The following is a 43,407-nucleotide window of genomic DNA, read 5'->3' on the forward strand; positions in this document are numbered from 1 at the left end:
GATCGCGGGATAAGTCACATCTGTCACTTACGTATCCGCGCCGGAGGACTCGACGATTTGCCCGCCTCATAGCGACAACGGCGGGCTGTCACACCCGTGTGCGATGGTGCGGCGATGAATCTTCGGGGAATTGAACTGCGCTATGTGCTCACGATGCACCTGGCTCACAACGGGCCGACGACCGTCGGCGAAATGATCGAAGCCCTTACCCGGCAGGGTTTTCAAGTCCATGGCAGGGCGTCGAAGGTCATTTCGGACGCTTTGCGTTGGGAGATCGGCCGAGAAAGAGTGCGGCGCGTCGGCCGCGGCCGGTACGGACCGAGGTCCATCCCACGCTCCACCGAACACCGAATCCATCAGCGCGTGCTGGCTCTGCGTCAGGCGGCGAAGCTGTCGCTGTGAGGCGGGCAAATAGTCGAGTCCTCCGGCGCGGATACGTAAGTGACAGATGTGACCATGGCCCGCGGCGCCGCAGAAGCTCACGCCTCGAACCGATACCCCATGCCCGACTCGGTCAACAAGTGCTTGGGGTGCGACGGGTCGTCCTCGAGTTTGCGTCGTAGCTGCGCCAAATAGACGCGCAGGTAATGGGTTTCGGTGGCGTACGCCGGGCCCCACACCTCTTTGAGGAGCTCTTCGCGGCCGACCAGCTTGCCGCGATTGCGGACCAGCACCTCGAGCATCCCCCATTCGGTGGGGGTCAGGTGGACCTCGGCGTTGTTCTTGGTGACCTTCTTGGCCGCCAGGTCGACGGTGAAGGCCTCCGTCTCGATCACCGGCTGCTCCAGCTCGGACGCCGCTGCATTGCGCCGGACCGCCGCCCGCAGTCGGGCCAAAAACTCGTCCATTCCAAACGGTTTCGTGACATAGTCGTCGGCCCCGGCGTCGAGGGCCTCCACCTTGTCCGATGAGTCGGTACGCGCCGACAACACGATCACCGGTGCGGTGAGCCAGCCCCGCAGCCCGGCCAGAACGTCGATACCGGAGATGTCGGGTAGGCCCAGGTCGAGGATCACCACGTCTGGTTTGTGCTCGGCGGCGGCCCGCAGCGCGCCCGCACCGCTCGACGCGGTAATCACGTCGTATCCCCGCACGGACAGGTTGATGCGCAGCGCCCGCAGGATCTGCGGCTCGTCGTCGATCACCAGCACCCGAGTCATCGCTCACCCACCGGTTCCGGGGCGGCCAATTCCACCGTCACGGTCAGCCCGCCGCCCGGGGTGTCGCCGGCGGCGATGGTGCCGCCCATGGCTTCGACGAAGCCCCGCGCAACCGACATGCCCAGACCCACCCCCGTGCTGTTGTCGTGATCGCCGAGTCGCTGAAACGCCTCGAAGATCTGCTCCTCGGTGCCGTGCGGAATGCCGGGACCCTCGTCGATGACGTTGATCAGAACCCGATCGCCCACGCGCCCCGCGTTGACCCGAACCACACAGTGGGGCGCGTACCGCAGCGCGTTGTCAATCAGGTTGGCGAGAACGCGTTCGAGCAGCCCGGCGTCGGCCAACGCCACGGCGTCACCCACGTCGACCTTGACCCGATCGATGGCGGATCGGTAAAAGCCGGTCGCGCCCTTACCGATACTGATCAGCGCCCGTTGCACCGTCTCCTCCAGATACACCCGGCGCAAGTCGGGGTGCACCACGCCGGCGGCCAGGCGCGACGAATCGAGGAGGTTTCCGACCAGCGCCGTCAGCTGGTCGATCGACTCTTCGATGGTTGCCAGCAGTTCCGCCGTGTCCGCGGCCGAAAACGCGACGTCTTCGGCGCGCAGGCTGGACACCGCGACCTTGGCCGCGGCCAGCGGCGTCCGCAGGTCGTGACTGACCGCCGATAACAGCGAGCGCCGCAACTCGTCGGCCCGCACGATCGCCTCGGCCCGACCGGCTTCCTCGGCCAGCTCGCGCTGCCGGATCAGACCCGCCGCCTGCCTGGCCACCGCACTGAGCACCCGGCGGTCGCGCGCCGAAAGCTTCCTGCCCGCCAGCAGCATCCAGAACTCGTCGTCGCCGACCTCGATGGCGGTATCCGCGCAATCGACGGTGGCACAAGGATCCCTGCCCACGCAGGCGACGACATCCGCCTTCCTGCCGCCGGCGCGGTCCTCCTCGCTGGGTTCGCGCAGCATGCTGACCGCGCGTTGCGAGTAGGTCTCGCGCACCCGCTCGAGCAGCGTCTCGAGATCAGCACCGCGCAGCACCGAACCCGCGAACAGAATCAGCAGTTCGGCCTCCTGGGAGGCGCGCCGGGCTTCCCTGGTGCGTTTGGTCGCGCCGTCGACGAGGACCGCGACCGCGACCGCCACCAGCAGCAGCACCAGTTCGGTGACGGCGGCATCGGGTTCGGCGATGGTGAAGGTGTGCCGGGGGGCGGTCAGGAAGTAGTTCAGCAGCAGGCTGGACAGCACCGCCGAAACTACCGCCGGGGCAACGCCTCCCAGCAGCCCGACCAGAAGCACTCCGACGAAGAACAGCGCGCTGTCGCCGCTCGTGCCCAGATACGGGTCGAGCGCTGTGACGATGACCGCGCAGATGGCCGACGGAACGACGATGGCGGCCAGCCATGATGCCGCCCGCCGCTCGTTGGGCGCCAGCGACGCCGCGCGGAAGCCGCGTTTGGATTCCTCGTGGGTGACCAGGTGCACGTCGATTCTGCCCGACTGCTCGACGATCCTGGCGCCGATGCCCTCCTCGAAGAGCCGTGCCCACCGCGACCGCCGCGAGGTGCCGATCACCAGCTGGGTCGCGTTCATTTCCCTGGCGAAATCGAGTAACGCAGTGGGGATGTCGTCACCGACCACGGTATGCAGCGAGGCGTCCAGACTGCTCGCCATCTCCCGAATCTTGGCCATCCGTGCCTCCGACAGTCCGGCCAGCCCGTCCCCGCGGATCACATGCACCACCATCAACTCGGCGCTGGACTTCGACGCGATCCGCGAAGCCCGACGCACCAACGTTTCCGATTCCGGGCCGCCGGTCACCGCCACCACGACGCGCTCACGCGCCTCCCACATCTCGGTGATCTTGTTCTCGGCGCGGTATTTAGCCAGCGCGGTGTCGACCTGGTCGGCCAGCCAGAGCAGTGCCAATTCCCTTAAGGCGGTGAGGTTTCCGCGACGGAAATAATTGGACAGCGCCGCATCGATCCGCTCGGCAGCATAGACGTTGCCGTGGGAGAGCCTGCGGCGCAACGCCTCCGGCGTGATGTCGATCAGCTCGACCTGCGAAGCCTGCCGGACGATGGAATCCGGGATCGTCTCTTTCTGCTCGACGCCGGTGATCTGGGCGACGACGTCGTTGAGGCTCTCGAGGTGCTGGACGTTGACGGTGGAGATCACCGTGATCCCGGCGTCGAGCAGTTCCTCGACGTCCTGCCAGCGCTTGGCGTTCTTGCTGCCCGGCGTGTTGGTGTGCGCGAGCTCGTCGACCAGGACGACTTGCGGTCTGCGCGCAAGGACGGCCGGAACGTCGAGCTCGGCGAAGCGGCCGCCACGATATTCGATGTAGCGCGGCGGAATGAACTCGATGCCGTCAAGCAGCTCAGCGGTTTTCGCCCTGCCGTGGGTCTCGATCACGCCGGCCACGACATCGGTACCGCGTTCCAGCCGGCGATGAGCCTCGCCCAGCATCGCATACGTCTTGCCCACCCCCGGAGCTGAGCCGAGGTAAATCCGCAGCTCGCCGCGCTTGGGACGGTGGTCAACGACACTCACGTCAACCATCATCCACCTATCGCGCTAGCTCGAGACCGGATATTTGCGATCGAGTGTCAGGTTGAGTTGCAGCACGTTGACGCACGGTTCACCGAAAAAACCGAGGGTGCGGCCGCTTTGATTCTGCGCCAACACCTCACGTATCTGGGCGGCGCTGACATGCCGGGCCTTCGCCACCCTGGCCACCTGGAGGCCGGCGTAGGCCGGCGAGATGTTCGGGTCTAGTCCGCTGCCGCCGGCGGTCACGGCGTCGGCGGGCACGGCCGGGTTGGCGGGTGCGGCCCCGCGGATGGGAACGATCTGGCCGATCGTGTAGTCCTCGCCGCCCTTGGCGCACTCGACCCGCACGCCCTCGTAGAGCGCCAGGAACGGTGCCGGCGTCGACTGGCACGGCTCGTTGATGCTCACCACCCTGGTGGGATGGATGACGTTCCCACGGGCGTCGCGGGGTCCGATCACCGACAGGACGGCACCGACGCCCCCGCCCGTGCAGAACGGCCGCGATGCGTCCGCGCCTTCGAGTCGGCCCACGGCCGCGCTGCGCGAACAGACCGTTGTCAACAGGCTCGGCTTGCCGGGTGTGTCGATGATGCTTTCCGGCCCGAGGTTGCTCGCGCCAGACGACAGCGGGTCGTAGCCGTTGCCGGCCGCCGAGGGGCGGCCCTGAAAATACTGCGGCAGCGGATTGCCGGCCTGATCGGTGAACAGCTGACCGATCAGCCGGCTGCCGATCGGCTTCCCATTGGCGGTGAGGATCGACCCGTTGGCCTTGTCCTGCAGCCCCGGTATCTGCGCGACCAGCCAGATGAACAGCGGGTAGGCAATGCCGGTGATCGCGGTGAGTACCAGCAGCGCGCGGAAGGCCGCCCAGTGCATGCGCACGAAAGTCGAGAAGCTCATGTCAGGACATCCCCGGGACGAATTGGACGATCAGGTCGATCAGTTTTATTCCGACGAACGGGGCGACGATGCCGCCCAGGCCGTAGATGTAGAGATTGCGGCTCAACAACTTTGACGCGCTGCTCGGCGTGTAGCGCACGCCCCGCAGCGACAACGGGATCAGCGCCACGATCACGAGTGCGTTGAAGATCACCGCGGACAGGATCGCCGACTCCGGGCTGTGCAGCCGCATGACGTTGATCGTGTCCAGCCCGGGGAAGAGCGCGACGAACATGGCCGGGATGATCGCGAAATACTTTGCGATGTCGTTGGCGATCGAGAAGGTCGTCAACGCGCCGCGGGTGATCAGCAACTGCTTGCCGATCTCGACGATCTCGATCAGCTTGGTCGGGTCGGAGTCCAGGTCGACCATGTTGCCCGCCTCTTTGGCGGCCGACGTACCGGTGTTCATCGCCACGCCCACGTCGGCCTGGGCCAACGCCGGCGCGTCGTTGGTGCCGTCGCCGGTCATCGCGACCAGCTTGCCGCCCTCCTGCTCCCGCTTGATCAGCTCGAGTTTGTCCTCGGGCGTGGCCTCAGCGAGGAAGTCGTCGACACCGGCCTCATCGGCAATTGCTCTGGCGGTCAAGGGGTTATCGCCGGTGATCATCACCGTCCGGATGCCCATCCTGCGCATCTCGTCGAATCGATCACGCATGCCCTGCTTGACGACGTCCTTGAGGTGGATGACACCTAGCACCGCCGATTCGCCATCGCGGCTCTCCCCGACGACCAGCGGAGTGCCGCCGCCGGCGGAGACGCCGTCGACGAGCTCACCGAGCTGCTGGGGGACCTTGCCGCCTTGGCCGCGCACCCATTCCGCGACGGAGCTGGCCGCGCCCTTGCGCAGCTGGTGCCCGTCGAGGTCGACCCCCGACATGCGGGTGCTGGCCGAGAAACTCACCCATTGGGCGTGGGCGAGTTCGCCGGGCGTGCGGGCGCGCAGCCCGAAATGCTGCTTGGCGTATACGACGATCGAGCGTCCCTCCGGTGTTTCGTCGGCAAGGCTGGACAGCTGCGCGGCGTCGGCCAGTTGCTCGTTGGTGACGCCGTCGAGGGGGACGAAGGCGGCGGCCTGCCGGTTGCCGAGGGTGATAGTGCCCGTTTTGTCGAGTAGCAACGTGTTGACGTCGCCCGCGGCCTCGACCGCGCGTCCGGACATGGCGAGCACGTTGCGCTGCACCAGCCGGTCCATGCCCGCGATGCCGATCGCGGAAAGCAGCGCGCCGATGGTCGTCGGAATCAGACACACCAGCAACGACACCATCACGATCCCGGTGACACCGTTTGCGTTGAGCGCCTGGGTGTCTGGGACGCCGGGGTTGTTCATCTTCGAATAGACCGCCAGCGGCTGCAGGGTGGCGACCGCAAAGACGAAGATGATCGTCAACGCGGCCAACAGGATGTTGAGCGCGATCTCGTTGGGGGTCTTCTGCCGGTTGGCGCCCTCGACGAGTGCGATCATCCGGTCGATGAAGCTCTCCCCGGGCTTCTGCGTGATCCGCACGACGATGCGGTCGCTGAGCACGGTGGTTCCGCCGGTGACCGCCGAGCGGTCACCCCCGGACTCGCGGATGACCGGTGCGGACTCACCGGTGATAGCCGATTCATCCACGGAGGCAATGCCTTCGACGACGTCTCCGTCGCCCGGTATCACCTGTCCCGCCTCAACCACGACGACGTCGCCTTGCTGCAGGAGCGGCGCGGCGACCTCTTCCTCGACGGCCGGGGCGCCCGGCCGGTAGTCCTTGAGTCGTCGCGCCAGCGTCTGACTTTTGGCGCGGCGCAGCGTTTCGGCCTGGGCCTTGCCGCGGCCCTCGGCCACCGCCTCCGCGGAGTTTGCGAAAAAGACGGTGAGCCATAGCCACACCACGATCAACCATGCGAACCAGGTCGGGTCGATGATCGCCAGCGCGGTGCTCCAGGTGGCGCCGATCTCGACGATGAACATCACCGGGTTGCGCCACAGCGTGCGGGGGCTGAGTTTGCGCAGGGCGTCCGGCGTCGACTTCCACAGCATCTTCGGATCGAGCAATCCGCCCTGCACCCGTTTGGTGTTCGCGGAGCTGGCGGGCCGCGACTGCTCAGCGGGGTTGACGATCGTCGCGCTCATCAGTGAATTCCTTCGGCGAGAGGGCCAAGCGCGAGCATGGGCAGGAAGGTGAGGGCTACCAGAATCAGGGTCACCCCGGCGACCATCCCGACGAACTGCGGCCGATGGGTTGGCAGCGTCCCGGCCGATTCCGGTGTCTGACCCTGTTTGGCCAGCGAGCCGGCCAGCGCCAGCACGAGCACGATCGGCAGGAATCTGCCGAAGACCATGGCCAGGCCCAGGGCGGTGTTGTACCAGTTGGTGTTGACGCTGATCCCGGCGAATGCCGACCCGTTGTTGTTGGCCGCGGAGGTGAACGCGTACAGCACCTCCGACAACCCGTGCGGGCCGGAGTTCAGCATGCCGGCGCGTTCGCCCGGCAGCGCCATCGCGATCGCGGTTCCCGTCAGCACGATCAGCGGCGTAACCAGGAAATAGCTTGCCGCGAGCTTGATTTCGCGCGGATTGATCTTCTTGCCGAGATATTCGGGGGTACGGCCGACCATCAGCCCGGCGACGAACACGGTGATCACCGCCAGGATCAGCATGCCGTACAGACCCGAGCCGGTGCCGCCGGGCGCGACCTCGCCGAGCTGCATGTTGAACATGGTCATCATGCCGCCGAGGCTGGTGTAGGAATCGTGGAACGAGTCGACGGCACCGGTGGAGGTTAGCGTCGTCGAGTCGGCGAACACCGCGGAGTTGGCGACGCCGAACCGCTGCTCGACCCCCTCCATTGCCGAGCCGACCGCGGTCGGCACCGTGCCGTGGTGTTGCAGCTGGAACAACATCATGAAGGTCACGCTGATCGCGTAGAGCGAAGCCATGACCGATGCGATCGCGTAGCCCTGCTTCTTGCTGCCCACCATGCGCCCGAACGTGCGCGGCAGCGAGAAGCTGATCACCAGCAGTAAAAAGATTTCCAGCCAGTTGGTCCACGTGGTCGGGTTCTCAAACGGGTGGGCGGAATTCGCGTTGTAGAAGCCGCCGCCATTGGTGCCCAGCTCCTTGATGGCTTCCTGGCTGGCCACCGGGCCGCCGGTGATCATCTGCTGCGCCCCGTTCAGGGCGGTGACGACCTGGTCGTTCAAGTGGAAGTTCTGGATCGCACCTCCCGCGATCAGCAGGAGCGCGCCCAAGGTCGCGATGGGCAGCAGAATTCGCAGTGTCCCGCGCACCAGGTCGACCCAGAAATTGCCCAGCTCTCCGGTACGCGTGCGGGCGAATCCGCGCACCAGCGCGATCGCCACCGCCATGCCCACCGCGGCGGACACGAAGTTCTGCACCGCGAGCCCGGCCATCTGCACGAGGTGGCCCTGGGTGGATTCGCCGGAATAGGCCTGCCAGTTGGTGTTCGTGACGAAACTGACCGCGGTGTTCCACGCGAGCCCCGGTGTCATCTTGGTGGCCGGATCATGCAGATGCAGTGGCAATTTGCCCTGCACGAGTTGGAACGCGAATAGGAAGAGAATGCTGACCGACGAGAACGCCAGCACACTGCGCGCGTAGGCGCCCCAGGTCTGCTCCGAGCGCGCGTCAACCCCGACAAGCCGGTAGATGACGCGCTCGAGGTAGCCGTCCTTTGCCGACGTGTACACCCGATACATGTAGTCGCCCAAGGGCACATGGACCGCGACCAGCGCCACGACGAGGACGGCGAGAAAGAGCAGCCCCGCGGCTGTTCCGCTCATCAGAACCGCTCCGGGAACAGCAGGGCGCAGCCGAGAAAAAGTGCGAGTAGGACGGAAAGCACTAAACCGACGATGTTTTCGTAGCTCACAGCCGCTCGACCAGCTTCTGCACCAGGCCGAGCGCGGCGAACACCGCCACCGTGAGCGCGACAAAGGCCACTATGCCCATTTTGAGCCCATCTTGTCTCCGTTCCGCGCCCGTCGCGTGCATACAAAAGGACCTCATCGAGGTAGCCACAGCGTGTTCCTCGGAGGCAAGGTCAGCTTGAAGTTAGCTGGATCGAATCCGGTAGGGCCTTTGGTTGACACTTTCCTAACGAACTCGCGGTGCAACTTTACGGTTTGTTTACGCACGCCAGTTCGAACGCTCGCGCCTGCCCCAGCCGATCGCTGCCCCGATCACCTGCGATGTAAATCGGCTTCCAACAACCAACTGCGCCAACAGCTTTGGCATGCGCCGGTCGGTCGGCTCATGCCACGAGCCGTTCGTAACCCGAAGGTCGAAAAGGATCCGTAAACATCGACGCCTCGCGCGTATGGATGCCGTTGTCATCGCGGCGCGCGCCGGCAGCTCAGCGTAGACCCGAAACCATGCGTGAGTCTCAGCACCGAACCGTTGAACTCGTAGTTGCCCAGCCCGCCCGGGCGCCGATTTCTGGGCCCAGTTGGTTGTCGAGACTGCTCGACGGCGCACACCCATGGGGATCCTATGAAGCCGTGGTCAGCCGGTACGGGGTCCGCCGCTACAGCCTGACCATCTATCCACCCGGAGTCAGTACCGCCGATCGGCGGCTGGCGCGCCTCTGGCGTGCTTGGCCGATGACCGCCGCCGCGCTGATGCTGCTGGGTGTCATAACGTTTGGCAACGCGATGGCCTCACCCGATGCCGTGCTGACAGTCGCCGCGGTCGCCTACCTGAGTATCAGCATGCTCCTCTTCTTGCGGGCCGGACCCCGCAGCGTTCGAGCCAGGTCGATGTCGATCGTCCTCATGCCCAAGACCGCCGACGTGCAGGAGTTGCGCAGGTACATGCAATGGCGAACGTTGGTCGACAAGCTGATCGAGGCCGACCACATGTTGACGACTCATGCCATCTCGCCGGTCGAGCATGAGGCCACGTGGTGGGAGGCCTATGACAGCCTGGTGCTGCGGTATTGACCTTGCCGACCGTCTGGTGCGTGTGGCGGCAGGGACGTCGACGATCTCAACCCGAACGTTGGCCCGCCGCAGGAGGAAGAAGGCCAACCACGGGAAGCGCCTGCGTCGGGCGGCCGCCGAGGAAGGTCACACCCTAGCGGTGCCCGGGCCGTCGATCATCGGGATCCGGACCCGGAAAACCGTTCTGCCCTCGACGGATTCGGCGGTGACGGAGCCGTGGTGGGCCTTGACGATCGAACTGACGATGGCCAGGCCCAGCCCCGTGCCCGAGCTGTTGAGCCTCGAGTTGTCCGCCCGGGCGAACCGTTCGAACAAGCGGGGGAGGAGCTCCGGATCGATCCCGGGGCCGTCGTCGGCGACGGTCAGTTCGACCCACGGCGCCTCGGACCCGTCGCGGTGGCAGGTGATCCCGGTTGTGACGGTGACCCCGGGCGGGTTGTGCACCCGGGCGTTGTGGAGCAGGTTGCTGACGAGTTGGTGTAGCCGGTCTTGATCCCCGCGGACCCACACCGGCTCCTCGGGGAGGTCCTTCACCCAATGGTGCGCGGGCGCGGCGACCGCCGCGTCGTTCACGGCGTTGACGACGAGGTCGGCCAGGTCGACGTCCTCGCTCTGCAGGTCTTGGCCTTCGCCCAGGCGGGAGAGCAGGAGCAGCTCGTCGACGAGCAGCGTCATGCGCCGCGCTTCGGACTCGATGCGAGCCAACGCGTATTCGGTGGTCGGCGGCAGTTCAGAACTGTCCTGGCGGGTGAGTTCGGCGTATCCCTGAATCGCTGCCAGCGGTGTCCGCAGCTCGTGGCTGGCGTCGGTGATGAATTGCCGCATACGCAGGTCGGATTCGGCGCGCTGCGCCAGCGCGCTATCGACGTTGTCCAGCAACCGGTTCAGGGTGTGGCCGACGATGCCGACCTCGTTCTGCTGGTTGGTGTCACGCGGCCGCACTCGGACACTGATTCGGTGGTCGTCGTCGGCGAGCGGCATGGCGGCGACTTCCGCCGCGGTAGCCGCCAACCGGCGCAATGGCCGCAAGGTATAGCCGACCACCCACACGGTGAGCCCGGCGGTGACCGCCAACGCCGCCGCGATGAGTAGGGTGGTGGTGACCTGTTTGCGGGCGATGATTCGGTCGGCGAGGTTGAGCGACACCCCGGCAATCAGCACGTCCGATCCGTCGACGTGGCTCTTGAGCCGATAGAACCCCAGGGCGCCCAGGTTTTCGGTCCGTGGCGGGCCGTTTGCCCACGACTCCGCTTCGATGGCGCGGACCACGTCGGCGGGCGCCGGCCGTGCTTCGGCTTCCGAGAAGACCGCCGACCCGATCACGGTGCCGTCGTGCAGTGCCACGATCAGGTTTCCCGGCGTCTGATCGGTGAACTGCAGCATCGCATCAGGCAGCGGCTTGGCGCCGTCGGCCGGATTGTGTTCACCCTTAAGGTATTTCGTGTACGAGTGGCCCAACGCGTCCAAAGACTCGGCGACGTCGGCGTCGCTCATCGCGGTGACGTAGCCGCGCAGGCTCAGCACGGACACGATTCCGACCGTCATCAGCACCACGCTGACCACCGCCAGTACGCCCAGCAGCAGCTGGCGGCGTAACGAACGGGGCAGCCACCGCGGGAGATCCCCGGACATGGCGTCCCGGTCTTGGCTCATTCCGGCGGCCGCAGCATGTATCCAACACCGCGCACTGTGTGAATCATCGGTTCGCGCCCGGAGTCGATCTTCTTCCGCAAATACGAGATGTACAGGTCCACGATGCTGGTGCGGCCGGCGAAGTCGTAGTTCCAGACGCGGTCGAGGATTTCGCTGCGGCTCAGGGCGCGGCGGGGATTGCGCATGAGGAAGCGCAGCAGTTCGAACTCGGTCGACGAAAGCGATATCTGGGTGCCATCGCGGGTCACTTCGCGGCTGGCGGTGTCGACCCGCAGGTCGCCGACTTTGAGGGTCTCGGCTGCCGGGGGCGACTGCTGGCCGGAACGGCGCAACAACCCGCGCAGCCGGGCAACGAGCTCTTCGAGGCTGAACGGCTTGGTCATGTAGTCGTCGGCGCCGGCGGTCAGGCCGGTGACCCGATCCATGACCGAGTCCCGCGCGGTGAGGAAGAGCGTGGGCGTGTAGGCGTCGGACTGGCGGACGCGTTCCAGGATTCGCAACCCATCCACGTCGGGAAGCATGATGTCGAGCACGAGCACGTCGGGACTGACCTTGTCGAACTTGGCCAGGGCCTCGCGCCCGTTGTGGGCGATGTCGACAACCCATCCCTCATAGTGCAGCGCCATCTTCACCAGGTTGGTCAGCGCCGGCTCGTCGTCGACGAGCAGGACCCTGATCGGTGATCCATCGGCACGATAAATCCTGGGCAGCTGCCCGAGGATGGCCTGGCGGGGGCGCTGGCCGCCCGCGTATCCCGACATTGCGGTCATGTTCCTACATTCTGGCAAGCCACACACCTAACTGTCACGAAGCTCATAGAGTTCTCAAATGTTCGGCACGGGCCCGTCGCCGCAAACGGACTCAAATATGAGTTTTCTATGTGTCGCGGCAGGCGGCTTGCGATGATCCGGTTTGCCAAAAAGACGGGCTCGCACGGCTGTTGGCTTGATTGCGCCGACCAATTCCAGGCAATACGTACAAAACGAGCCGCACGAGAACGGTTTTGAGTTATTTGCAAGGCGCTGAATTCCGGCGAATGCCGGTGGTAGCTGAATGCGTAGCCTCAATGCAGGGGACAACGGCGTCCTGACTCATGGCACCAAAGTTGGCCGTTCGAAACGCTTTTCGTAGCTCCACGTGCGGGCGTAATGCACGTGACGATGGCTGCGGCCGCAACGGCGGTCATCGCCGCGGCGCCTGATTGCGGCTTCGGGAAAATCAACCAGCAAAAGGAAAGTAATGGATTTTGGCGCGTTGCCTCCGGAAGTCAACTCCGGCCGGATGTATATGGGGGCCGGGCCCGCGACGCTGCTGGCCGCCTCGGCGGGATGGGACTCGCTGGCCCTGGAGCTGCGCTCGGCCGCCAGCGGATATGAATCGGTGATCGCGACCCTGACGCACGAGTGGGCAGGCCCGACGGCGATGTCGATGGCCGCCGCGGTCGCACCCTACGTGGTGTGGCTGCGGACCACCGCCGAGCTGTGCGAGCAGTCGGCAATGCAGGCCACGGCCGCCGCCGGGGCTTACGAAGCGGCGTACGCGATGACGGTGCCGCCGCCCTTGATTGCGGCTAACCGGGCTCGGCTTCTGGCGTTGGTCGCCACCAACTTCCTCGGACAGAACACGCCGGCGATCATGGCCACCGAGGCCGAATACAGCGCAATGTGGGCGCAAGACGCCACCGCGATGTACACGTACGCCGCGAGTTCGGCGTCCGCCTCAGCCTTCGGCGCGTTTGCGCCACCGCCCCAGACGACCAATCCGGGCGGGGCCGCGGGCCAAGCAGGTTCGGTCGCCCAGGCGACCGCAACCCGGGCCGGCGGCACTGTCAAGACGACTTCGGCGCAGCTGATGTCGGTGCCACAGGCGTTGCAGAGCTTGTCGACCCCCGGATCGACTTCGAGCACCGGTCTGTCGCAGGCCGCGATGGGGACCGGCGCGTCCCTCGGGTCGTCGGGGGCGTCCGCTCCGCTCAGCGCGCTGTCCAGCCTGAGCGGAACGACCAGGGGCGCCGCCAAGACCGCGAACGCCGGCCTGGGAACCGCGTCCGGCCTGGCAGCGTCGCTCGGCGGGGTCGCCGGCTCCGGCGAAGCGGCCGGGCTGTTTTCCGACGTGGCCGGCCTGGGCTCCGATGCCGCAGGCTTCGGCGCCGACGGCGGTGGAATCGGCATCGACCTTTACGGGCTGGGGCTCGATTACAAGGGCTTGGGGCTCGATTACCAGGGCTTGGCCCTTGATATGGAGGGCGCGGGTTCGATTTTGGGCGCCGAGGGAGTTTCTGGCTCGCCAGCACTGGGTGCGCTGGGGAACATGGGTTCGCTGGGGGGACTGGGTCAGGGCGCGTCGGCGGGCCTGGGCCAAGGAGCCTCGCTCGGGACCTTGTCGGTGCCGCCCGGCTGGGCCAACGCGGCGTCGTCGGTGACGCCGCTGCCCACCGCTCTGGACGCCAAGGCCATGCCGGGCGGGTGGGGTGCCGCACCGACGCCGTCGTCGGCATCGGGCATTTCCAAGCTGCCGCTGGGGGGCATGGTCGGGCGCGAGTCCGACGGTGCGGTTCACCGAATCGGGTTCCGCCCCTCGCTCATCCCGCGTTCGCCGGTGGCCGGATAAGGCAGAGCCGCAAGGGTTTCCAGGACGAAAGGGGCCCGCACACCGTGGTGTGCGAGCCCCTTCCAGTAAGGACGCGGTGTCAGGCCCAGCTGGACCCGACGGCGCTGTCGGTGCTGGCCATGTTGCTGCCGGCGCTCTGCACCTTCTGCCCGTGGGCGTTGGCCTGCTCGTAGATCACCTGGAAGTTGCGACCCAACTGGGTGATGAACTCCTGGCAGGCCACCGAACCCGCACCGCCCCAGAAGTCACCCGCAGCAAGCACATCGCGAATGATGGCCTGGTGCTCAGCCTCCAGAGACGCGGCTTGGGCGCGGATCAAGGCGCCGTGGGCGTCGACATCGCCGAACTGGTAGTTAATGGTCATTGTTTAGCTCCTTAAAGTGTTGGAAGACAGAGGGTTTCGGCTGCTAGCTGCCCAGGATCTGCTGTGAGGCCTGCTCTTGCTGCTCGTAGTTGTTCGCGTCGCGGATCAGTCCGTCCCGCACTCCGTGGAGCATGTTGACGATGTTGCGGAAGGCCTGGTTGACCTGGCCCATGGTGTCGTACGAGGTGGCCTGCGCCTGACCGCTCCAGCCCGAGCCGGCGATGTTCATCGAGGACGCCCACATCTTGCGAGCCTCGTCTTCAACCGTCTGGGCGTGCACCTCGAAGCGGCCCGCCATCGCCCGCATTTCGTGCGGGTCAGTCATAAAACGTGTTGCCATGTTGCTTTCTCCTTATCCTTCAAGCCTTCAGGTCGAAGTATTAACAGTTCTAATTGATGCGGTGGTGGCCGCGTTATGGACAGATTACGGCCTACCGGTTAACTGATCCCCTCAAACGGGTGACATGTACCCCCTTCTTTCCCGTACCGGTACTCCCGACATCAGACGACAACTTGTTTGGGCATGACGATCGGCTTGAAGCCGTACCGCGGCCCGGAGCCGTAGGCGCCCGCGCCCTTGGCTGCCGCGGCCATCCCCGGCATGCCCGGCATCGCCGCAACCGGCTCGGCCTCGGCCGCCGCCGTCCATCCCGATCCCTCGAGGGGAGCGGTGGAGGAAGCCAACGACGCCGGGGCGGCCGCATTCCAGCCGGCCGGCACCGACAGGCCGCCGACGGCGGAGGCCTCGCCCAGGGCTGCCGACGCGCCCGCGCCCGACACCGAGCCCACCATCGTGCCCGGCACCATGCCGCCGGCCAGCGGCGTGACCGAGTCGGTGAGGGCGAACGGGATCGACGGCACGGAGCCCAGCGTGTGCCCCAGCGAGACCGCCGTCGGGATGGTGTTCATGACGAACCACGCCGCGGTGTTCACGCCGCCGTTGATGGCGTTGAAGACCGACGGCGTGCCGATGAAGTTGTCGATCGAGCCCAGAATGCCAGGGAACGTCGGCGTGACGGGGGCGGCTGCCAACGGCGCCGCGTTCGCGATGGGAGCCAGCGCCTGGACCGTGCCGCCGGTCGAATCGGCGGCAAGGGCGGCGCTGCTCGCGGCCGCGGCGGTCCCCGGGTTGGTGGTCGACGTCAGCGGCGTCACCGGCGTGAGGACCCCGGCGACCGCCGAGGCGGCCTGGTACGCGGCCATCATGGCGGCATCCTGGGCCCACATGGCCGCGTACTGCGCCTCGGTCGCCGCGATCGCGGCCGAATTGACCCCGAGGAAGTTGGTTGCGACGAGCGTGGCCAGCAACGTCCGGTTGGCCGCGATCACCGGCGGGGGCACCGTCGCGGCGAACGCCGCTTCGTAAGCGGCCGCCGAGGCCGTGGCCTGCGCACCCGCCTGCTCCAGCGTCGCCGCCGTCTCCGTCAGGTAGGCGATGATGGGCTGGGCCGCGGCCGCGGCGGCGGCCGATCCGCCTCCCGTCCATTGCTCGCTGGTCAGCAGCGAGATGATCGACTCCCACTGCGTCGCCGTTGTGCTCACCTCGGCGGCCAGGTTGGCGTACGCCGCCGCGGCGGCCATCAGCGGTCCGGCGCCGGCGCCGGCGTACATGAGCGAGGAGGTGATCTCCGGGGGAATTGCTGCAAAGTCAAGAACCATTTGTGTTTCCCGCTCCTTTTGTCTGTTGGAATTTGAGTCTTCGAGGAAATGGCCGAGGGCTAGACGGTTGCCGGTTTCGGCATGACGATCGGCTTGACGCCGTAGCGCGGAGCACCGAAGCCGGCGCTGTTGCGCGCGGCCGCGCCCATCCCCGGCATGCCCGGGATGATGGTCCCGGCGCCGGCCTGCGGCGCGGCGGAGGTCCAGCCCACCGTTTGCAGTGGTGCGGCGCTGGTGCCGACCACCGGGGTGGCCGAGCCGGCCCACGTCGGTGGCACCGACAACTTGCCGACCAAGCTGGCCTGGCCCGCCGCGGCCATCGGCATCGCGCCGACACCGCCCATTCCGCCGGCCATCGGCGCCGTCGTGTCGGCCAGGCCCGCGGCGTCGGCGGCGGAACCGGCGGCGTCGGCAGCGGAGGTGTCCAGCAGGCCGCCACCGGCCAGGCCCAGCAGGTCGGACGCGGCCGAGGCCCAGTTGCCGCCGCCGATGTTGAGAATGTTGGCACCGTTACTCGAGAGGCCGAAGAGCCCACCGAGCATCGCCGGGTTGGTCCCGTTGCCGGTGCTACCGAGGAGATAGGAAAGCCAGTCCAGCGGTGTGCCCGTAGGCGTCGCCGCAGCGGCGGCCAAAGGAGACGCGGCGCTCGACAGCGCGGCCTGGCTCGCGTTGATGGCTTCGGTGTCGCCGTAGCTGCCGGAGCTGATGCCCAGGGTTTGCGCGTAGTTTTCCAGCAACGCCTGCGCCTCGGTGGCGATCGCCTGGTATTGGGTGCCGTACGCCGAGAAGATCGCCGCCTGCTGGGCCGACACCGGGTCGGCGGCGGCCGGAGCGATCACAGTTGTCGCCGCCGCGGCGCCTGCGTTCTGCGCCGCCAGGTTGGTGTTGATCCCCGATAGCAGCTGCTCGGCAGCTAGCATCTCTTCCGTTTGCGTTGTCAGAAACGACATCTGTTGCTCCTAATGTTGGAACGAGCCGACCCCCGTGCGTCGAGTCGACCTGTGTGTTCGCGTAACGGCCCCTGTGCGTTGGCGTAACACTAACGACCCACGACTCCACCTTCCCGACCGAAAGCGCCAGCGTGACAGCCGTTTACGGCTTCTTAACGGTGAGGTCGGCAGTTTTAACACGGTCTTGCCGGACGACATAGCGGTGTCATCTGTCATCTGCCGGAAAGCAGTGGTTAAGTCGCGCGGGCGCGGATCTTAGCCGATGACCGTTCGCGCCGCATGTTGGGCATTTGGCTTATTCGAGCGGGATGCGATGTGCCGGATTCGGCGCCTGCGCGCTAGATTCGCCGCCGGGCCCCCATAGCCCAATTGGCAGAGGCAGCGGACTTAAAATCCGCCCAGTGTCGGTTCGAGTCCGACTGGGGGCACCGACGTTTTGCCCAGTAGATGGGGTTTGCTCCTTGTATTTGGGCCGGGAATCTGTGCGCGGTACGCGACGTGTACGCGAACAAGCGATGTTCTGCCGCCCGTAGCAAACCATCACGCATTGGGGTTGCGGGATGGGATTTACGGGATAAATCCCAAACCTTCCCTCTCGGAGCTAAGGTTTGGCGGATGGCACCGGCCCAGCCCGGGGCGCAGCTGCCGCACGGAGGTGGGGCGTGACTGAGGACGCGATCAGCATTGGCGGGGTCGATCTGACCGATCCGGATTCCTACCGGACCGGTCCGCCGTTGGACGCATTCCGCAAACTCCGCGAGCGTGCGCCGGTCGCCTGGCACCCTTTCCAAGACGGACCCGGGTTCCTTGCCCTGACAGGCTATGACGAAGTTGTGGCCGTGTCCCGGGACAGCGCCACGTGGTCGTCAGAAACAGACGGCGTGTACTTCGAAGCGCCTGGTCCCGATTCTCCGGCAGACATGCGCGGCGTCATGATGCTGACGATGGACCCGCCCCGGCACACCGCATTGCGCAAGCTCGTTAACAAAGGTTTCACGCCGCGACAGGTCGCGAGGCTCAACAAACGCATAGCCGAGATGGCGCGCGATCTGATCGACAACGTCATCGAGGAAGGTGAGTGCGACTTCGTCCAGGAGGTGGCCGGGGCGCTCCCATCCTATGTGATTTCAGAAATGCTTGGGATTCCGCTCGAAGACGGCTTCCGGCTCTACGAGCTCACCGAGATAACCAACGCCGGCCAAGTTCAGGATGCCCGCATCGCGGAAGCGGGGATGCAGATTTTCGCCTACGCCGCCGAACTTGCCGCCCGTAAACGTGCCGAGCCCGGCGACGACATCGCCACGTCATTGCTGCATGCCGAGATCGACGGGCGGCGTCTTACCGACATGGAGTTCAATTTCTTCTTCATCCTGCTGCTGAACGCTGGTGGCGACACCACCCGCAACCTCGTGGCCGGGGGAATGCTTGCCTTGATGGACAACCCCGAAGAGCTGGCGCAGCTGCAAACCGACGCATCAATGATGCCGACGGCGGTCGAGGAGATGCTGCGCTACATCAGTCCGGTGATGTGGTTCCTGCGCACGGCGACGAAAGATACTGAAGTGCGTGGTATTCCGGTCCCCAAAGGCGGTCGGGTGGCCATGTTCTATCCCTCGGCCAATCGAGACGAGACGAAGTTCGCACATCCCGACACGTTTGACATCACTCGTACACCGAACCCGCACCTTGCATTCGGCGGCGGCGGCACACATTACTGCCTCGGCGCGAATCTGGCCCGGGTCGAGGCCTCGGCGCTCGTGTCGGAGGTTATCGCCCGAATGAAGAACATGGAGTTGGCCGGGCCGGTCGAGCGTATGAATTCAATGTTCATAAACGGTATCCATTCGATGCCCGTGCGATTCACGGCTGCACAGCCTCTTGGTCGCCGATAGCGAAACCTGCGGCCCTTAGTCCTTGGCCGGTATGGCTACCGGGCGAGTTGTTCGCCTGCGTAGCCGTGTGCTTCGCCCTTGGGTCGGCGGTGTTGCCGGGGCGCGCCGACGCCCGGCGGGTTTCGCGGCGGGTCAACGCGCGGCGCGGGGCATGTAGATGGCGCGCTCGGTGGCCGGCCATTGAGGTGTGGCGCGATCGGCCTGCCCCCCAGCTGACCTCTGTGTTCTTTTCACAGGACTGCTCGCAGTGGAGCAGGGGCGGGTTTTGCGGTCCGCAGCGCGGCGGCTCGGGCGGTTGCGGATCGCGCCACGAGTCGGGGGAGTGCACGTACTCCGCCATGTCGACGTCTCAATCGTCGTCGGCGGGGTGTAGGCGAGGTTCTCGGTAATCTCAGCGACGACCGCCGCGCCCCAGTTCAGCGGGCATGTCCGGCATCGGCCGTGCCCGAAAGCGACGAATGGTCCGACGCGGGAGGACCTTGGCCCCTACCTCCAGTCGGACGGCAAAGCCGACAGTGAGATCACACGGGTTCGTGGCGACTGAGAGGACAAAGAAATGAATCGCGAAGTGAGCAAATTCTTCTGCGGAGCGTTCGCTGGAATCGCCTACGCGCACGCGGGCTACGCCATCGCCGCATCCGCCGGCATCATCGACGAGCCCATCTTCCTCGGTCGGAAGTGGGGCGTTGGATACATGTGGACGGAGGCCGTCGTCTATACCGCGATCAGCGCCGCCCTTGGCTACGCCGGCTGGCGTACCCAAACCGTCACCTTGCGAGAGGTAAGCGCACCGGAGCCGAACGGGCAGACCAGCCAGGGTGTAAGCGGGACGAAGGTACCTCTGTCGGCGTCGAGTTGATCGTCCCCGCAGAAGGCGCAGAAAAGGACACGGCAGCGGGCATGGACGTTCGTCTGGGGAAGTGGTGGGCGGCTGTTCTGCTCTTCGCCGCCGTGCCGCTCGCCCCGGCGTCAGCAGCTGCAGATCCGGTCGACGATGCGTTCATCGCGTCCCTGATGAACTACGGGATCGAAGTTCGCGACAGCGACACCGCGATCGCGATGGCCCACCGGGTGTGCACGGGATTCGATAACAACGCAAATGCAAGTGTTCTCGCGCTGAAGGTGAAGCGCGACACCGAGCTCACGATGAGGGAATCCAGCTACTTCGTCGGCCTTTCCGTGGCCGCCTACTGCCCGCAATACCGGGGGCAGATCGACACTTCGCTGACCTGGCTGATCCCGGGCCCCCCGCTTATGTGAACGCGACGGCATGGTGTCACCAAGCCGAAAGACGCGAGGCGCAGTAAGTTGGTCGCGACCGCCACCGCGAAGGAGCCGCGCCGAAGTGACCGACGATCCGCGGGGCGACGGCGTCTCGCGCCAATACGATCGGTGGGAGTATCCGCCCCCCGTTGCCGATCTCGCGGCCTGGACCAAGAACCACTGGGATTGGTTCGATCCTTTCTGGGCGCACCGCGTCTTGTGGCCCAACCGGGAGTACAAGCCGGACCTCGACATTCTCATCGCGGGTTGCGGCACCTTCCAGGCGGCCCAATTCGCCTTCATGAACCGCGCCGCCAAAGTGGTCGCGATCGACGTCAGCCGGTCAGCGCTCAAGCACCAGCAGTACTTGAAGGACAAGCACGGCCTGGACAACCTGGAACTGAATCTGCTTCCCATCGAAGAAGTCTCGACGCTGTCCCGCGACTTCGACCTCATCGTGTCCACGGGCGTCTTGCACCACATGGCGGACCCATTGGCCGGCCTCAAAGCGCTTGGCTTGTGCCTGCGCACCGATGGGGCGCTGGGCGTCATGCTCTACGCGAAGTACGGCCGGATGGGGGTCGACATGCTCGAATCGGCCTTCCGCGACGTCGGACTGACCCAGGACGAGGCATCGGTCCAAATGGTCAAAGAGGCGATCGCCGTGCTACCGGCGGACCACCCCGTGCGCCCCTATCTGAAGGGTGCGCGCGATCTGCTGTCCGACGGCGCCCTGGTCGACACCTTCCTGCACAGTCGCCAGCGAAGCTACACCGTCGAGGAGTGCCTGGACCTGGTCAGCTCCGCCGGACTGGCATTCCAGGGCTGGTTTCACAAATCGCCGTACTACCCGCACGACTTCGTCGCGCGGGCGAGCCAGTTCCAGGCGATGCTGAATCGACTTCCCGACATCAAACTATGGTCCGTGATGGAACGTCTGCAGCCGGCGAACGCGGCCCACTTCTTCATCGCCTGCCGCCCCGAGCGTCCGAAGGAGCATTACGCGATCGATTTCTCGATGGCCGGGGCCCTTGACTATATTCCGCTACTGCGGACCGCCTGCCTGTTGTCCGGGAACGAGATCCACTTGCCCGGCACGAAGCTGAAGCTCAATCCGGCTCAGCTGCAGTTCGTCGAGCAGGTCGATGGCCGTCGCACGATTCGGGAGATCATCGCCTCTGTGGCACAGCGCGGCGAAGTAGGCCCGGAAAACGCCGATCTGGCAAGGGAATTCGGGCGAACGCTGTTCCAGTCGTTGTGGCGTCTCGACTTTTTGGCGATGGCGTTGAACCCGAACCCGTCCGGTTAGCGGGTCACACCGTTTCGGGGCTGTCGCTGCTGTCGGCTTTTGCCGCCAGAAGGCCCTGGCGTAACGCGGCAATGGCGTGTGCGGCCCGGCTGGCCACGGCGGTATAACCTTCCAGATCCGCTGCACTCTCAGCGTTTTCGGCGAGGGTGCGGGACAGTCGCGCCGTGTCCTTCAAGTTGCGGATCGCCGCCCAGACTGCTTCTTCGAGCTCGTCGCCGTAAGCGACCAACAGCGACTGTGCCGTCCACGCATGACCGACCTGGCAGCGGTATCCGCTCTCGTTGACGGCCATCAGAGCGCCGTTGCAGCTGGGGCAGATATACCCGGTGGGCGGGCCCAAATCCTCCGCCACGACCGATGCCGCGAACTGGCTGTCCATCGCGATCTGATTCTCCAGCTCGAGTTGGCCATCGGGGTCCGTGGCCGGCTCCTCGATGTCGCGGTCAGCGAGCTGTGCAAGCAAGCTACCGATCTTCTTCGCCGCCGCCGTGTGATCGGCCACGCCGGCTTTGATGGCGTTCTTCGGCAGATCGGGAAACAGCGCGTCGGTCGGCTCCTGGACCACGGTGGCTCCTCCTTTGGCCTTGATGGCACGCAGCCCGGCCACGCCGTCGTCAAGCAGTCCCGACATCAGGACACCGACGGCGCGGGGGCCGTAGTCGAGCGCGACGGACCGGAAAAGCGCGTCGATCCCCGGTCGGCGACCGCTCTCCCACGGTCCATCCGACAGTGCCACCCGATGGTCGCGGGCAAGCAGGTGGTGGCCGGGCACGGCGGCGTATATCCGCCCGGCCTGCAGGACGGCGCCGTCTACCGCTGCGACCGCCGGCAACGGGCCGCTCCGGTTAATGATCTGCGCCAGCAGGGAAGGCCCCGCCGGGCTCAGGTGGATGACGATCATGACGGCCAACGGAAAATCCGGCGGCATCCCCGCCGCCAGTTCACATAGCGCTTCGATACCTCCTGCGGATGCGCCGATCGCCACCACGCCTTCAGCCGGTGCTGCCCTGCGCTCCATAGCTCGACCTAGCCTTGCCCTGTCCTGGCTGACAGCTCGGAGATCCCGCCACCGTCCGCAAGCGTATGGCCTCCACATTGACCCAGTTGAGCGGCGACGCCAAGGGCCATAAGCCCTCTCCTGCTCGCGGCCGCACGATCGGGAAAGCCCTTGGTGGCGCGGCGATCACAGCGGGGGAGCGGCCTCACGGTGCACGTCATGAGCCGCGGACCAAATTTTCGGCCTGCCGCCGACGGCGCGGCGAACCGCCACTCATACACTGACCAATCGTGGGCATGCTGTCTGGTCTTGCGCCGTGGATCGCGTATTGGGTGCTTGTCGGTAACGTCCCGTTCCCTGCCGCGGCGGTGGCCGGGCTGGCGATCGCGGCCATCGCGGTGGGGCTCGGGAGCGTCGCCGGAAGGCCGGAGCGGACGTTTGAAATCGGTTCTGCCGTCGTGTTTGTGGTGCTGACGGTGCTGACTTTCGCGCTCGGCCAGGTGTTCGCCCAGCGGTGGATACTGCCGCTCAGCGCCGCCGGCTTCCTTGTGGTGGCCCTGGCCGGAACGGTGGCCGGCAAGCCGTTCGTGCGTGCGTTCGCTGCCGCGGAACAACCCGCCGACGTGGTCAAGACCGAGCTCTTCGGCCGGGTCGTCAGCGTCCTGAGTTGGGTCTGGGTGGCAACGGCGGCGGGCATGACGGTGTCCTCGGCGATCCCGCCGCTCGTGCGCCGTGACACCACGATCCTGGACACCGAGACTGCGGCGTCGTACGTCTGCTACTGGCTCATTCCGTTCACCCTGTTGGGCCTGGCGGCGCTGGCGTCGCGGATCCTGCCCGAGCGGATGCTGGTCGGCATCGAGGACGTGGCGCGGGAAACGTCGTTCGTCGCTTACGACGAGGCCACCATCGACGAGCTGTACTTCCTCGCCCAGGAGCATGCGAACCGGGAGGTCGGCCCCGGCAAGGAGGCCTACAACGTGAAGGTCGGCGGCATGGGGACCCCGCTGACCGGGGATGAGTCCCGAAAGTCGTGGCCCTCGACCTACAAGGTGCGCGACAAACGGCGCTGAACGCCCACGGGTGTTCGATACGTTGGTTCGCGGACCGGCCGCATGCGCCGCCGGGTCCGGTTGCGGCCAACCACGGAGCCCCAAAGGAGTTGCGATGAATGCGCTCAGCCCAGACGCCATCCGAGCCGAAACGATCACCATCACCGGCCACGGGGGCGACGAGATCGAGGCGTACCGGGCTTGCCCAGTCGGTGAGCCGATCACCGAGGGGTCCCGCGGTGGAGTGGTGTGGATCCACCACATGCCCGGCTACGACCGCGAAACCAAGGAGTTCGTCCGGCGGCTCGCCGTCAGCGGCTACCACACCGTGGCCCCGAACCTCTATTCGCGCGAGGCCCCCGGCGCGTCGCCCGACGACGCCGCGGCGGCGGCGCGGGCCGCCGGCGGCGTGCCCGACGAGCGGTTGGTCGGCGATGTCGCGGGCGCGGTGGAGCACCTGCGCTCCCTGCCGGGCGCTAACGGGAAGTTCGGCGTCATCGGGCACTGCTCGGGTGGGCGGCACGCGTACCTGGCGGCGTGTTCGCTGCCGTTCGACGCCGCGGTGGACTGCTACGGCGCCTTCATCGTCGAGGATCCGCCGGAGGGCATGCCCAAGGTCATGAAGCCGATCCTGCAGCTGGCGCCGAACCTGAGCTGCCCGCTGCTCGGCCTGTTCGGGCTCGACGACCGCTTCCCGGCGCCGCCCGCCGTGGCCGCACTGGACGAGGAACTGACCAAGCTGAATAAGCCGCACGAGTTCTACTCCTACGAGGGCGCGGGACACTCGTTCTTCTCCGTCGATCGGCCCGCCTACCGGCCCGAGGCGGCGGTGGACGGTTGGCGGCGCATCGACGACTTCTTCGCCACCCAGCTGAAAGGTTAGGCGCCGGGCCATGTGCACTTATCTGACCGAACACGTCGGAATCGACGGCAGCGGCAAGGGCGCCACGGGGTGGTTCGGCGCCAGCCGCGCGACGGTGTACGTCGATCACCCCGTCCACGCGCCCTACGGGCACACGGTCAACATCGACGTGATCAATCCGGAACTCGGTCCGTCGGCGCGGGTGGCGCTCGAGCTCACGGAGGAGAGCGCCCTCGCCCTGGCCGAGGCCATCCGGAAGGCGATCGCCCATGCGCCCGCCGGGCTCGCGTCCAAGGATCAGACGTGACCGCCGACCGGGACTACCCGCAGATGGCCGCCACGCGCGGCAGGGTCGAGCCCGCGCCGCGCCGGGTGCGTGGCTACCTCGGGGGCGCGCTGGTCTTCGACACCACCGCCGCCCTGTATGTGTGGGAGGTCCCGTATTACCCGCAGTACTACATCCCGTTCGCCGATGTCCGTGCGGAGTTTCTGCGTGACGAAAACCATTCGCAGAAAGTTCAATTCGGTCCGTCGCGGCTGCACTCCCTGGTGGGCGCCGGTGCGACCCACCCGTCCGCCGCGCGGGTGTTCGACGCCGACGGTGGCGGTCCGGTGGCCGGGACGGTGCGATTCGAGTGGAATCCGTTGCGGTGGTTAGAGGAAGACGAACCGATCTACGGCCACCCGCGTAACCCTTATTCGCGGGTTGACGCGTTGCGCTCACACCGGCATGTTCGGGTCGAGCTGGACGGAATTATACTGGCCGACACCAGGTCTCCGGTTTTGTTGTTCGAAACCGGTTTGCCCACAAGGTATTACATTGATCCGACGGATATCGCCTTCGAGCATCTGGAGCCTAGCGCCACGCAGACGCTGTGCCCGTACAAAGGGGTGACGTCGGGGTATTGGTCGGTGCGGTCCGGCCCCCCTGATGAGCAGGCCCTGCATCCGGATCTGGCCTGGACTTACCACTACCCGTTGCCCGCGGTCGGCCAGATCGCCGGTCTGGTGGCGTTTTACAACGAAAAGCTGGACATCTTCGTCGACGGTGCGGCCCTGCCCCGGCCGCGCACCCAGTTCAGTTAGCGAACGCGGTGTGATCTTTTTCTCTTCGTGCGCCGGACCCTGAGAATTTCTTAGCCCGGACAACTCCACCCCGCTGACCGGGGACGTTAGCGGCGAATGCGAAATCCGCCGGAAGCGCGTTTGCATCGTTTTCGCTACGGGTAAGCGACTGCGATACAGCGTAATTGAGAGCCTGAGCAGAACCTGAGTGCGCGGGGGTGACGTAGCTAACGTCGTGGCATTCGAGCCGCTTCAACGCGATTTTTGGCCGGTAGACTCTCGAAACCAGTCGCGTCAGTGCCTTTCGGTGCTGAGATCCTCCTGGATCCGGAGGCCGAATTGTCGCGCAAGTCCCGGCGAGTTCGCCTCCGCGCCGACAACATAGCAAAGGCGGTGCAGCGTGAGCGGTGTAAACGACCGCAAGGCCTTACAGGACGACCGAGACGAGCCGGTGTTCGTATTCGACGGCGCCCCGGTGGTCCAGATTCCGGTCCGAAACGGTCCGATCAGCGACATCGGCGTCAGTCCCGACGGCACTCGGCTGATCGCGGCGAATCACGGCCGCGACACGGTCTCGATCATCGACACCGATGCACGTCAGCTGGTGCAGACGGTCACGGGCGTCACCGAACCATTCGCGATCGCCGTGAGCGATGGGGCCTCCCCGCGCGCCTACATCAGCACCGCGTCCCCGTCGTATGACTCGATCGACGTCGTCGACCTCACCACGAACGCGCGCATCGCGACGCATCCGCTGGCCGACAGCGTAAGCGATCTGATCGCGAGCGCCGACGGGAGGTTCGTCTACGCCAGCCGGAACGGCGCGCGTGGCGCCGACGTCGCGATCATGGACACCACCACGGACGACTTCGAGGTGATCGAACTCGCCGCCACGCCCGGAACCACCGCGGACTGCGTGCGCATCAGCCCCGACGGGCGCCACCTGTACGCCGCCACCAACGGGCCATCCGGCGGCGAACTCGTCGTCATCGAGACCGGGGCGCAATCCCACCGGCGGGCCGGTGTCGGCCCCCGCATCGTTGGCGCCTACGAGCTGGGTTTGCCGATCCGCGACGTCGCGTTGAGCGGCGACGGCGGCACGGCCTATGTGGCCAGTTGCGGCCCCGTCGTGGGCGCGGTGCTCGACGTGATCGACACCCGAGCCCACAAGATCACCGGAACCCGCAAGCTCAGCGAGGTCCCCGGCCCGCTCACCCGCTTGGCGCTCAGTCGCGACGGCCGCCGCGCCTACTTGGTCAGCGATGACCGCGTCGCGGCGGTCTGCACGCAAACCCACGACGTCCTCGGCGACATCGGGGCGGCGAAGCGCCCGTCGTGCGTGGTCGAGAGCCCGGACGGCAGATATCTCTACATCGCCGGCCATTCCGGTGTGGTGACCGTCGTGCCGATTGCCGCGGGCGGGGGATCGGCCGAGGCGTCGACCACTCGCATGCCCGCGCTCGCTCAGCGGGAACCCGCACTCGCCTAGGGTGATTGCCGACCCTGGCGGCGAACTCGGGCTTAGGGTGGATGCTGCCGGCGGGTCATCGCCGCCGGCCCGGGAGGCGGCCACGCCGCGACTCGAGGGTTGACATCAGGCGACGCTGCGCCGAGATCCAAAGGCGGTACCTCAATGGACAGCACGATGCAGGACTTTCCGTTGACGATCACCGCGATCATGCGGCACGGCTGCGGTGTGCACGGCGAGCGCACGGTCACGACCGCCACCGATGACGGCTACCGGCGCATCAGCTACCGCGAACTGGGTCACGACGCCGCTCGGCTGGCGAACGGATTGCGCCGCCTCGGCATCAGCGGGGACCAGCGGGTGGCGACGTTCATGTGGAACAACGCCGAACACCTGACCACCTACCTGGCGGTGCCGTCGATGGGCGCCGTGCTGCACACGCTCAACATCCGCCTCTTCGCCGAGCAGATCTCCTACGTCGCCAACGAGGCCGAAGACCAGGTGGTGCTGGTCGACATGTCGCTGGCCAAGCTGCTTGCCCCGGTGCTGGGTGACCTCAAGACCGTGCACACCGTGATCGTGGTGGGCGAGGGTGACGCCGCCGCGTTCGAGGGGTCGGGCAAGACCGTGCTGCGATATGCCGACGTGCTCGCGGGCGAGTCGACCGAGTTCGCCTGGCCGAAGATCGACGAGAAGTCCGCGGCCGCAATGTGCTACACGAGCGGCACCACCGGCAACCCGAAAGGCGTTGTCTACAGCCATCGTTCGAGCTACCTGCACACCATGGCGGCCTGCACCGCCAACGGCATCGGCGTGGGTTCCGTCGACAGCGTGCTGCCGATCGTGCCGATGTTCCACGCCAACGCGTGGGGCCTGCCCTATGCCGCGCTGATGGCCGGCGCCGACCTCGTCTTGCCCGACTGCCACCTTGACGCGCGTTCGCTGATTCGCATGGTGGAGGACCAGCGGCCGACCGTGGCGGGCGCGGTGCCAACCATCTGGAACGACGTCCTGCACCGGCTGGAGGAGGAACCCGACCACGACATGTCGTCGCTGCGGCTCGTGGTCTGCGGGGGCTCGGCCGTTCCGGTCTCGCTGATGCGCACCTTCGAGGAGAACCACGGCGTTCAGATCCGGCAGCTGTGGGGCATGACGGAAACCTCCCCGATGGCCACCATGGCGTGGCCGCCGCCGGGAACCCCCGAGGACCAGCACTGGGCGTTCCGCGCCACCCAGGGCCAACCGGTATGCGGCGTGGAAATGCGGATCGTCGACGACGACGGTCAGGTGCTGCCCAACGATGGTGAGGCCGTCGGCGAGGTGGAAGTCCGCGGCCCATGGATTGCCGGCTCGTACTACCTCACCGCCGACGACTCGAAGTTCGACTCCGGCTGGTTGCGCACGGGCGACGTGGGACGCGTCGACGAGCGTGGGTTCGTCACCCTGACCGACCGGGCCAAGGACGTCATCAAGTCCGGTGGCGAGTGGATCTCATCGGTCGAACTCGAGAACAGCTTGATCGGGCACCCGCACGTCGTCGAGGCCGCGGTGGTCGGCGTCCCCGACGAGCGGTGGCAGGAGCGGCCCCTCGCCGTCGTGGTGGCCAAGGAGGGCACCACGGTCAGCGCTGAGGACCTGCGAAAGTTCCTCGCGGAGAAGGTGGTTCGCTGGTGGCTGCCCGAACGGTGGGCGTTCGTCGAAGAGATTCCGCGCACCAGCGTGGGCAAGTACGACAAGAAGGCCATTCGGTCGCGTTACGCCGAACATGGCTACTGGGTGGTCGAGGCCCGCGACTGAGGGCACTGCCTCGGCGCGAGCAGACGTGAAATCGCATCGGTTCGCCCCGGATCGTGCGATTTCGTGTCTGCTCGCGAATGGGCCGAGCGCTGGGCGACCTCGCCGGGGTGTTGACCGGCTGAAGCTGGGTACCGTCGAGACCATGTGTCGACTATTCGGACTACACGCCGGGACCGACGTTTGCACCGCGACGTTCTGGTTGTTGGACGCCCCCGACAGCCTCGCCGATCAGAGCAGGAGGAACCCGGACGGCACGGGCCTGGGCGTCTTCGACGGGCGTGGCCGGCCGCAGCTGGACAAGCAACCCATGGCGGCCTGGGAGGATGCCGCCTTCGCCACCGAAGCCCACGAGTTGACCGGCACCACCTTCATCGCGCATGTGCGTTACGCGACAACCGGTGCGCTCGACGTCCACAACACCCACCCATTCCTGCAGGACGGCCGGATCTTCGCGCACAACGGCGTGCTGGAGGGGCTGGACGTTCTCGACAGAAGGCTGCGCGAGGTCGACACCGACGAATTGGTCCTCGGCGACACCGATTCCGAGCGGGTGTTCGCGCTGATCACGGCCTCGATCCGGGCGCTGAACGGTGACGTGACCGCGGGTCTGACCGATGCCATGAAATGGCTTGCGGCCAATGTGCCGATTTATGCGGTCAACGTGCTATTGAGCACGGCGACCGACATGTGGGCGCTGCGGTATCCCGAAACCCACGAACTATACGTCCTGGATCGCTCCGACGACGCCCCCACCCGGGCCCCGAAATTCGACCTGCGCACCAAGCGAATTCACGCGCGATCGGAACATCTGTGCACCCGCCCGTCGGTGGTCTTCGCCACCGAACGCATGGACGACGACCCGCGCTGGCATCTGCTCGATCCGGGTGAGCTGGTCCACGTCGACGCCGCGCTGCACGTCGACCGCAGTGTGATACTGCCCGACCTGCCCGCGCACCTGGTGCGTCGGGACGAGCTGAGCGCGGCGGTGGACGAATCGCAACACGCGCTGCCGAGCGCTCGGCGCTAGCTCAATGCCGGCCTGGCAGAGTGGGTGGGCGTGACAACCAGACGAGCGCTTGTGCTGGCCGGTGGAGGAATAGCGGGAATCGCTTGGGAGACAGGCGTTTTGCGCGGTATCGCCGATGTGTCCCCGGCGGCGGCCGGGCTGTTGCTGGATTCCGATGTCCTGGTGGGGACCTCGGCGGGCTCTGCGGTCGCCGCGCAGATCGGCAGCGGCAGCACGCTTGACGTGCTATTCGACCGGCAGGTCGCCGAATCGTCGGCCGAGATCGATTCCGGGGTCGACGTCGACACGATCACCGAAATGTTCCTGGCGGCCTTGGCGGAGCCCTTTGCGGACCCGTCGAACAAGATCCGGCAGCAGATGCAGCGAATCGGGGCCGTGGCGTTGGCGACGAAAACCGTTCCGCCGCCGGTGCGCCGCCAGGTGATCGCCCAACGCCTGCCGTCGCACCACTGGCCCGATCGAGCGCTGCGGATCACCGCGATAGACGTGGACACCGGCGAATTGGTGGTTTTCGATTGCGCATCCGGCGTTGACCTCGTCGACGCGGTGGCGGCCAGCTGCGCGGTGCCCGGGGCGTGGCCACCCGTGTCGATCGCGGGCCGGCGCTACATGGACGGCGGGATCGCCAGCTCGGTCAACCTCGGCGTGGCCGACGACTGCGACGCGGCGGTGGTGCTGGTGCCCTCGGGCGCGGACGCGCCCGCGCCGTTCGGCGACGGGCCGGCCGCGGAGATCTCCGCCTTCACCGGCGCGACGTTCGCGGTGTTCGCCGACGCGGACTCGCTGGCGGCCTTCGGGTCCAACCCGTTGGACCCCGCATGTCGCGTCGCGTCGGCACTGGCCGGACGCGACCAGGGCCGCCGCGAAGCCCCGGGCGTCGCGCGCTTCCTGGGCATCGCCGAGCCGGGCGGCTAACGTGCTGGCGCAGTGCGGGTTTCAGCCTTCGATCGCGGGCGGCGCGGTGCGGTCGTCCTCGAACGCGTCCAGGGCCTCGTCGGCCAGCGCACGGCCGACGGCGATCACCTCCGCCGCCCGGTGAAACTCCAGGCCCCGGCACGTCGAGCGCGGGATCTCGATCAACAGGTCGGGCGGGTAGACCGCCAGCGTGTGGCGCGCCAGAGCGGCCTGGGCGATGTCGATCGTCCGGTTCATCACCTCGAAGCTGCCCAGCTTCGGCACTTCGGGTGCGGCATCCGCAAGTTCACCGGCCGCATCGTCCCCGGCCGCGGGCTCCTCGACGTCCAGATCCTCCGACCAGCTGTCCGCCTCCGCGGTAGACCCGCCGAATCTGCCCAGGACGGCTCGCGCGGTGGGCCGATCGAGCAGCGACCGGGCCGCGGCGGTGTCGAGCAGCGCGGAGGTGCTGCGCACCATGCGGTTCAGCCACTCGGCGGTCACGCCGGACTCCGCGTCCCGGGCGGCGATCGCCTCGCTGCCGCTGAGGCTCACCGCGATGGTCACGTCGGCGTTGACTGCCGACAGGGGGGCCATCGGCAGCGGGTCGAGGATGCCGCCGTCGGCCAACAGCCGCCCATCTACTTCGTGCGGGGCGATCACGCCCGGTATGGCGATGGACGCGCGGATCGCCGCGTCGACCGGGCCGCGCTGGAACCACACCGACTTACCGGCCAACAGGTCGGTCGCCACCGCGGTGAAGGGGATGGGCAGTTGCTCGATGTCGACCGGGCCGAGGATGTCGCGCACCGTTTCCAGGATTTTCTCGGCCCTCATCACTCCGGCCGCGCTGATCGAGAAGTCCAGCAGCCGCAGGATGGTGCGCTGCGTCAGGGACTTCGCCCAGTCGGCGAACTCGTCGCGACGCCCGGCCGCCTCCAAACCGCCGACCAGCGCGCCCATCGACGAGCCGGCGATCCCCACGATCTCGTAGTCGCGGGCGCGCAGCGCGTCGATCACCCCGATGTGGGCGTAGCCGCGGGCGCCGCCGCTGCCCAGTGCCAACGCGACGCGCGTCGGTGACGATCGGCGGACGACTCCGCCAGGTCCGTCCGGCATCTGTTCATTTTGCGCGGCGGAGGGGTGCGGCGGCGGCCGGGTTGGCACTTTCTTCTACCCGTGAATTCAATCGCGCACGAGTTCGAAGACTAGCCGCATTCGTCGTTGGCGGCGGCGCGTGCGGCGGTGATGACGGCCGCCTGCCGGGCCGCCGTCAGGTCCGCCCAGCGGGCATTCCAGCTGCCCGCGGTGCCCGACGGCGCGGCCTGGACCATTGCCAAATAGGGCTCGAACAGGGATTCACCGGTCCTGGGCTGGGCATCCATCCACAGTTTTGCCGTGTGACAGGCCTGGTAATACTCTTCCTCGGTCGAATTCGCCGGCACGTCGACCCTGGTCGTCACGCCCGCCGGGGAGAGCCCGACGGCGCCCGGCGGTGCCGCATTCGTGCCGCCCGGTATGCCCGCCGGCCGCGCGGGCGAGGACGCGGGCTTACCGCTCGGGACGCCGGACGAACATCCGGTGGCCGCCAATAAACCGGCCGCCACCGCGAGCGTGCCCCACAGCCGGGGCCGTTGACCGCACCAGCGCATCTTCTCAATCTATGCAACACTGGCGGCCGTGATGGAGCGCTTCGGATTTTGTGAGTGTTGTCGGCCGTAACACGCCGCCGCCTGTCCGACCGTTTTTCTGGAGCTCTCCGATGTCTGTATCCCTCGCCGCTTCGGCTGCGTTGCGCCCGCGCACCATCTCGTCCCCATCGTCGGGGCCGACCCGCCTGCGGGTTCCCGACCTCCTGCACGCCACCGACCGGGCCGCCGACGACGTGCTGAGCGGACGTTGCGACCACCTGCTGCCGCCGGGCGGAATGCCCCAGTCGCGGCGCTGGTTCACCCGCATCCACGGTGACGAGGAGCTGGACGTCTGGCTGATCAGCTGGGTTCGCGGTCATCACACCGAACTGCACGACCACGGTGGGTCCCTCGGTGCGCTGACGGTGCTGTCCGGGTCGCTCAACGAATTCCGTTGGGACGGCCGCGCGCTGCGGCGTCGCCGGCTCGACGCGGGCGATCAGGCCGGGTTCCCGCTGGGCTGGGTGCACGACGTGGTGTGGGCGCCGCGGCCCGTGACCGTTCCGGTCTCGGGTCTGGCGGGCACCGACGCGGGGCTGGCGCCCCCTTCGCTCAGCGTGCATGCCTACTCGCCGCCGCTGACCGCGATGTCCTACTACGAGGTCACCGGCCGAAATCGGTTGCGCCGCCAGCGCACCGAACTGACCGACCAACCGGAAGGACCGTGATGAGCCGCATCGACGTCGTGTTGAGGTCCGCCCGGCGCCGTTACCGTCGCCTTCCCGCCGCCGAAGTGCCCGACGCGGTGCGGCGCGGGGCGGTGCTCGTCGACATCCGGCCGCAGGCCCAGCGCTTCCGCGAGGGGGAGATCGCGGGCGCGCTGGTGATCGAACGCAACGTCTTGGAGTGGCGCTGCGATCCGACCAGCGAGGCCAAGCTGCCCGAGGCCGTCAGCGACGACGTCGAATGGGTGATCGTGTGCTCGGAGGGCTACACCTCCAGCCTCGCGGCCGCCGCGCTGCTGGACATCGGCCTGCACCGTGCCACCGACGTCATCGGCGGCTATCACGCGCTCGCGGGTGCCGGTGTGCTCCAACAGCTTTCCGCTGCCGGCTCGCTCGGCGGCGGAGTGCTCGCCGACTCGGGCAAGCCTGGTCGCCGCTGGCTCTAGCTACCCGGTCGACGTCGCATCCGAATGAAGAAGTGGCCGTAGCTTGTTGGTCTTTTCCGGCGTCCAACCCGGTGGTGACAGCACGGCGGCCCAGCCGTCGGCGGCGTCGGCGACGTAGTGGTGGCCGTGGCCCTCGGGAACGTCGACCGCCACGGCCATGTCCGCCGTGACTTGCAGGAACGTCACCACCGGGATCCAGCGTGTGTCGGGCAGCACGTCGTAGCCCCGCCGCTCCCGCAGCCAGTCCGGTTGGCTGAACAGCAGGTCGGGGGACCACCACGCGATCGGATCTGAGGCGTGCTGCAGATAGACCACCCGCGGGCGGTCCCACGTGGAGTTCGGGCGTCCCAAATTTGTTGGGCGAGCGACGAACCGGACGTTCTTGCCGTCGTTGTAGATTGGCAACCACTGCGGGGAACCGGCGTCGCGCGTCGACGTCAGGTCGGTCCAGATGGTGTTCTGAAATGTCGGTCCGCTGAACAACGCGCCGTCGGTGCGGGCGAGCACGTTGTTGAGGCTCATGAACGGAGCTTCGCCGCCAAACGATCCCAAACTCTCGCCGAACACGACGAGCTTCGGGCGTTGCGCTTCGGGCATCTGGCGGATCAGCCGGTCGACGGCCTCGAACAGCGCCTGCCCGGCGTGGCGGGCGTTCTCTTTGTCCACCAGGAAGGACAGCCAGCTCGGTAGGAACGAATACTGCATGCTGACGATCGCGGTGTTGCCGTTGTACATGTACTCGAGCGAGTCGGCTTCCGCCTCGTTGATCCAGCCGGTGCCCGTGGTGGTCGCGACCGCGACGAGGGCGCGTCGCAGCCCTCCGGTGCGCTGCAGCTCGCGCGCCGCGAGCTCGGCGGTCGCCGTGATGCCGTCCGCGGAGTTCAGCCCGGCGTAGGCCCGGATCGGTTCGGTTGCCGGAGCGCCGTTGAAGGCGGTCAGCTGGTCAACTCTCGGGCCGGCTTCCACGAAGATGCGGCCTTGGTGTCCAAGGGATTCCCACGACACCAGTGACTCGGGACCGCCGGACCGCAGCGGGGTCTTCGGCGGCGCGGTGTCGGGACTCATCTCGTTGTTCGCCGAGGCGAAGGTGTTGTTCATGGTGCGCATGGCGGACTTGAGCACGACACCGTTGAGCACGGTGATGGTGAGCGCGAGCAGCCCGATGATCACGATGGTCACCGAAAGGCGAAACGGCGCAACGCGATCCAGTTGTTCCACCAGAAAACGGACCAGCCACCGGATGAACTGACCGATCTCGACCAAGGTGAACAGCACGACCAGCGACAGGCCCGCGGCCACGGGGTAGTCGTACCACTTCAGGTGCTGCACGCCCATCAGGTCGCGCACGCGGTCTTGCCAGACGTGGAACCGGATCGCCATCGCCACCATGCCGGCCGCGCCGACCGGGATCAGCACCATCCATGCCCAGCGCGGGGCGGGCGGGCTGTACTTCTTGGTACGCATGAAACGGACCAACCATACGCCGAAGACCCCGAAACCGTAGCCGATCGCGCCGGAGATGCCGCTGACCAGCCCCTGGAACAGCGCGCCGCGGGGCAGCAGTGACGGCGTCATCGAGAACCAGATGAAGATGAGGCCGACCGTGGTGCCCATAAACGTGTAATGGCGTACCCACCAAGGATTTTCGGTTGGCCGCGGCTCGCGAGTTGGCGGGCCGGTCTCCGCGCGCGCGGCTTCCTCGGCGACGGCCGTCTGGTTGCCGGCGGTGTCGGCGTTGGTCGCTGTACCCGGCTCGCTCATCGCAGCCTACCGGTGGGTGAAGTTGGGAGGGCGCTTCTCGATGAACGCCGCCATGCCTTCGGACTGGTCCTCCGTCGCGAAGGTAGAGTGGAAGAGGCGACGCTCGTAGAGAAGCCCTTCGGACAGCGTGGATTCGAACGCGCGGTTGACGGCCTCCTTGGCCATCCGGGCCGCCGAACGGGACATCTGGGAGATGGTGGTGGCGACGGCCTTGGCCTCGGCGAGCAGATCATCGGCCGGCACCACACGCGAAACCAGGCCGCTGCGTTCGGCTTCGGTGGCGTCGATGGTGCGCCCGGTGAGGATGAGGTCCATGGCCTTGGCCTTGCCGATGGCGCGGGTGAGGCGCTGGGAGCCGCCCATCCCGGGCAGCACACCCAGTTTGATCTCCGGCTGGCCGAACTTCGCTGTGTCGGCGGCGATCAGCACATCGCACATCATGGCCAGCTCGCAGCCGCCGCCGAGCACGTGCCCGGCCACCGCGGCGATGGTCGGGGTGCGCACGGCGGCGAGTTTGGCCCAGGGGGCGAAGAAGTCGGCGTCGAAAGCGTCCGCGTACGTGAGAGCGGCCATCTCTTTGATGTCGGCGCCGGCGGCGAACGCCTTGGCCGAACCAGTGATGATGATCGCTCCGATGCCGGAATCGTTATCGAAATCCTTTGCCGCCATGGTTACTTCGTTCATCACCTGGGTGTTGAGCGCGTTGAGCGCTTTCGGCCGGTTCAGGGTGATGGTGCCGACGCGCTCCTCGCGCTCGACCAAAATGGTTTCAAAGTCTGTCATCCAAATCGCCTTTCTAGAAACTCAAGTCGTCGTCAACCGGGGCGAAATACCCCTCGACGTCGGCCGCGGTCACCGCGGCCAGCGTCGCGGGCGACCACTTCGGCTTGCGATCTTTGTCGATCAGCTGTGCTCGGATGCCCTCGACCAGGTCGTGTGAGCGCAGCGATGCCGACGACACCCGATAATCCTGGACGAGAACGTCTTTCACCGTCTCGAGTTTGGCGGCACGCCGGACGGCTTCGAAGGTCACCGACAACGAGATCGGCGAGCGGGTGCCGATCAGGTCGGCGGCGTCTTGGGCCGGGCCGGTGTCATGCCCGCGCAAATTGGCGACGATGTCCTCGACCGTGTCGCCGGCGTAGCATTCGTCGATCCAACCGTGTTGTGCGGCAAGCACGCTCGGTGGGGGCTCAATGGCATGCTCGGCGAGCGCGTTCTGGACGCCGTCGGTGACGATCGCGCGGGTGAACGCCTCGAGATCGTCGTGCGGCACGTAGTGGTCGGCGAATCCCATGACGATCGCGTCGGCCCCGGAGAAAGGAGCTCCGGTCAGGGCGGCGTGCAGACCCAGCCCACCGGGTGCTCGGGACAGCAGGAACGTCCCACCGACATCGGGAATGAAGCCGATGCCGACCTCGGGCATCGCGATCTTGGACGTGTCGGTCACCACGCGGGCGTTCGCGTGGGCGCTGACGCCGACGCCGCCGCCCATCACGATGCCGTCCATCAGCGCCACGTATGGCTTGGGGAAGTCGGCGACCTGGGCGTTGAGCAGATATTCGTCGCGCCAGAACCGCCGCGCCTCGACCCCGTCCTTGCGCGCACTGTGATAGATGGAGACCACGTCGCCGCCGGCGCACAACCCGCGCTCGCCGGCACCGGAGAGCACCACCGCGGATACCGCGTCGTCGCGCGCCCAGTCGGTCAGTATGGCGCGCAGCGCCTCCACCATGTCCTGATTCAGCGAGTTGATCGCCTTGGGGCGGTTGAGCGTGATCAGACCGACGGTGCCGTCGACGCGGGTCAGAACCTCATCGAATTCGTCGGTCACGCCCTGGCCTCCCATCGCCGGTCCACCCACGACGAAAAATCTAGATCGTGACGACCGACGCGATACCCGCGGGTAAGGGTTATCTTTAACGCGACGACAGCAACTGCGTCAGTTTGATGGCTCCAGGCGCCGGAAAATGCCCAGCTCGACCGGGAACCCGGACGGAACGCTGATCGTTGAGATTGTGTTCGCACAGCTCGAAGCCAATAGAGAGGATCCGACGGTGCGGGAGACAAGCAACCCGGTATTTCGTTCGCTGCCCAAGCAGCGGGGCGGATACGCGCAATTCGGCACAGGCGCGGCCCCGATGCAGGGCTATGGAGCCGACCCCTACGCGGCCCCATATCAAGCTCCCTACCAGGAGACGAGGGCTTCGCGTCCGCTGACCATCGACGACGTTGTCACCAAGACCGGCATCACGCTGGCCGTGTTGGCGGTGTCCGCCGTGGTCTCGTACTTCCTGGTGGAGTCCAACCTCTCGCTGGCGATGCCGCTGACCCTGGTCGGCGCGCTCGGCGGCCTGGGACTGGTGCTGGTCGCGACATTCGGCCGCAAGCAGGACAGCCCGGCCATCGTGCTCAGCTACGCCGTCCTCGAGGGGCTCTTCCTGGGCGCCATCTCGTTCGTCTTCGCCAATTTCGCGGTCTCGAACGCCAACGCCGGCGTGCTGATCGGGGAGGCCGTCATGGGCACCTTCGGTGTCTTCTTCGGCATGTTGGTGGTGTACCAGACCGGCGCGATCCGGGTCACCCCCAAGTTCACCCGGATGCTCGTCGCCGCGATGTTCGGCGTGCTGGCCCTGATGCTCGGCAACTTCGTGCTCGCGATGTTCCACGTCGGCGGCGGTACCGGCCTGGGGCTGCGCAGCGGCGGTCCGCTGGCGATCATCTTCTCGCTGGTCTGCATCGGTATCGCGGCGTTCAGCTTCCTGATCGACTTCGACGCGGCCGACCAGATGGTGCGCGCTGGGGCGCCGGAGAAGGCGGCCTGGGGTATCGCCCTCGGCCTTACCGTGACCCTGGTCTGGCTCTACATCGAGATCCTGCGCCTGCTCAGCTATCTGCAGAACGACTAGTTCTCGTCAACGAAAAGACCGGCACGCCGATTGGCGTGCCGGTCTTTTCGCGTGTGCTTGGCGTCGAGTGTGCGCTGGCGGCGAGCCCGCTCGGCGTGTCGCCGCCGTGGCCGCACAGTCGACGGCCGGCTCGGACGGTCGGCCTAGCTCAGCCGCTCGATGATCATCGCCATACCCTGCCCACCGCCGACACACATGGTCTCCAGCCCGAACGTCTTGTCGTGCGTCTGCAGGTTGTTGAGCAACGTGGTCGCAATGCGCGCGCCGGTCATGCCGAATGGGTGGCCCAGCGCGATCGCCCCGCCGGACACGTTCAGCTTGTCCTCGTCCATGCCCAGCTCGCGTGCCGAACCCAGCACCTGGACCGCGAAGGCCTCGTTGATCTCGTAGAGGTCGATGTCGTTGATCGACATCCCCGCCCGCGCCAGCGCCTTCTTGGACGCCTCGATCGGGCCCAGGCCCATGATCTCGGGCGAGAGGCCGCTGACGCCGGTGGACACGATGCGCGCCAGCGGCGTCAGGCCGAGCTCCTTGGCTTTGGTGTCGCTGGTGATTACCAGCGCGGCGGCGCCGTCGTTCAGCGGGCAGGCGTTGCCCGCGGTCACGGTGCCGTTGGGCCGGAAAACCGGCTTGAGCTCGGACACCTTTTCGTAGGTGGTGCCGGGACGGGGGCCGTCGTCGGTGCTGACGGTGGTGCCGTCGGGCAGGGTGACGGGGGAGATCTCACGCTCGAAGAACCCGCTCTTGATCGCCTCCTCGGCCCGGTTCTGGCTGCGCACGCCCCAGCGGTCCTGGTCTTCGCGGCTGATGCCGGTCAGGATGGCCACGTTCTCGGCGGTCTGTCCCATCGCGATGTAGACGTCGGGCAGGTTGCCGTCGGCGCGGGGGTCGTGCCACTCGTCGGCGCCGGCGGCCGCGGCCTGCGAACGCTCCTGCGCGTCGTCGAACAGCGGGTTCTTGGTGTCGGGCCACGAGTCGGAGTTGCCCTTGCCGAACCGGGACACGGTCTCCACGCCCGCGGAGATGAAGGCGTCACCCTCGCCGGCCTTGATGGCGTGGAACGCCATCCGGGTGGTCTGCAGCGAGGACGAGCAGTACCGGTTCACGGTGGTCCCGGGCAGGAAGTCGAAGCCGAGCTCGACGGCGACCACGCGCGCCATGTTGAAGCCGGACTCGCCGCCCGGCAGGCCGCAGCCCAGGATGAGGTCGTCGATCTGGTGCGGGTTGAGCGCGGGCACCTTGTCCAGCGCGGCCCGCACCATCTGGGTGGCCAGGTCGTCGGGTCGCATGGAGACCAGCGACCCCTTCATCGCGCGGCCGATCGGCGAGCGAGCAGTTGAGACAATTACGGCTTCAGGCATGACGGTTCCCTTCAATCCCTTCCGGATTTCGACGAGCTCGCTACATAAACCGGGTGGTTGCTCCACGCCGACGGGCTGGCACAAATCTAGTCGCTGGCGATCCGTGGGCACGAAGACGGGGCGGGTCCCGGCACCGGGCGCCGCCACAGCCGCGACATCACGCTGATTCGGGTGTGGCGCTGACCGAGCACCGGTGTGGTCATCGATGCCGCCAACTCCAGCGGCGGGAGATCGACCTCCTCGCCCAACGCTTCGCACAGCGCGCGCAGCAGCGCGTCGGCGGCGATCGCGTAAGCCGGGGCGGACGGGTGGTAGCCGTCCGGGGAGAACATCACGTGGGGCGTGGAGCGGAATTGCGGGGTCAGCAGCTGCGCCAGGGGCACCGGCGTTCCGCCGGCGGCCCGAACCGATGTGGCTTGGGCGCGCGCCAGTTGCAAACAACGCTCGTGTGCCAGGGACCGAAGCGGTTGGGGGATAGCGGTGATCACCCCCAGGTCCGGGCAGGTGCCGGCGATGACCACCGCACCGCGGGCGCGCAACTTGCGGACGCTCATTCCGAGCCGCTGCGCCGACTGGCTGATGCCATTGAGGGCCGTCACGTCGTTGGCGCCGACCATGATCACCGCCGCATCCGGCGGCTTGCCGGCCACGAACATCGCGTCGACCTGGCCGGACAGGCCCTTCGACGTGGCGCCGACGATTGCCTTGGTGCTCAACCGGATTCGCTTGCCGGTCTGCTCGGCCAGGCCGCGCGCGATCCGCACTCCCGGCACTTCCTCGGCGCTCTCGCACCCGTAGCCGGCGGCCGTCGAGTCGCCGAAGATCATCAGGCTCAGATCGAACGGCACGCCGCGGTGCCACCGCTCCACCGGCCCGCCGCCGTGGGTGTACACGCCGTCGGCGCGCGGCGGGATGTCCCACGACTTGGGGATGACGGTGCGCGCGTGCGTCGCCTGGCCGGCCAGCAGGTTGCGCGCCCCCAGATAGGCAGTTCCTGTCGAGGCGAGAGCGCCCGCTGTGGCCAAGGCGATTGCCGAACGACGGGGCACCCGCATGGTCACGCCACCAGTTTAGTTCGGCTTGCATGTTTGCGGGGTCGGCTGATCAACAATGTGATCACGGTGCGAATCAAATGAGGTAACAAATCAGACTCTTTAAATGTTCTCTTAAGAATCGCCTGTCAAGCTAAGTTCGCGGGGTTGGCTGAGTGCCTTGAGCAAACGGCTGAACCGGGCGCTCAGCCGCCTCGTCACATGCTGTATCGCACTACAACGGCGTAGGAAGTGTTGAGCATGAGCGCACCCGGCAAGGTATCCGGCTCGCCCCGGATTGCCCTTCGTCCCCACGACGTCCTCGCGGCTCGCAGGGCCAACAGGCCGCGCAAGTTCGCGATGAGCGATGGCACCCCCGTCGAGGTCCTCGAATCCGGGCCCAGCGTTGCTGCGCGGCTGGCCAACCTGACGTCGCGGGTGACGATCCGGCCGGTTCTGTCCGTCGGCAGCCATGTCCCCAACTTCCCCTGGCCCTGGGGCCTCATCGATCTCGCGGCCCGGGTGGTGCTCCCGGTGACGGCCACCGTCCGCGAGACGGTGAAGTTGCCCAACGCGTCGGCGCAGCTGGTGCGCGCCCCGGGCGTGCTGCCCGCGGACGGCACCCGGCGGGTGGTCGTCTATTTCCACGGTGGGGCGTTCTTGACGTGCGGGGCGAACTCGCACGGTCGGCTGGTCGAAGCGCTGTCGCAGTTTGCTGACGCGCCGATTCTGGTGGTCAATTACCGGCTGTTGCCCAAGCATTCGATCGGAATGGCGCTCGATGACTGCCATGACGGCTACCAATGGCTGCGGCTGCGTGGATACCAGCCGGATCAGATCGTGCTGGCCGGCGACTCCGCGGGTGGATACCTCGCGCTCTCGTTGGCGCAACGCCTCCAGGAGGAGGGCGACGAGCCGGCTGCGCTGGTAATGATCTCGCCGCTGCTGCAGCTGGCAAAGGAATACAAGCAGGCGCATCCCAACATCAACACCGACGCGATGTTCTCCGCCCGGGCGTTCGACGCGCTCGCCGAGTTGGTTGCCAGCGCGGCCGAAAAGCACAAAGTCGGGGGGCGGCCCGAGGAGATCTACGAACCGGTGGAGCACATCAAGCCGGACCTGCCGCGGACGCTCATCCACGTGTCGGGATCCGAGGTGTTGCTGCACGACGCGCGGCTGGCGGCGAGCCGGTTGGCCGCGGTCGGTGTGCCGGCCGAGGTGCGGGTGTGGCCCGGCCAGATTCACGACTTCCAGCTGGCCTCGCCCATGGTCCCGGAAGCGGTTCGCTCGCTGCGGCAGATCGGCGACTATATCCGCGAGGCCACCGGTTAGCGCGAGCCCCGCTGGGAACCAACTCCGAAGCCGTCGTGCACCCCGCGAACCTGCCTGAGACGATGAACGCATGCGGATCGCCCAGCACATCAGTGAGCTCATCGGCGGTACGCCGCTAGTCCGCCTGAATTCCGTCGTTCCCGACGGCGCCGGCACTGTGGCGGCCAAGGTCGAGTACCTCAACCCCGGGGGCAGCTCGAAAGACCGGATCGCGGTGCGGATGATCGATGCCGCCGAAGCGAGCGGCCTACTGAAGCCCGGCGGCACCATCGTCGAACCCACCTCAGGCAACACCGGCGTCGGCCTGGCGCTGGTGGCACAGCAGCGCGGGTATAAGTGCGTGTTCGTCTGCCCCGACAAGGTGGGCGAGGACAAGCGCAACGTGCTGCTCGCGTACGGCGCGGAGGTGGTCGTCTGCCCGACGGCCGTGCCGCCCGAGCACCCCGACAGCTACTACAGCGTCTCCGACCGGCTGACCCGGGAGATCGAGGGCGCCTGGAAGCCCGACCAGTATGCGAACCCCGAGGGCCCGGCCAGTCACTACGCCACCACCGGCCCGGAGGTCTGGGCCGACACCGACGGTAAGGTCACCCACTTCGTCGCCGGCATCGGAACCGGAGGCACGATCACCGGCGCGGGCCGCTACCTCAAAGAGGTGTCCGGCGGGAAGGTGCGCATCATCGGCGCCGATCCCGAGGGTTCGGTGTACTCCGGCGGCAGCGGCCGTCCCTATCTGGTCGAGGGCGTCGGCGAGGACTTCTGGCCGGACGCTTACGACCGCACGGTCCCCGACGAGATCATCGCGGTGTCCGACTCCGACTCGTTCAACATGACCAGGCGGCTGGCCCGCGAGGAGGCGATGCTGGTCGGGGGGTCGTGCGGGATGGCGGTGGTGGCCGCGCTGAAGGTCGCCGAGGAGGCCGGACCCGACGCGCTCGTCGTGGTGTTGCTGCCCGACGGCGGGCGCGGCTACATGGCCAAGATCTTCAACGACGCCTGGATGTCGTCGTACGGGTTCCTGCGCAGCCGCCTCGACGGTTCCACCGAGGAGGCCACGGTGGGCGATGTGCTGCGCGGCAAGTCCGGCGCCCTACCCGACCTGGTGCACACGCATCCGTCCGAGACCGTGCGCGACGCCATCGGCATCCTGCGCGAGTACGAGGTGTCCCAGATGCCCGTGGTCGGCGCCGAGCCGCCGGTGATGGCGGGCGAGGTGGCCGGCAGCGTCTCCGAGCGTGAACTGCTCTCGGCCGTCTTCGAGGGCCGGGCCAAATTGGCCGACGCCGTCTCGATGCACATGAGCCCGCCGCTGCCGATGATCGGCGCGGGGGAGTTGGTCAGCGCGGCCGGCAAGGCGCTGCGCGACTGGGATGCGTTGATGGTGGTCGAGGAGGGCAAACCGGTCGGTGTGATCACCCGCTATGACCTGCTCGGCTTCCTCTCGGACGGGCCGCGCCGGCGCTAGCGGGGCCGCCTTTCGGCTGCGACGCGCTTCTCGCCCGGCCGCTGCGCGCTCAGGTACTGTAATGCGGCCTGGCTCAGCTGGTCCGCAGTGGAAGGGGTGCCCATGACCGATCAACCGCCGTCCGGCGACGCTTATCCGCCACCTCCGCCGCCGCCTGGGTCACCGGGTGGGCAGGCCATTCCGCCCCCGCCCCCGCCCCGCGGCTCCTACCCGCCGCCCCCGCCGTCCTCCCGAGGGTACGCGCCGCCGCCAACCGGACCGGCGATCCGCACGTTTCCGACGGAGTCCTACA

General features: G+C 67.0%; 41 protein-coding genes, 1 tRNA gene and 1 pseudogene. 22 read left to right on the forward strand and 21 right to left on the reverse strand.

From position 1 onward, the window contains the following. Positions 1–114: 114 nt before the first annotated feature. Positions 115–402, forward strand: a complete 288-nt coding sequence (locus A5678_RS16025) for a hypothetical protein (protein WP_068044036.1) — start codon at positions 115–117, stop codon at positions 400–402. A gap of 77 nt (positions 403–479) precedes the next feature. On the opposite strand, the gene A5678_RS16030 is transcribed toward A5678_RS16025, so the two are convergent. The 7 genes from A5678_RS16030 to A5678_RS27585 are packed head-to-tail and all read right to left on the reverse strand — an operon-like array spanning position 480 to position 8,672. Continuing rightward, a complete protein-coding gene (locus A5678_RS16030) occupies positions 480–1,160 on the reverse strand; it encodes a response regulator (RefSeq protein ID WP_068044039.1) in 681 nt (226 codons plus the stop codon). Then, positions 1,157–3,724 (reverse strand): sensor histidine kinase KdpD, encoded by a 2,568-nt coding sequence (locus A5678_RS16035; RefSeq protein ID WP_068044041.1) that lies wholly within the window; start codon positions 3,722–3,724, stop codon positions 1,157–1,159. The genes A5678_RS16030 and A5678_RS16035 overlap by 4 nt, the downstream gene beginning before the upstream one ends. Positions 3,725–3,736: 12 nt before the next feature. Beyond that, positions 3,737–4,612, reverse strand: a complete 876-nt coding sequence (locus A5678_RS16040) for a potassium-transporting ATPase subunit C (RefSeq protein ID WP_068044043.1) — start codon at positions 4,610–4,612, stop codon at positions 3,737–3,739. Position 4,613: 1 nt separating this feature from the next. Next, entirely contained in the window at positions 4,614–6,764 is a 2,151-nt protein-coding gene (gene kdpB / locus A5678_RS16045) for a potassium-transporting ATPase subunit KdpB (protein WP_068044045.1), read from the reverse strand. Further along, the gene (gene kdpA, locus A5678_RS16050) at positions 6,764–8,434 is read right to left on the reverse strand and encodes a potassium-transporting ATPase subunit KdpA (protein WP_068044046.1); all 1,671 of its coding nucleotides are present in this window, start codon (positions 8,432–8,434) and stop codon (positions 6,764–6,766) included. The genes kdpB and kdpA overlap by 1 nt, the downstream gene beginning before the upstream one ends. Continuing rightward, entirely contained in the window at positions 8,434–8,523 is a 90-nt protein-coding gene (gene kdpF / locus A5678_RS28350) for a K(+)-transporting ATPase subunit F (RefSeq protein ID WP_050790038.1), read from the reverse strand. The genes kdpA and kdpF overlap by 1 nt, the downstream gene beginning before the upstream one ends. Further along, positions 8,520–8,672, reverse strand: a complete 153-nt coding sequence (locus tag A5678_RS27585; protein ID WP_197502161.1) for a hypothetical protein — start codon at positions 8,670–8,672, stop codon at positions 8,520–8,522. Before A5678_RS27585 ends, kdpF begins: the two co-directional genes overlap by 4 nt. A gap of 353 nt (positions 8,673–9,025) precedes the next feature. On the opposite strand from A5678_RS27585, the gene A5678_RS16060 reads away from it, so the two are divergent. Beyond that, positions 9,026–9,592, forward strand: a complete 567-nt coding sequence (locus tag A5678_RS16060; RefSeq protein WP_368664898.1) for a DUF6611 family protein — start codon at positions 9,026–9,028, stop codon at positions 9,590–9,592. A 126-nt stretch (positions 9,593–9,718) separates the two neighbouring features. On the opposite strand, the gene A5678_RS16065 is transcribed toward A5678_RS16060, so the two are convergent. Further along, positions 9,719–11,245 carry a cell wall metabolism sensor histidine kinase WalK gene (locus A5678_RS16065; RefSeq protein ID WP_068044053.1) on the reverse strand — a complete coding sequence of 509 codons (1,527 nt, stop codon included), beginning with the start codon at positions 11,243–11,245 and terminating at the stop codon, positions 9,719–9,721. Further along, positions 11,242–12,015, reverse strand: coding sequence for a response regulator transcription factor (locus tag A5678_RS16070; RefSeq protein ID WP_068044055.1), 774 nt, complete (start codon positions 12,013–12,015; stop codon positions 11,242–11,244). The genes A5678_RS16065 and A5678_RS16070 overlap by 4 nt, the downstream gene beginning before the upstream one ends. Positions 12,016–12,484: 469 nt before the next feature. Between A5678_RS16070 and A5678_RS16075 the strand changes: the two genes are divergently transcribed. Continuing rightward, positions 12,485–13,855 carry a PPE family protein gene (locus A5678_RS16075; RefSeq protein ID WP_068044057.1) on the forward strand — a complete coding sequence of 457 codons (1,371 nt, stop codon included), beginning with the start codon at positions 12,485–12,487 and terminating at the stop codon, positions 13,853–13,855. A 79-nt stretch (positions 13,856–13,934) separates the two neighbouring features. Here the strand turns inward: A5678_RS16075 and A5678_RS16080 are convergent, their stop codons facing one another. The 4 genes from A5678_RS16080 to A5678_RS16095 form a co-directional block, all read right to left on the reverse strand. Then, positions 13,935–14,219, reverse strand: coding sequence for a WXG100 family type VII secretion target (locus tag A5678_RS16080; protein WP_067948830.1), 285 nt, complete (start codon positions 14,217–14,219; stop codon positions 13,935–13,937). Between the two features lie 43 nt (positions 14,220–14,262). Next, positions 14,263–14,559: a WXG100 family type VII secretion target gene (locus tag A5678_RS16085; protein ID WP_007771418.1), complete on the reverse strand. Its 297-nt coding sequence runs from the start codon at positions 14,557–14,559 to the stop codon at positions 14,263–14,265. Between the two features lie 161 nt (positions 14,560–14,720). Continuing rightward, positions 14,721–15,878 carry a PPE family protein gene (locus A5678_RS16090; RefSeq protein WP_068044059.1) on the reverse strand — a complete coding sequence of 386 codons (1,158 nt, stop codon included), beginning with the start codon at positions 15,876–15,878 and terminating at the stop codon, positions 14,721–14,723. A gap of 59 nt (positions 15,879–15,937) precedes the next feature. Further along, positions 15,938–16,828 carry a PE domain-containing protein gene (locus tag A5678_RS16095; protein ID WP_068044061.1) on the reverse strand — a complete coding sequence of 297 codons (891 nt, stop codon included), beginning with the start codon at positions 16,826–16,828 and terminating at the stop codon, positions 15,938–15,940. 354 nt (positions 16,829–17,182) lie between these two features. On the opposite strand from A5678_RS16095, the gene A5678_RS16100 reads away from it, so the two are divergent. The 5 genes from A5678_RS16100 to A5678_RS16120 all read left to right on the forward strand — a co-directional run bounded on the left by A5678_RS16100 (position 17,183) and on the right by A5678_RS16120 (position 21,292). Beyond that, a tRNA-Leu gene (locus A5678_RS16100) sits at positions 17,183–17,256 on the forward strand. Positions 17,257–17,490: 234 nt separating this feature from the next. Next, positions 17,491–18,720, forward strand: a complete 1,230-nt coding sequence (locus A5678_RS16105; protein WP_068044063.1) for a cytochrome P450 — start codon at positions 17,491–17,493, stop codon at positions 18,718–18,720. A gap of 556 nt (positions 18,721–19,276) precedes the next feature. Then, positions 19,277–19,579, forward strand: coding sequence for a hypothetical protein (locus tag A5678_RS16110; protein WP_197502162.1), 303 nt, complete (start codon positions 19,277–19,279; stop codon positions 19,577–19,579). After that, positions 19,576–19,980, forward strand: coding sequence for a DUF732 domain-containing protein (locus tag A5678_RS16115; protein ID WP_231983685.1), 405 nt, complete (start codon positions 19,576–19,578; stop codon positions 19,978–19,980). Before A5678_RS16110 ends, A5678_RS16115 begins: the two co-directional genes overlap by 4 nt. Before the next feature lie 85 nt (positions 19,981–20,065). Beyond that, positions 20,066–21,292, forward strand: coding sequence for a methyltransferase (locus tag A5678_RS16120; protein ID WP_068044067.1), 1,227 nt, complete (start codon positions 20,066–20,068; stop codon positions 21,290–21,292). 4 nt (positions 21,293–21,296) lie between these two features. On the opposite strand, the gene A5678_RS16125 is transcribed toward A5678_RS16120, so the two are convergent. Next, positions 21,297–22,310 (reverse strand): chemotaxis protein CheB, encoded by a 1,014-nt coding sequence (locus tag A5678_RS16125; RefSeq protein ID WP_068044069.1) that lies wholly within the window; start codon positions 22,308–22,310, stop codon positions 21,297–21,299. Between the two features lie 269 nt (positions 22,311–22,579). Here A5678_RS16125 and A5678_RS16130 point away from each other — a divergent pair, with 269 nt between their 5' ends. The 8 genes from A5678_RS16130 to A5678_RS16165 all read left to right on the forward strand — a co-directional run bounded on the left by A5678_RS16130 (position 22,580) and on the right by A5678_RS16165 (position 30,475). Further along, positions 22,580–23,362 (forward strand): hypothetical protein, encoded by a 783-nt coding sequence (locus A5678_RS16130; RefSeq protein ID WP_068044072.1) that lies wholly within the window; start codon positions 22,580–22,582, stop codon positions 23,360–23,362. Positions 23,363–23,456: 94 nt separating this feature from the next. Further along, complete coding sequence (locus A5678_RS16135) at positions 23,457–24,224, forward strand: dienelactone hydrolase family protein (protein WP_068044074.1); 768 nt, start codon at positions 23,457–23,459, stop codon at positions 24,222–24,224. A gap of 10 nt (positions 24,225–24,234) precedes the next feature. Then, the gene (locus tag A5678_RS16140; protein WP_068044076.1) at positions 24,235–24,510 is read left to right on the forward strand and encodes a DUF6295 family protein; all 276 of its coding nucleotides are present in this window, start codon (positions 24,235–24,237) and stop codon (positions 24,508–24,510) included. A gap of 23 nt (positions 24,511–24,533) precedes the next feature. After that, positions 24,534–25,289 carry a DUF427 domain-containing protein gene (locus tag A5678_RS16145; protein WP_068044101.1) on the forward strand — a complete coding sequence of 252 codons (756 nt, stop codon included), beginning with the start codon at positions 24,534–24,536 and terminating at the stop codon, positions 25,287–25,289. A gap of 379 nt (positions 25,290–25,668) precedes the next feature. After that, positions 25,669–26,757, forward strand: coding sequence for a WD40 repeat domain-containing protein (locus A5678_RS16150; RefSeq protein WP_068044078.1), 1,089 nt, complete (start codon positions 25,669–25,671; stop codon positions 26,755–26,757). 144 nt (positions 26,758–26,901) lie between these two features. Continuing rightward, complete coding sequence (locus tag A5678_RS16155) at positions 26,902–28,533, forward strand: long-chain fatty acid--CoA ligase (RefSeq protein ID WP_068044080.1); 1,632 nt, start codon at positions 26,902–26,904, stop codon at positions 28,531–28,533. A gap of 142 nt (positions 28,534–28,675) precedes the next feature. Continuing rightward, complete coding sequence (locus A5678_RS16160) at positions 28,676–29,560, forward strand: class II glutamine amidotransferase (protein ID WP_068044081.1); 885 nt, start codon at positions 28,676–28,678, stop codon at positions 29,558–29,560. Positions 29,561–29,590: 30 nt separating this feature from the next. Next, a complete protein-coding gene (locus A5678_RS16165; protein ID WP_068044103.1) occupies positions 29,591–30,475 on the forward strand; it encodes a patatin-like phospholipase family protein in 885 nt (294 codons plus the stop codon). A 21-nt stretch (positions 30,476–30,496) separates the two neighbouring features. Here the strand turns inward: A5678_RS16165 and A5678_RS16170 are convergent, their stop codons facing one another. After that, a complete protein-coding gene (locus A5678_RS16170; protein WP_068044083.1) occupies positions 30,497–31,573 on the reverse strand; it encodes a patatin-like phospholipase family protein in 1,077 nt (358 codons plus the stop codon). A gap of 89 nt (positions 31,574–31,662) precedes the next feature. Then, positions 31,663–32,106, reverse strand: coding sequence for a lipoprotein LpqV (locus tag A5678_RS16175; protein WP_068044085.1), 444 nt, complete (start codon positions 32,104–32,106; stop codon positions 31,663–31,665). Between the two features lie 110 nt (positions 32,107–32,216). Between A5678_RS16175 and A5678_RS16180 the strand changes: the two genes are divergently transcribed. Then, positions 32,217–32,813, forward strand: a complete 597-nt coding sequence (locus A5678_RS16180) for a cysteine dioxygenase (protein WP_068044087.1) — start codon at positions 32,217–32,219, stop codon at positions 32,811–32,813. After that, the gene (locus A5678_RS16185) at positions 32,813–33,256 is read left to right on the forward strand and encodes a rhodanese-like domain-containing protein (protein ID WP_068044089.1); all 444 of its coding nucleotides are present in this window, start codon (positions 32,813–32,815) and stop codon (positions 33,254–33,256) included. Before A5678_RS16180 ends, A5678_RS16185 begins: the two co-directional genes overlap by 1 nt. On the opposite strand, the gene A5678_RS16190 is transcribed toward A5678_RS16185, so the two are convergent. From A5678_RS16190 to A5678_RS16200, 3 genes are read right to left on the reverse strand one after another with little or no spacing between them, the layout of a single operon-like run. After that, on the reverse strand, positions 33,257–35,017 hold the full coding sequence (locus tag A5678_RS16190; RefSeq protein ID WP_068044090.1) for an alpha/beta-hydrolase family protein: 1,761 nt from the start codon (positions 35,015–35,017) through the stop codon (positions 33,257–33,259). 6 nt (positions 35,018–35,023) lie between these two features. Beyond that, the gene (locus A5678_RS16195; RefSeq protein WP_068044094.1) at positions 35,024–35,800 is read right to left on the reverse strand and encodes an enoyl-CoA hydratase; all 777 of its coding nucleotides are present in this window, start codon (positions 35,798–35,800) and stop codon (positions 35,024–35,026) included. A gap of 13 nt (positions 35,801–35,813) precedes the next feature. Beyond that, complete coding sequence (locus A5678_RS16200; protein ID WP_068044105.1) at positions 35,814–36,851, reverse strand: enoyl-CoA hydratase/isomerase family protein; 1,038 nt, start codon at positions 36,849–36,851, stop codon at positions 35,814–35,816. A gap of 223 nt (positions 36,852–37,074) precedes the next feature. On the opposite strand from A5678_RS16200, the gene A5678_RS16205 reads away from it, so the two are divergent. Then, complete coding sequence (locus A5678_RS16205) at positions 37,075–37,926, forward strand: Bax inhibitor-1/YccA family protein (RefSeq protein ID WP_068044107.1); 852 nt, start codon at positions 37,075–37,077, stop codon at positions 37,924–37,926. Between the two features lie 143 nt (positions 37,927–38,069). On the opposite strand, the gene A5678_RS16210 is transcribed toward A5678_RS16205, so the two are convergent. Next, positions 38,070–39,287 carry an acetyl-CoA C-acetyltransferase gene (locus tag A5678_RS16210; protein ID WP_068044109.1) on the reverse strand — a complete coding sequence of 406 codons (1,218 nt, stop codon included), beginning with the start codon at positions 39,285–39,287 and terminating at the stop codon, positions 38,070–38,072. Positions 39,288–39,373: 86 nt separating this feature from the next. Beyond that, complete coding sequence (locus A5678_RS16215; protein ID WP_156746934.1) at positions 39,374–40,336, reverse strand: SGNH/GDSL hydrolase family protein; 963 nt, start codon at positions 40,334–40,336, stop codon at positions 39,374–39,376. A gap of 243 nt (positions 40,337–40,579) precedes the next feature. On the opposite strand from A5678_RS16215, the gene A5678_RS16220 reads away from it, so the two are divergent. The 3 genes and pseudogenes from A5678_RS16220 to A5678_RS26590 form a co-directional block, all read left to right on the forward strand. Next, positions 40,580–41,650 (forward strand): alpha/beta hydrolase fold domain-containing protein, encoded by a 1,071-nt coding sequence (locus tag A5678_RS16220; RefSeq protein ID WP_068044097.1) that lies wholly within the window; start codon positions 40,580–40,582, stop codon positions 41,648–41,650. 70 nt (positions 41,651–41,720) lie between these two features. Continuing rightward, on the forward strand, positions 41,721–43,115 hold the full coding sequence (locus A5678_RS16225; protein WP_068044100.1) for a cystathionine beta-synthase: 1,395 nt from the start codon (positions 41,721–41,723) through the stop codon (positions 43,113–43,115). 102 nt (positions 43,116–43,217) lie between these two features. Then, positions 43,218–43,407, forward strand: a pseudogene (locus tag A5678_RS26590) (RDD family protein); the annotation flags it as partial.

The organism is Mycobacterium sp. E2733, assembly GCF_001667585.1.
Classification (GTDB): domain Bacteria; phylum Actinomycetota; class Actinomycetes; order Mycobacteriales; family Mycobacteriaceae; genus Mycobacterium.

What these genes read in the sequence shown, in the direction of transcription:
- A5678_RS16025 (WP_068044036.1), top strand. Translation starts at nt 115, where the DNA reads ATGAATCTTCGGGGAATTGAACTGCGCTATGTGCTCACGATGCACCTG.
- A5678_RS16075 (WP_068044057.1), top strand. Translation starts at nt 12,485, where the DNA reads ATGGATTTTGGCGCGTTGCCTCCGGAAGTCAACTCCGGCCGGATGTAT.
- A5678_RS16180 (WP_068044087.1), top strand. Translation starts at nt 32,217, where the DNA reads ATGTCTGTATCCCTCGCCGCTTCGGCTGCGTTGCGCCCGCGCACCATC.
- A5678_RS16095 (WP_068044061.1), bottom strand. Translation starts at nt 16,828, where the DNA reads ATGTCGTTTCTGACAACGCAAACGGAAGAGATGCTAGCTGCCGAGCAG.
- A5678_RS16070 (WP_068044055.1), bottom strand. Translation starts at nt 12,015, where the DNA reads ATGACCGCAATGTCGGGATACGCGGGCGGCCAGCGCCCCCGCCAGGCC.
- A5678_RS16220 (WP_068044097.1), top strand. Translation starts at nt 40,580, where the DNA reads ATGAGCGCACCCGGCAAGGTATCCGGCTCGCCCCGGATTGCCCTTCGT.
- A5678_RS16185 (WP_068044089.1), top strand. Translation starts at nt 32,813, where the DNA reads ATGAGCCGCATCGACGTCGTGTTGAGGTCCGCCCGGCGCCGTTACCGT.
- A5678_RS16030 (WP_068044039.1), bottom strand. Translation starts at nt 1,160, where the DNA reads ATGACTCGGGTGCTGGTGATCGACGACGAGCCGCAGATCCTGCGGGCG.
- kdpB (WP_068044045.1), bottom strand. Translation starts at nt 6,764, where the DNA reads ATGAGCGCGACGATCGTCAACCCCGCTGAGCAGTCGCGGCCCGCCAGC.
- A5678_RS16080 (WP_067948830.1), bottom strand. Translation starts at nt 14,219, where the DNA reads ATGACCATTAACTACCAGTTCGGCGATGTCGACGCCCACGGCGCCTTG.
- A5678_RS16085 (WP_007771418.1), bottom strand. Translation starts at nt 14,559, where the DNA reads ATGGCAACACGTTTTATGACTGACCCGCACGAAATGCGGGCGATGGCG.
- A5678_RS16145 (WP_068044101.1), top strand. Translation starts at nt 24,534, where the DNA reads ATGGCCGCCACGCGCGGCAGGGTCGAGCCCGCGCCGCGCCGGGTGCGT.
- A5678_RS16040 (WP_068044043.1), bottom strand. Translation starts at nt 4,612, where the DNA reads ATGAGCTTCTCGACTTTCGTGCGCATGCACTGGGCGGCCTTCCGCGCG.
- A5678_RS16125 (WP_068044069.1), bottom strand. Translation starts at nt 22,310, where the DNA reads ATGGAGCGCAGGGCAGCACCGGCTGAAGGCGTGGTGGCGATCGGCGCA.
- A5678_RS16065 (WP_068044053.1), bottom strand. Translation starts at nt 11,245, where the DNA reads ATGAGCCAAGACCGGGACGCCATGTCCGGGGATCTCCCGCGGTGGCTG.
- A5678_RS16210 (WP_068044109.1), bottom strand. Translation starts at nt 39,287, where the DNA reads ATGCCTGAAGCCGTAATTGTCTCAACTGCTCGCTCGCCGATCGGCCGC.
- A5678_RS16195 (WP_068044094.1), bottom strand. Translation starts at nt 35,800, where the DNA reads ATGACAGACTTTGAAACCATTTTGGTCGAGCGCGAGGAGCGCGTCGGC.
- A5678_RS16110 (WP_197502162.1), top strand. Translation starts at nt 19,277, where the DNA reads ATGAATCGCGAAGTGAGCAAATTCTTCTGCGGAGCGTTCGCTGGAATC.
- A5678_RS16135 (WP_068044074.1), top strand. Translation starts at nt 23,457, where the DNA reads ATGAATGCGCTCAGCCCAGACGCCATCCGAGCCGAAACGATCACCATC.
- A5678_RS16140 (WP_068044076.1), top strand. Translation starts at nt 24,235, where the DNA reads ATGTGCACTTATCTGACCGAACACGTCGGAATCGACGGCAGCGGCAAG.
- A5678_RS16160 (WP_068044081.1), top strand. Translation starts at nt 28,676, where the DNA reads ATGTGTCGACTATTCGGACTACACGCCGGGACCGACGTTTGCACCGCG.
- A5678_RS16170 (WP_068044083.1), bottom strand. Translation starts at nt 31,573, where the DNA reads ATGCCGGACGGACCTGGCGGAGTCGTCCGCCGATCGTCACCGACGCGC.
- A5678_RS16090 (WP_068044059.1), bottom strand. Translation starts at nt 15,878, where the DNA reads ATGGTTCTTGACTTTGCAGCAATTCCCCCGGAGATCACCTCCTCGCTC.
- A5678_RS16035 (WP_068044041.1), bottom strand. Translation starts at nt 3,724, where the DNA reads ATGATGGTTGACGTGAGTGTCGTTGACCACCGTCCCAAGCGCGGCGAG.
- kdpA (WP_068044046.1), bottom strand. Translation starts at nt 8,434, where the DNA reads ATGAGCGGAACAGCCGCGGGGCTGCTCTTTCTCGCCGTCCTCGTCGTG.
- A5678_RS16060 (WP_368664898.1), top strand. Translation starts at nt 9,026, where the DNA reads ATGCGTGAGTCTCAGCACCGAACCGTTGAACTCGTAGTTGCCCAGCCC.
- A5678_RS16190 (WP_068044090.1), bottom strand. Translation starts at nt 35,017, where the DNA reads ATGAGCGAGCCGGGTACAGCGACCAACGCCGACACCGCCGGCAACCAG.
- A5678_RS16175 (WP_068044085.1), bottom strand. Translation starts at nt 32,106, where the DNA reads ATGCGCTGGTGCGGTCAACGGCCCCGGCTGTGGGGCACGCTCGCGGTG.
- A5678_RS16155 (WP_068044080.1), top strand. Translation starts at nt 26,902, where the DNA reads ATGGACAGCACGATGCAGGACTTTCCGTTGACGATCACCGCGATCATG.
- A5678_RS16225 (WP_068044100.1), top strand. Translation starts at nt 41,721, where the DNA reads ATGCGGATCGCCCAGCACATCAGTGAGCTCATCGGCGGTACGCCGCTA.